This is a genomic window from Aliihoeflea sp. 40Bstr573 (assembly GCF_024105655.1).
Classification (GTDB): Bacteria; Pseudomonadota; Alphaproteobacteria; order Rhizobiales; family Rhizobiaceae; genus Aliihoeflea.
In genome coordinates this window covers 1-53,100 of sequence record NZ_JAAAMH010000020.1, presented here as the reverse complement: position 1 = coordinate 53,100, position 53,100 = coordinate 1, and the positions used below count along the sequence as shown (strand labels likewise).

At 62.5% G+C, this 53,100-nt stretch carries 52 protein-coding genes, 1 tRNA gene and 1 pseudogene; 30 read left to right on the top strand and 24 right to left on the bottom strand.

Annotated features, from left to right (window positions below; translation table 11 throughout):
• Positions 1 to 69: 69 nt before the first annotated feature.
• Complete coding sequence (locus GTK01_RS17790; RefSeq protein WP_252928555.1) at positions 70 to 708, bottom strand: recombinase family protein; 639 nt, start codon at positions 706 to 708, stop codon at positions 70 to 72.
• A gap of 34 nt (positions 709 to 742) precedes the next feature.
• On the opposite strand from GTK01_RS17790, the pseudogene GTK01_RS17785 reads away from it, so the two are divergent.
• Positions 743 to 1,645: pseudogene (locus GTK01_RS17785) on the top strand (YifB family Mg chelatase-like AAA ATPase); the annotation flags it as partial.
• 638 nt (positions 1,646 to 2,283) lie between these two features.
• Here GTK01_RS17785 and GTK01_RS17780 read toward each other — a convergent pair.
• Positions 2,284 to 2,907, bottom strand: a complete 624-nt coding sequence (locus tag GTK01_RS17780) for a transglutaminase-like cysteine peptidase (protein ID WP_252928552.1) — start codon at positions 2,905 to 2,907, stop codon at positions 2,284 to 2,286.
• Positions 2,908 to 3,319: 412 nt separating this feature from the next.
• A complete protein-coding gene (locus tag GTK01_RS17775) occupies positions 3,320 to 4,759 on the bottom strand; it encodes an aldehyde dehydrogenase family protein (protein ID WP_252928549.1) in 1,440 nt (479 codons plus the stop codon).
• Between the two features lie 251 nt (positions 4,760 to 5,010).
• On the opposite strand from GTK01_RS17775, the gene GTK01_RS17770 reads away from it, so the two are divergent.
• The 8 genes from GTK01_RS17770 (at position 5,011) to GTK01_RS17735 (ending at position 11,684) form a co-directional block, all read left to right on the top strand.
• Positions 5,011 to 6,114 carry an ABC transporter ATP-binding protein gene (locus GTK01_RS17770; RefSeq protein ID WP_252928547.1) on the top strand — a complete coding sequence of 368 codons (1,104 nt, stop codon included), beginning with the start codon at positions 5,011 to 5,013 and terminating at the stop codon, positions 6,112 to 6,114.
• A gap of 78 nt (positions 6,115 to 6,192) precedes the next feature.
• Positions 6,193 to 7,296, top strand: coding sequence for an extracellular solute-binding protein (locus GTK01_RS17765; protein WP_252928544.1), 1,104 nt, complete (start codon positions 6,193 to 6,195; stop codon positions 7,294 to 7,296).
• 89 nt (positions 7,297 to 7,385) lie between these two features.
• On the top strand, positions 7,386 to 8,672 hold the full coding sequence (locus GTK01_RS17760; protein ID WP_252928542.1) for an ABC transporter permease: 1,287 nt from the start codon (positions 7,386 to 7,388) through the stop codon (positions 8,670 to 8,672).
• A gap of 10 nt (positions 8,673 to 8,682) precedes the next feature.
• Entirely contained in the window at positions 8,683 to 9,534 is an 852-nt protein-coding gene (locus GTK01_RS17755; RefSeq protein WP_252928540.1) for an ABC transporter permease, read from the top strand.
• 75 nt (positions 9,535 to 9,609) lie between these two features.
• The gene (locus GTK01_RS17750) at positions 9,610 to 10,437 is read left to right on the top strand and encodes an urease accessory protein UreD (protein ID WP_252928537.1); all 828 of its coding nucleotides are present in this window, start codon (positions 9,610 to 9,612) and stop codon (positions 10,435 to 10,437) included.
• Positions 10,438 to 10,447: 10 nt separating this feature from the next.
• Positions 10,448 to 10,750, top strand: a complete 303-nt coding sequence (locus GTK01_RS17745) for an urease subunit gamma (RefSeq protein ID WP_252928535.1) — start codon at positions 10,448 to 10,450, stop codon at positions 10,748 to 10,750.
• 30 nt (positions 10,751 to 10,780) lie between these two features.
• Positions 10,781 to 11,371 carry a HupE/UreJ family protein gene (locus GTK01_RS17740; protein ID WP_371924391.1) on the top strand — a complete coding sequence of 197 codons (591 nt, stop codon included), beginning with the start codon at positions 10,781 to 10,783 and terminating at the stop codon, positions 11,369 to 11,371.
• 7 nt (positions 11,372 to 11,378) lie between these two features.
• Positions 11,379 to 11,684 carry an urease subunit beta gene (locus tag GTK01_RS17735; protein WP_252928531.1) on the top strand — a complete coding sequence of 102 codons (306 nt, stop codon included), beginning with the start codon at positions 11,379 to 11,381 and terminating at the stop codon, positions 11,682 to 11,684.
• A gap of 12 nt (positions 11,685 to 11,696) precedes the next feature.
• Here GTK01_RS17735 and GTK01_RS17730 read toward each other — a convergent pair whose 3' ends face one another.
• Both GTK01_RS17730 and GTK01_RS17725 read right to left on the bottom strand, forming a co-directional pair.
• Positions 11,697 to 12,248 (bottom strand): hypothetical protein, encoded by a 552-nt coding sequence (locus tag GTK01_RS17730; RefSeq protein ID WP_252928518.1) that lies wholly within the window; start codon positions 12,246 to 12,248, stop codon positions 11,697 to 11,699.
• Positions 12,249 to 12,404: 156 nt separating this feature from the next.
• Positions 12,405 to 12,971, bottom strand: coding sequence for a hypothetical protein (locus tag GTK01_RS17725; RefSeq protein ID WP_252928515.1), 567 nt, complete (start codon positions 12,969 to 12,971; stop codon positions 12,405 to 12,407).
• A gap of 214 nt (positions 12,972 to 13,185) precedes the next feature.
• Between GTK01_RS17725 and ureC the strand changes: the two genes are divergently transcribed.
• The 7 genes from ureC to GTK01_RS17690 all read left to right on the top strand — a co-directional run bounded on the left by ureC (position 13,186) and on the right by GTK01_RS17690 (position 18,415).
• Positions 13,186 to 14,898 carry an urease subunit alpha gene (gene ureC, locus GTK01_RS17720; protein ID WP_252928513.1) on the top strand — a complete coding sequence of 571 codons (1,713 nt, stop codon included), beginning with the start codon at positions 13,186 to 13,188 and terminating at the stop codon, positions 14,896 to 14,898.
• A gap of 27 nt (positions 14,899 to 14,925) precedes the next feature.
• Positions 14,926 to 15,222: a putative quinol monooxygenase gene (locus GTK01_RS17715; protein WP_252928511.1), complete on the top strand. Its 297-nt coding sequence runs from the start codon at positions 14,926 to 14,928 to the stop codon at positions 15,220 to 15,222.
• Entirely contained in the window at positions 15,222 to 15,830 is a 609-nt protein-coding gene (locus GTK01_RS17710) for a glutathione S-transferase family protein (RefSeq protein ID WP_252928502.1), read from the top strand. Before GTK01_RS17715 ends, GTK01_RS17710 begins: the two co-directional genes overlap by 1 nt.
• A complete protein-coding gene (locus GTK01_RS17705; protein WP_252928501.1) occupies positions 15,827 to 16,312 on the top strand; it encodes an urease accessory protein UreE in 486 nt (161 codons plus the stop codon). The genes GTK01_RS17710 and GTK01_RS17705 overlap by 4 nt, the downstream gene beginning before the upstream one ends.
• The gene (locus GTK01_RS17700) at positions 16,305 to 16,952 is read left to right on the top strand and encodes an urease accessory protein UreF (RefSeq protein WP_252928499.1); all 648 of its coding nucleotides are present in this window, start codon (positions 16,305 to 16,307) and stop codon (positions 16,950 to 16,952) included. The genes GTK01_RS17705 and GTK01_RS17700 overlap by 8 nt, the downstream gene beginning before the upstream one ends.
• On the top strand, positions 16,949 to 17,581 hold the full coding sequence (ureG, locus tag GTK01_RS17695) for an urease accessory protein UreG (protein WP_252928497.1): 633 nt from the start codon (positions 16,949 to 16,951) through the stop codon (positions 17,579 to 17,581). Before GTK01_RS17700 ends, ureG begins: the two co-directional genes overlap by 4 nt.
• 63 nt (positions 17,582 to 17,644) lie before the next feature.
• Positions 17,645 to 18,415: a class II aldolase and adducin N-terminal domain-containing protein gene (locus tag GTK01_RS17690; protein ID WP_252928486.1), complete on the top strand. Its 771-nt coding sequence runs from the start codon at positions 17,645 to 17,647 to the stop codon at positions 18,413 to 18,415.
• A gap of 58 nt (positions 18,416 to 18,473) precedes the next feature.
• Here the strand turns inward: GTK01_RS17690 and GTK01_RS17685 are convergent, their stop codons facing one another.
• Positions 18,474 to 19,502, bottom strand: coding sequence for a TRAP transporter substrate-binding protein (locus tag GTK01_RS17685; RefSeq protein WP_252928485.1), 1,029 nt, complete (start codon positions 19,500 to 19,502; stop codon positions 18,474 to 18,476).
• Positions 19,503 to 19,626: 124 nt separating this feature from the next.
• On the opposite strand from GTK01_RS17685, the gene GTK01_RS17680 reads away from it, so the two are divergent.
• Entirely contained in the window at positions 19,627 to 20,760 is a 1,134-nt protein-coding gene (locus tag GTK01_RS17680; protein ID WP_252928483.1) for a 5-methyltetrahydropteroyltriglutamate--homocysteine S-methyltransferase, read from the top strand.
• Positions 20,761 to 20,862: 102 nt separating this feature from the next.
• Positions 20,863 to 21,750 carry a D-alanyl-D-alanine carboxypeptidase family protein gene (locus GTK01_RS17675; RefSeq protein ID WP_371924389.1) on the top strand — a complete coding sequence of 296 codons (888 nt, stop codon included), beginning with the start codon at positions 20,863 to 20,865 and terminating at the stop codon, positions 21,748 to 21,750.
• 94 nt (positions 21,751 to 21,844) lie between these two features.
• Here GTK01_RS17675 and rpiB read toward each other — a convergent pair whose 3' ends face one another.
• The 7 genes from rpiB to GTK01_RS17640 form a co-directional block, all read right to left on the bottom strand.
• Entirely contained in the window at positions 21,845 to 22,291 is a 447-nt protein-coding gene (rpiB, locus tag GTK01_RS17670) for a ribose 5-phosphate isomerase B (RefSeq protein ID WP_252928479.1), read from the bottom strand.
• A gap of 21 nt (positions 22,292 to 22,312) precedes the next feature.
• Positions 22,313 to 23,587 (bottom strand): TRAP transporter large permease, encoded by a 1,275-nt coding sequence (locus GTK01_RS17665; RefSeq protein ID WP_252928478.1) that lies wholly within the window; start codon positions 23,585 to 23,587, stop codon positions 22,313 to 22,315.
• A 1-nt stretch (position 23,588) separates the two neighbouring features.
• Positions 23,589 to 24,053, bottom strand: coding sequence for a TRAP transporter small permease (locus GTK01_RS17660; protein ID WP_252928475.1), 465 nt, complete (start codon positions 24,051 to 24,053; stop codon positions 23,589 to 23,591).
• A 68-nt stretch (positions 24,054 to 24,121) separates the two neighbouring features.
• Positions 24,122 to 25,114, bottom strand: a complete 993-nt coding sequence (locus GTK01_RS17655; RefSeq protein WP_252928474.1) for a TRAP transporter substrate-binding protein — start codon at positions 25,112 to 25,114, stop codon at positions 24,122 to 24,124.
• A gap of 13 nt (positions 25,115 to 25,127) precedes the next feature.
• Positions 25,128 to 25,880, bottom strand: coding sequence for a FadR/GntR family transcriptional regulator (locus tag GTK01_RS17650; RefSeq protein WP_252928472.1), 753 nt, complete (start codon positions 25,878 to 25,880; stop codon positions 25,128 to 25,130).
• Positions 25,881 to 25,966: 86 nt separating this feature from the next.
• A complete protein-coding gene (locus tag GTK01_RS17645; RefSeq protein ID WP_252928470.1) occupies positions 25,967 to 27,055 on the bottom strand; it encodes an FAD-dependent oxidoreductase in 1,089 nt (362 codons plus the stop codon).
• 79 nt (positions 27,056 to 27,134) lie between these two features.
• Positions 27,135 to 27,674, bottom strand: coding sequence for a cell wall hydrolase (locus tag GTK01_RS17640; protein WP_252928469.1), 540 nt, complete (start codon positions 27,672 to 27,674; stop codon positions 27,135 to 27,137).
• Positions 27,675 to 28,003: 329 nt separating this feature from the next.
• Here GTK01_RS17640 and GTK01_RS17635 point away from each other — a divergent pair.
• Positions 28,004 to 28,080: transfer RNA gene (locus GTK01_RS17635), tRNA-Arg, on the top strand.
• A gap of 198 nt (positions 28,081 to 28,278) precedes the next feature.
• Here GTK01_RS17635 and GTK01_RS17630 read toward each other — a convergent pair.
• The 3 genes from GTK01_RS17630 to GTK01_RS17620 form a co-directional block, all read right to left on the bottom strand.
• Entirely contained in the window at positions 28,279 to 29,859 is a 1,581-nt protein-coding gene (locus GTK01_RS17630; RefSeq protein WP_252928467.1) for a GMC oxidoreductase, read from the bottom strand.
• On the bottom strand, positions 29,847 to 30,746 hold the full coding sequence (locus tag GTK01_RS17625) for a glycosyltransferase (protein ID WP_252928465.1): 900 nt from the start codon (positions 30,744 to 30,746) through the stop codon (positions 29,847 to 29,849). The genes GTK01_RS17630 and GTK01_RS17625 overlap by 13 nt, the downstream gene beginning before the upstream one ends.
• 155 nt (positions 30,747 to 30,901) lie before the next feature.
• Positions 30,902 to 31,738, bottom strand: a complete 837-nt coding sequence (locus tag GTK01_RS17620; protein WP_252928463.1) for a WecB/TagA/CpsF family glycosyltransferase — start codon at positions 31,736 to 31,738, stop codon at positions 30,902 to 30,904.
• 262 nt (positions 31,739 to 32,000) lie between these two features.
• Here GTK01_RS17620 and GTK01_RS17615 point away from each other — a divergent pair, with 262 nt between their 5' ends.
• Positions 32,001 to 33,206: a glycosyltransferase family 2 protein gene (locus GTK01_RS17615; RefSeq protein ID WP_252928461.1), complete on the top strand. Its 1,206-nt coding sequence runs from the start codon at positions 32,001 to 32,003 to the stop codon at positions 33,204 to 33,206.
• 83 nt (positions 33,207 to 33,289) lie between these two features.
• On the opposite strand, the gene GTK01_RS17610 is transcribed toward GTK01_RS17615, so the two are convergent.
• Positions 33,290 to 34,327, bottom strand: a complete 1,038-nt coding sequence (locus GTK01_RS17610) for a glycosyltransferase family 2 protein (RefSeq protein WP_252928459.1) — start codon at positions 34,325 to 34,327, stop codon at positions 33,290 to 33,292.
• Positions 34,328 to 34,730: 403 nt separating this feature from the next.
• On the opposite strand from GTK01_RS17610, the gene GTK01_RS17605 reads away from it, so the two are divergent.
• Both GTK01_RS17605 and GTK01_RS17600 read left to right on the top strand, forming a co-directional pair.
• Positions 34,731 to 36,323 carry an O-antigen ligase family protein gene (locus GTK01_RS17605; RefSeq protein WP_252928457.1) on the top strand — a complete coding sequence of 531 codons (1,593 nt, stop codon included), beginning with the start codon at positions 34,731 to 34,733 and terminating at the stop codon, positions 36,321 to 36,323.
• Positions 36,316 to 37,221: a glycosyltransferase gene (locus GTK01_RS17600; RefSeq protein ID WP_252928455.1), complete on the top strand. Its 906-nt coding sequence runs from the start codon at positions 36,316 to 36,318 to the stop codon at positions 37,219 to 37,221. Before GTK01_RS17605 ends, GTK01_RS17600 begins: the two co-directional genes overlap by 8 nt.
• 92 nt (positions 37,222 to 37,313) lie before the next feature.
• Here GTK01_RS17600 and GTK01_RS17595 read toward each other — a convergent pair whose 3' ends face one another.
• The 4 genes from GTK01_RS17595 to GTK01_RS17580 form a co-directional block, all read right to left on the bottom strand.
• Entirely contained in the window at positions 37,314 to 38,444 is a 1,131-nt protein-coding gene (locus GTK01_RS17595; protein ID WP_252928454.1) for a glycosyltransferase, read from the bottom strand.
• Between the two features lie 26 nt (positions 38,445 to 38,470).
• Positions 38,471 to 39,628 carry a glycosyltransferase gene (locus tag GTK01_RS17590; protein ID WP_252928453.1) on the bottom strand — a complete coding sequence of 386 codons (1,158 nt, stop codon included), beginning with the start codon at positions 39,626 to 39,628 and terminating at the stop codon, positions 38,471 to 38,473.
• Between the two features lie 29 nt (positions 39,629 to 39,657).
• Positions 39,658 to 40,755 (bottom strand): glycosyltransferase, encoded by a 1,098-nt coding sequence (locus GTK01_RS17585; RefSeq protein ID WP_252928451.1) that lies wholly within the window; start codon positions 40,753 to 40,755, stop codon positions 39,658 to 39,660.
• A 244-nt stretch (positions 40,756 to 40,999) separates the two neighbouring features.
• Positions 41,000 to 42,541, bottom strand: a complete 1,542-nt coding sequence (locus GTK01_RS17580; protein ID WP_252928449.1) for an O-antigen translocase — start codon at positions 42,539 to 42,541, stop codon at positions 41,000 to 41,002.
• Between the two features lie 138 nt (positions 42,542 to 42,679).
• Between GTK01_RS17580 and GTK01_RS17575 the strand changes: the two genes are divergently transcribed.
• From GTK01_RS17575 to GTK01_RS17545, 7 genes are all read left to right on the top strand, one after another.
• Positions 42,680 to 42,970 (top strand): hypothetical protein, encoded by a 291-nt coding sequence (locus GTK01_RS17575; protein ID WP_252928447.1) that lies wholly within the window; start codon positions 42,680 to 42,682, stop codon positions 42,968 to 42,970.
• Between the two features lie 118 nt (positions 42,971 to 43,088).
• Positions 43,089 to 43,592: an acyltransferase gene (locus GTK01_RS17570; RefSeq protein WP_252928445.1), complete on the top strand. Its 504-nt coding sequence runs from the start codon at positions 43,089 to 43,091 to the stop codon at positions 43,590 to 43,592.
• A complete protein-coding gene (locus GTK01_RS17565) occupies positions 43,589 to 44,620 on the top strand; it encodes a Gfo/Idh/MocA family protein (protein WP_252928443.1) in 1,032 nt (343 codons plus the stop codon). The genes GTK01_RS17570 and GTK01_RS17565 overlap by 4 nt, the downstream gene beginning before the upstream one ends.
• Positions 44,617 to 45,723, top strand: a complete 1,107-nt coding sequence (locus tag GTK01_RS17560; RefSeq protein WP_252928442.1) for a DegT/DnrJ/EryC1/StrS aminotransferase family protein — start codon at positions 44,617 to 44,619, stop codon at positions 45,721 to 45,723. The genes GTK01_RS17565 and GTK01_RS17560 overlap by 4 nt, the downstream gene beginning before the upstream one ends.
• Entirely contained in the window at positions 45,713 to 46,438 is a 726-nt protein-coding gene (locus tag GTK01_RS17555) for a DapH/DapD/GlmU-related protein (RefSeq protein WP_252928440.1), read from the top strand. The genes GTK01_RS17560 and GTK01_RS17555 overlap by 11 nt, the downstream gene beginning before the upstream one ends.
• Positions 46,435 to 47,406 carry an NAD-dependent epimerase/dehydratase family protein gene (locus GTK01_RS17550; RefSeq protein WP_252928556.1) on the top strand — a complete coding sequence of 324 codons (972 nt, stop codon included), beginning with the start codon at positions 46,435 to 46,437 and terminating at the stop codon, positions 47,404 to 47,406. Before GTK01_RS17555 ends, GTK01_RS17550 begins: the two co-directional genes overlap by 4 nt.
• Complete coding sequence (locus GTK01_RS17545; RefSeq protein WP_252928438.1) at positions 47,403 to 48,572, top strand: DegT/DnrJ/EryC1/StrS aminotransferase family protein; 1,170 nt, start codon at positions 47,403 to 47,405, stop codon at positions 48,570 to 48,572. The genes GTK01_RS17550 and GTK01_RS17545 overlap by 4 nt, the downstream gene beginning before the upstream one ends.
• A gap of 141 nt (positions 48,573 to 48,713) precedes the next feature.
• Here the strand turns inward: GTK01_RS17545 and GTK01_RS17540 are convergent, their stop codons facing one another.
• Together GTK01_RS17540 and GTK01_RS17535 are read right to left on the bottom strand one after the other, a co-directional pair.
• Positions 48,714 to 49,514 (bottom strand): CpsD/CapB family tyrosine-protein kinase, encoded by an 801-nt coding sequence (locus GTK01_RS17540; RefSeq protein ID WP_252928437.1) that lies wholly within the window; start codon positions 49,512 to 49,514, stop codon positions 48,714 to 48,716.
• Positions 49,511 to 50,938, bottom strand: coding sequence for a lipopolysaccharide biosynthesis protein (locus GTK01_RS17535; protein WP_252928435.1), 1,428 nt, complete (start codon positions 50,936 to 50,938; stop codon positions 49,511 to 49,513). The genes GTK01_RS17540 and GTK01_RS17535 overlap by 4 nt, the downstream gene beginning before the upstream one ends.
• A gap of 544 nt (positions 50,939 to 51,482) precedes the next feature.
• Here GTK01_RS17535 and GTK01_RS17530 point away from each other — a divergent pair.
• Entirely contained in the window at positions 51,483 to 52,205 is a 723-nt protein-coding gene (locus GTK01_RS17530) for a sugar transferase (protein ID WP_252928433.1), read from the top strand.
• An 83-nt stretch (positions 52,206 to 52,288) separates the two neighbouring features.
• Here the strand turns inward: GTK01_RS17530 and GTK01_RS17525 are convergent, their stop codons facing one another.
• Positions 52,289 to 52,957, bottom strand: a complete 669-nt coding sequence (locus GTK01_RS17525) for a response regulator transcription factor (RefSeq protein WP_252928431.1) — start codon at positions 52,955 to 52,957, stop codon at positions 52,289 to 52,291.
• Positions 52,958 to 53,100 lie beyond the last annotated feature (143 nt).

Here is a 53,100-nt window from a genome sequence, read left to right as displayed (position 1 = left end):
CGATCAGGCTGTGCAAACCCCGACCAGCTTCGCCTGATCGGGCGCTAACCGGCGCGCCCTTCACCAGCTCTAAACCGGGGTCCCTTTTGCGCGAAAATACAGGGTCCCGATTCCGTGGTCATTGACAGCGTCGAACCCGCTGCGGTCGTCCCTAAGGCGCACCCAGCCGGGACTGATGGCAGACATCGGCTTGGTGGACGCGGCACGACGCTTTGCGCCCCATGCTTCCCTCAGACGGCGCGCCTTCACCTCGCTCTCCTCGTTCGCCCGCATGAAGGTCATGACGGCCAAGATGAGGTCCATCGGGTTCATCCGAAGGCTCTCGTGGGTGTAGACCTTGCCGTCACTGAGTGTGACGACGGCAACCCCTGCTCGGGCTATGTCCTTCAGAGTGTCGAGCGCATCCAGTGCGTTCTCGCGCGACACGCGATCCAGGTTCTCCACGAGGAGATAAGAACCTTTCGCGATGTCGCCGGATTGGACGAACGACAGGAACTCGCCCAACATTCCATCGGTCTTGTTGCGCCCCTGCCAAGCCGACATCCCGAGGTCGTGGAAGTTGAACGAGGTGTCCAGGTCGAGCCCGTGGGTCGCGGCGTACCGCTCTCCTGCCTCAAGCTGACGGCGGAAGCTGTCGCCCTTCATCTGCTCGGGCGTTGAGAAACGAACGTAGGAGTAAGCCTTGGGGCGATTGGTCAGCGTGGTCATGGATCAGCTCGTAATGGGTTAGGGGTCTTCTGTCCATAACATGCTGATGATCGGGCCGCCCGGATCGGGCAAGTCGATGCTGGCGCAGCGCCTGCCATCGATCCTGCCGCCGCTGGCTCCCAGGGAACTGCTCGAGGTCTCGATGATCGCCTCCATCGCAGGCGAGCTCGCCGGCGGTAAGCTCTCGGACCGGCGGCCCTTTCGCAGTCCGCATCATTCGGCCTCGATGGCGGCGATGGTCGGCGGTGGCCTCAGGGCGCGGCCCGGCGAGGTGTCGCTGGCGCATAATGGCGTCCTCTTCCTCGACGAGTTTCCTGAATTCCAGCCGGTCGTGCTCGACTCCCTGCGCCAGCCGATCGAGAACGGCGAGAGCGTCATCGCCCGCGCCAATCACCGTGTCTCCTATCCGGCGCGTATCCAGCTCGTCGCGGCGATGAACCCTTGTCGGTGCGGAATGGCGGGCGAGCCGGGGCATCGTTGCGCGCGCGGGCCGCGCTGCCAATCCGACTACCAGGCGCGAATCTCGGGACCGCTCCTCGACCGCATCGACCTTCGCATCGAGGTACCCGCAGTCAGCGCCGCGGACCTCATTGCCCCGGGTCGGGCCGAGAAGAGCGAAACGGTCAGGGCTCGCGTTGCCGCCGCACGCCGATTGCAGGCGCAACGCTATGCCGCGCTCGGCCTTTCGCCGGCGACGACCAACGCGCATTGCAGTGCCGGCCTGATCGAGACCGTCGCCGCTCCCGACGAAGCCGGTGCAGCACTCCTGCGCGATGCAAGCGACAAGCTGAACCTGTCGGCCCGCGCCTATCACCGGGTCCTCAAGGTTGCACGCACGCTGGCCGATCTCGACGAAGCGGAGACGGTAGCGCGCATTCACCTTGCCGAGGCGATTTCGTACCGGATGGCCGGCGAGCGGTTGGCCGCGGCAGCGTAGCTCTCATCCGCAGCGACGCTGCGGAGGGGCGAAGGAGGAGAAGAGTTTGGGACCATTCGCAAACCGAACATAGCCAGGCATGATTGGCGGAGCGACGATCGGATGCGGCGCTGGCGTCGCTCGCGGCGCTGATAGGGCCCAGCGGTCGGTCCTTTCAGGCGCAGGGACTGAACTTGCGATGCGATGCCCTCGGGTCGTTCCGCTCCGAACCGGACGAATACGTCTATCGCGCAAAGCTGGCATTGTATGTGCCCGGCTTGGCAAATGATCGGTTCTTTCGCCAGTCAGACCTGCGACGCAGCTACGAGTGACCGGCAACAGAGCCCAATCGTAGGCAGGTACGTTGCGATTTTCGCTTCAAGCGGATCGCGCTTGGCATCGACGGGGGTCAATGATGCGCGGGCGGCTGGATCCATCGGCCGCCAAGAAAGCGGGTTCGGGTACGGCGTATCCGCCAACGCCGCTAATGGTCGGGCCTTGTTTGTGCGACGCGGGCGAATTTCTTCCCGTTGCATAGATCGACTGCTGCGCGCAGCCATCAAACGCCATCTCATCGCAGAATTTCCTGCGTCGGGCCGGACCCCGCCCAGGCCTGCAACACCGCGCCAAGGTCGCTGAGCCAGGCGCGAGAAATCGCCTTATTGCAGCGCGCCGACCAGCATGTTGCGGTCTTCGCGCAGCGTGACCCAATGACCGGTGTGGTTCGATGCCTGGCGCTTCAGGAACTTGTATCCGGTCGAATACCAGGGGCGCAGATCATTGTTCAGATTGTCGAGGATGAAATCGCCGCGATCGGTGCGTAATGTCAGGACCGCGTGGCCTTCCCCATCCGGCTTGCGCACGACCGTCAGGAGAATGTTGGAAAGAGGGATTCCGGCTTCCGCAAGACGCTTGCGCTTTTCGAGCGCATAGTCCTCACAATCGCCGACGCCATTGACCGGATAGGCCCACCACTCGTCGCGGCCATAGATTTCGAGGTCGCTGCGTGGCGAGACGGCGTCATTGACCGATCGATTGACGCTGTCGATCTTGCGCCAGAGAGCATTATCGATGGGGAGCGGCCCGCGGTCGATAGGACGGATCGAGCATTCCCCCGGGCTGCGCTGGCAGAGGTCGTAATGGCCGATCGGCTGCGACGTCAGCCCGCCGGCTTCCATCGCCGCGCCGGTCGTGGGCATGGCAGCCGCCGGCAGGGCCTGCGCGAAAGCGCCTGCCAGGATCGCGACCGCAAGCAATCGCAGTGATCTCGAAGAACCACCCATTCGCCCAATCCCCGACTTCGCACGATTTTCGTGTCGTTAACAAAAGGTTAAGGTCGGGTGATCGGCGGTGTCAATCGAGCGGCACGTTGCCCACACGCGTGAGAAGGCCGCTGTGACAATCCGCACACACAATTTTGCCCGCAAACCGGTCATTCGCACGGGCTCGCGGGTATTAACCATATGAGATGATTGCTTGGTTTGGATTGTCAGGCCGAGACTAGCCGAAACGGCTGTCGGGGGCCAGCGTCACGGCGCTGCGTTCCCCCTATGCGCTACGGGTGCCGACACAGCGAACGCCGCGCCCTCCTGACGCGCCGTCTGATTCGGCCGGGGCGTTCTCGCCAGCTTACGCGTGCTGGGGCCGCAACCGGCTTCGGCCAGCCATGGGCGGCCGACCGCGCCGAAATTCCGTCTACTGCGGCCAGCCGGCGACGGCCTTGACTTCGAGAAAGTCCTCGAGGCCATACTTGCCGCCTTCGCGGCCGAGGCCGGATTGCTTGTATCCACCGAAGGGCGAACCCGGCGCGCGGCTGGCGCCGTTAACCTGCACCATGCCGGCGCGCAGCTGGCGGGCAACGCGGCGGGCGCGCTCGGCATCGCCTGTCTGCACGTAGCTCGACAGCCCATAGGGCGTGTCGTTGGCGATGGCGACGGCCTCTTCCTCGCCTTCGAACGGGATCATCGCCAGCACTGGGCCGAACACTTCCTCGCGGGCGATCGTCATCTCGTTGGTGACGTCGGCGAATATGGTTGGGCGGACGTAATAGCCGCGGTTGAAGCCTTCCGGCCTGCCCGCGCCGCCAGCGACGACCTTTGCCCCCTCCTTGATGGCGATATCGATCAGGCCCTGCACCTTGTCGAACTGTGCCTGCGAGACGAGCGGGCCGATATGGTCGCCATCCTCGGCCGGATTGCCGACCTTGACCGTCCTGGCGTGTTCGCCGGCGAGTTCGACGGCGCGGTCGTAGACGGAACGTTCGACGAGCATGCGGGTCGGGGCGTTGCAGGACTGGCCCGTATTCTCGAAGCAGTGATCGAGGCCGCGCACGATTGCGGCTTCGAGGTCGCTGTCGGCGAAGACGATGTTGGGTGACTTGCCGCCCAGTTCCAGCGTCACGCGCTTGACCGTGTCGGCCGCAGCCTTGGTCACGGCGATGCCGGCGCGGGTCGAACCGGTGAACGACATCATGTCGATGCCCGGATGGCGCGACATCGCCTCTCCGACCGTCGGGCCGTCGCCATTGATCATGTTGAAGACGCCGGCGGGGAACCCGGCCGCATCCATGATCTCGGCGAAGACGATGGAGGAAAGCGGTGCGACCTCGGAGGGCTTCAGGACCACCGTGCAGCCGGCCGCGATCGCCGGCACGACCTTCAGCGTCACCTGGTTCATCGGCCAGTTCCACGGCGTGATGAGGCCGCAGACGCCGATCGGTTCATGGACGATGCGCTCCTGGGGATTGCGTTCGTCGAGCGGATGCTCGAACTCGAAATTCTTGAGCGTGCGAATGAAGGTCTTGATGTGGCTGACGCCGACCGCCGCCTGGCTTTCCATGGCGAGCTTCATTGGCGCGCCCATCTCGTCGGAGATGGCCTTCGCCATGTCCGCGACGCGAGCCTTGTAGGCTTCGAGCAGGCGCACCAGGGCGGCGATGCGCTCATCCTTGGAGGTGCCGCTCCAGGACGGGAAGGCGCGGCGGGCCGCTTCGACGGCTTTGTCGACATCGGCGGCGGAGCCGAGCGAGATGACGGCAAAAGGCTGCTCGTCGGCGGGATTGATCACCTCGAAGGTATTCGGCGCGCTCGGCGCAACCCAGCGTCCGGCGATGTAGAATTCTGTCTTCTCGATCATGTCGGTGTCCTTCGATGCGGCGGATTTTGCAGGTCCAGATAGCGTGCGGACAGGGCACGGCGATAGACCCCCAAAGCGAATTGGCGCGACGTATATTGCAGCGCAAAACGGCAAGCGCACGACGCAAACAGGCAAACTGGACCAATCACTGTCGGCCACTGTTGCAATTTGCCCGGATATGGTGATCCTTACGGCCAAAGCAAAGAATGTCCGGCCAAGACGCCAAGGACAACAGGGGAACAGTTGAATTCATGGTAAGCGTCAGCAATGGCGCGGACGGACCCGGATTCGTTCGCTTTCAAAACGTCCAGAAGAGCTATGACGGCGAGACACTGGTCGTCAAGAACTTGAACCTCGACATTGCGCAGGGCGAATTCCTGACGATGCTGGGGCCGTCCGGCTCTGGCAAGACGACCTGCCTGATGATGCTCGCCGGCTTCGAAAACGCGACCTATGGCGAAATCCGCATCAAGGGCGAGCGCATCGACAACGTGCCGCCGCACAAACGCGACATCGGCATGGTCTTCCAGAACTATGCTCTCTTCCCGCACATGACGGTTTCGGAGAACCTTGCCTTTCCGCTTAAGGTGCGATCGAAGCCGAAAGCGGAGATCGAGAGCCGCGTCAAGCGCGCGCTCGACATGGTCAAGCTTGGACAACTCGGCAACCGGATGCCCGCACAGCTTTCGGGCGGCCAGCAGCAGCGCGTCGCGGTCGCGCGCGCGCTCGTCTTCGAGCCGATGCTGGTGCTGATGGACGAGCCGCTCGGCGCACTCGACAAGAATCTGCGCGAGCAGATGCAGTACGAGATCAAGCACATTCACGACGATCTCGGCGTCACGGTCGTCTATGTCACGCACGACCAGACGGAAGCGCTGACGATGTCGGATCGCATCGCGGTGTTCGAGGACGGCGTGATCCAGCAGCTCGCGGCTCCGGCCGACCTTTACGAGCGGCCGGACAATGCCTTCGTCGCCTCCTTCATCGGCGAGAACAACAAGCTTGCTGGCAAGGTCGAGGCGATGAACGGCAGCAGCTGCGCGGTGCGGCTGACGGACGGATCGCTGATCCAGGCGCTGCCGGTCAACGTTTCAGGCGCCGGCGAGAAGACGACGCTATCGCTGCGGCCCGAGCGCGTGCGGATCGCCCCGCCAGACGGGACGGCCAACAGCTTCGAGGCGCGCGTCGAGGAACTGATCTATCTCGGCGACCACATCCGCACCCGGGTCAGCGTTTGCGGCAATCCTGATTTCATCATCAAGGTGCCGAATGCCGACACCAGCGCGTGGCTGGCAGCAGGCGAGACCGTGCGCGTGGGGTGGTCGGCGGAGGATTGCAGGGCGCTCGACGCCTGACAAGAATCGTCGTTTCGAGCGGCTAGGAAGAGCACGAAGCCGATGCAGGAACCATCGGCGAAACCAGAGGAGAACGTCATGAAGCATATACGTCTCAAGGTGATCGGTGCGGGCGCGGCAGTCAGCCTGCTCGCACTAGGTGCCTATGCCCAGGACCCGACTTCGATTACCGTCGTCTCGTGGGGCGGCGCCTATTCGGAAAGCCAGCAGCGTGCCTATCTCGACCCCTACATGGAAGAGAACCCGAATATCCGGTTCCTGAACGATGATGGATCGGCCAACGCGCTCGCCTCGCTGCGGGCCCAGTCGCAGGCCAACAACGTGACCTGGGATCTCGTCGACATGCTGCCGTCCGATGCGCAGCTGGCCTGCGACGAAGGCATCATCATGGAGATCGATGCCGACGAATGGCTCGCGCCGGCACCCGACGGCACGCCTGCCTCCGAAGACTTCCTGCCCGGCTCGCTCGGCGACTGCTTCATCCCCCAGATCGTCTATTCGACGGTCATTGGCTACAACACCGAGATGTTCGAAGGCGAGAAGCCGGACAGCATCGAGGACTTCTTCAACATCGAAGACTTCCCCGGCAAGCGCGCGATCCAGGACCGCCCGGCCGGCAATCTCGAATGGGCGCTTTACGCCGACGGCGTGCCGCTCGACGAAATCTACGAAACGCTCGAGACGCCCGAAGGCGTGGAGCGTGCCTTCGCCAAGCTCGACACGATCAAGAGTGAACTGATCTTCTGGACCGAAGGCGCGCAGGGCCCGCAGCTCCTCGCAGACAAGGAAGCAGCCTTTGCGACGAGCTATAACGGCCGTCTCTTCGCCGCCGCCGAGACGGAAAACCAGCCCTTCGAGATCATCTGGGACGGCCAGCTCGTCGAATGGGATGGATGGGTCGTGCCGGCAGGCGGCAGCAATGTCGAAGCCGTGAAGGAGTTCCTGCACTGGGCGACCGACACGCAGCGTCTTGCCGACCAGGCCAAGTACATCTCCTACGGCCCGGCCCGCGCCTCTTCGGCTCCGCTCGTCGGTCAGCATGAGGACCTCGGCATCGACATGGCACCGCACATGCCGACCAACCCGGACAACTACGCGGCGCCAATCGTCCTCAACAACGATTTCTGGACCGACTACGGCGACGAGCTGCGCGAGCGCTACGCGAGCTGGATGCTCCAGTAGACCCGGAACGGATGCGGGCGTCCCGGCGCCCGCATCCCTCAATCATTCGACGGTACCGCAGGACGCGCCCTGCGAGGAGTTTTCAGCCGATGGCACACGCAGCGCTCGACCCGGCCGCTTCTTCCGCCGACCCCGGCCCGCGGGACATGGTCACCGCCGACGGCGTGCCGCTCAAACTCTCGCTCAAGCGCGCCGAACGCCGGCGCAAGATCACGGCCTTCCTGCTCGTTGCGCCACTGCTCGCCTTCATCCTCATCACCTTCGTCATTCCCATCGGCCAGATGATGTGGCGGAGCGTCGACAATCCGGTGATCGGCACCGTCCTGCCGCAGACGATCGAAACGCTCTCCGATTGGGACGGGGAAGACCTTCCCTCCGAGGAAACCTACGCCGCGCTCGTCTCCGACCTCGCGGCCGCGCAGGAAAACCGCTCGGTCGGTCAACTCGCCATTCGCCTCAACTACGAACTCTCCGGCGCGCGCAGCCTCGTCGCAGGTCTGGCGCGGGAAGCCGACGAACTCGAGGCGCCGTTCCGTGAGGCGGTGATCGACGACAACCGCCGCTGGGGCGAGATGCAGATCTGGCACATCCTCAAGCGCGAGGGTCGCCCCTACACGACCGCCCACTACATCTCGGCCGTCGACATGCGGTACAACGCCGACGGCGAACTCGTCAGGCAACCGGCAACGCAGCGCGTCTACGTCCAGCTCTTCCTGCGCACGCTCGCCCTTTCGGTCGCCATCACCTGCACGACCCTCCTGCTCGGCTATCCCATCGCCTTCCTGCTCGCATCGCTGCCGATGCGTACGTCGAACCTCCTGATGATCTTCGTCCTACTGCCGTTCTGGACTTCGCTCCTGGTGCGGACGACGGCCTGGATCGTTCTGTTGCAGCAGCAGGGCGTCATCAACGACTTGCTGGTCTGGTCCGGCATCATTTCCAACAGCGGCCGGCTGCCGATGATCCACAATGCCGTCGGCACGGTCATCGCCATGACGCATGTGCTTTTGCCCTTCATGGTGCTGCCGCTTTACAGCGTGATGAAGGGCATCTCGCCCTCCTATATGCGCGCGGCGCGTTCGCTCGGTGCGAACAACTGGACGGCATTCTGGAAGGTCTATGTACCGCTGACCGTTCCGGGCATCGGCGCCGGCGCGATCCTCGTCTTCATCATCTCGATCGGCTACTACATCACCCCGGCGCTCGTGGGCGGGCAAAGCGGCCAGATGATCTCGAACCTGATCGCCTTCCACATGCAGAATTCGCTGAACTGGGGCCTCGCCGCCGCGCTCGGCACGATCCTGCTTGCCGGCGTCCTGATCCTCTACTGGGTCTACAACCGCATCGTCGGCATCGACAACGTCAAGCTGGGCTGAGGACGAGACCATGGCGCTTCCCACCTATGCCGGCCCGCTCGAACGCACCTGGTACTATGCGTTCCGCATCTTCTGCGGACTGGTACTCTTCTTTTTGATCGCACCGATCCTGGTAATCATTCCGCTATCCTTCAACGTGCAGCCCTATTTCACCTATACGCGCGAGATGCTGACGTTCGATCCGGACGGCTATTCGTTGCGCTGGTACCAGGAATTCTGGAACTCGACAGCGTGGATGAACTCGATCCGCAACTCGCTGATAATCGGCGTGTTCGCAACGCTGATCGCGACTGTGCTCGGAACGCTCGCCGCGCTCGGCCTGTCGCGCCGCGAGATGCCGTTCCGGGGCCTGATCATGGGGCTGTTGATCTCGCCGATGATCGTGCCGCTCATCATCTCGGCCGCCGGCATGTTCTTCTTCTATTCGAGCATCGGTCTCGCGGGAACACTCCCGGGGGTGATCATGGCCCACGCCGCGCTCGGCACGCCCTTCGTCATCATCACCGTGACGGCGACGCTGGTGGGCTTCGACCATTCGCTGACGCGTGCGGCAGCCGGCCTTGGCGCCTCGCCGGCGACGGCGTTCCGCAAGATCACCATGCCGCTGATCCTGCCCGGCGTGATCTCCGGCGCACTCTTCGCCTTCATCACCTCCTTCGACGAGATCGTCATCGTCCTCTTCCTCGCCGGCGTCGAGCAGCGCACCATCCCCCGCGAGATGTGGTCGGGCATACGCGAGCAGATCAGCCCGACGATTCTTGCGGTCGCCACCGTGCTGGTGCTCTTCTCGATCGCGCTCCTGACGACGATCGAGCTGCTGCGCCGCAGGTCGGAGCGGATGCGGGGCATGTCGCCGCACTGACGATCGCGGGGATTGGCATGCGGGTTGCTCCGCTCGCGGCGAACAGCGATCTTCACCGAGGCACATGACTTGAACATGATCCGCACTGGCCAGCCGATCCTGCAGCGCGTGCGCGCGACCGGGCGGCTTTCGGTGAAATATTCGGCAGGCAAGACACGGCTCGACCGCCTCTTCCAGGAAGGCGCGGCGAAAATCCGCTTTCCCGCGCCCGAAAGTGAGGCGCTGGAAGCGGTGCTGATCAATACGGCCGGCGGGCTGACCGGCGGCGACCGGGTCGCCTGGACCGTCGAGGCAGCGCCGGAAACCCGCCTGACCCTGACGACGCAGGCTTGCGAAAAGATCTACCGTGCCGGCAGCGGACATGCGGGTGTCGCCGTTTCGATCACGGCCGGAACGCGGGCGCGGATCGCCTGGCTGCCGCAGGAAACGATCCTGTTTGACCGCTCGGCGCTTCGGCGCCGTCTCGATATAGAACTGGCCGAGGGCAGCGAGGCGCTTCTTCTGGAGGCAACGATTTTCGGCCGTCGGGCGATGGGCGAAGTCGTTGGAGAGGCGCTGTTCCACGATCGCTGGCGGGTACGCGTCGACGGCAGGCTGATCCATGCCGAGGACTTTCGTATCGGACCAGACATCGCGGGACAACTCGGCAGCCCGGTGGTTGCGAGCGGGGGGCGAGCCGTGGCCACGCTGCTGATGACCGGCGATGGGGCCGAAGGACTGCTCGAACCGGCGCGCGCGATCATCGGAACGAACGGCGGAGCGAGTTTCTGGCGCATCGGTCCGACTGGCAAGCTTCTTGCCAGACTTGTCGCAACGGACGGCTACGCCCTGCGGGCGCAGCTGATCCCCCTAGTTGGCCTGCTCAACGGACAGGCAGGACTGCCCAAAATTTGGACAAGCTGAGAGTGACGCAATGAATTTGACGCCTCGGGAAAAGGACAAGCTCTTGATCGCCATGGCGGCGATCGTGGCCCGAAAGCGGCTCGAGCGCGGGGTCAAGCTCAACCATCCCGAGGCCATCGCGCTCATCACCGACTTCGTTGTCGAAGGCGCACGCGACGGGCGCTCGGTTGCCGACCTGATGGAAGCGGGCGCGCATGTGATCGGCCGCGACCAGGTCATGGACGGTATTGCCGAGATGATCCACGACGTACAGGTGGAGGCCACCTTTCCCGACGGGACCAAGCTCGTGACCGTCCACGAGCCGATCCGCTAAATTTTGCGAAGGAGCATTGAAACGATGCGATTGAGACGACTTCTGACCCCTGCGCTTGCAATGCTGGCAGCAAGCGCCACGCCCGCCTTCGCGCATCTCGACCCGGCCGATCACGGCTCGTTCATGGCCGGTTTCACACATCCGCTGTTCGGCACCGATCACGTGCTGGCGATGGCCGCCGTCGGTCTGTGGGCCGCGATGCTGGGCGGTCGGGCGATCTGGGCCGTTCCGGCATCGTTTGTTGCCGTCATGGGGATCGGCTTCCTTGCCGCCATGGTCGGCATGCCGCTGCTTTTCGTCGAGCCGACGATCCTCGCATCGGTCGTTGCCATCGGCATCCTTGTCGCGTTCGCCGTTCCGGTCCCCGTGCCGCTCGGCATGGCGATCGTCGGCTTTTTTGCACTCTTCCACGGCCATGCGCATGGCGGCGAGATCGGCGAAGCGGCGGCCATCGGCTACGCCTTCGGCTTTGCGCTCGCCACAGCCCTGCTACACGCCGCCGGCGTCGCTGCCGGCCTGGGGCTGGGTCGCGCTTCCGGCAGCAAGGCGGGCCGGTCGATCAGCCGCATGGCGGGTGGGGCAACCGCGCTCGCGGGCGTCTGGCTGATGGTCGCGGGATGACGGCGCGATGATCCCCGGAGAAATCATCCCAGCAGCGGGCGAGATCGAGCTCAATTCGGGCAAGGCCGCAGTCCGCGTCAAGGTTGCGAACACTGGCGACCGGCCGATCCAGGTCGGCAGCCATTACCATTTCTTCGAGGTCAACGAAGGCTTGGCGTTCGATCGCGAAGCCGCGCGCGGCATGCGGCTCGACATCGCAGCCGGCACCGCCGTACGTTTTGAACCTGGTCAGGAACGCGATGTGACGCTGGTGCCTATCGGCGGAGCCCGCCGCATCTTCGGGTTCCAGCAAAAGATCATGGGCGCGCTCTAGATGCCCATGGCTTCAGTCCGTCGCGTCGGCGTCCGCGGGCTCTTCTTCGTCCGCAGTCGTCTCGTCCGCAGTCGTCTCGGGCGTAGCGCCAGCCGGTGCTGCGCCTGCGACAAAAATCGTCGCCGCGCGGTTCTCGTTGGCAAATTCGATGGCGACGATGTCGCGCACCAGGATCTGGCGGGAATCCACCGCATGAAAGAAGATGGCGCTGCCTTCGATGGACTGTTGCAGTTCGACGATCTGGTCGGCGAATTCCTCCCGCTTTTCCGTGATGCCGCTATCTCCCTCTCCGACTTCGGGCAGGAAGACGATTTCGACCTCGTCGATGTTGAAGGCGCGGCGGACGATGCGCGCATTGTCCATCGTCGCCTCGATCGCGGCGATGACGCGCTCGCTCTCGTCGACGGCACTCTTCTCCTCGGTCTTCACGTCGCTGCCCACGATGGTGTCGATGGCCCCTTCGCTGTCGAGGCCCTGCGCCAAGGCCGGGTGGGCACCAATCGCCAGCGCGCCGGCCAGGATGACCGCCAGGGGCGTGCGATTGCGGAACTTGGTCTGAGCCATTTCAATGGGTCCTTCGGTCGAGCTTTTCGCCATGGTTCTATCGCGGGGATCTGGTGGACGGCCACCCGTGCCGCAACTGCGAAGCACGTTCTCCCTAACATAAAAAAACGGCGCGGGTCCAAGCCCGCGCCGCTTTGTCGCTACTCGAAAAACACGTTACTCGACATAGACGATCAGTCCGCCGTCGGCGCCCATTTCGGTCGCGACCACATCGTCGGCGGCGACGTCCTCGGCCTCGAGCGCGGTGGTTACGGCCGTATTGGCCTCGAGCGCGGCCTGAAGCTCGGTGATCTCCGCCTCGCTCTCGGTCTTGGCCGTCGCGAGGGCCGACATGTCGGCACCTTCGAGTTCGCCGATCTTGATCACCTCGACGCTGCCCACCTCGGACATCGCTTCGATGGCCGTCGTGCTGGACGCGTTGCTTTCGATCGCCGACAATGCACTGTCAAAGGTGGCTTGCGAACCGATTGCGGCGGTCGTGCCGGCATCGGTTTCGGTGTCGGTCATCGTGCCCGTGGTCGTATCCGTGCCGGCACTGCCGCTCGCGCCCGCCTCGACATCCGTATCGACGCCCGCACCACCGTTGACGCCTCCGGTCACGCCCGTCTCGGCGTTGACGCCGCCGGTCACTCCACCGCCGACCCCCGTCTGGGCGAGCGCGGGGGCAACCATCATGGATGCGCCCATCAGGGCGGCGGTCGTCAGTCCAATAATCCGTTTCATCGTGAAAGTCCTCTTTGGTTCGATTTGAAATCTGTCCCTTGCTCACGATCACCGCTTGGAAGCGGCTGGAAGGGAAATGTCGAACCAGGCGACCGGTTGCAGGCGGATCGGGGTCATTCGCTGGTGATTTCGTGGCAGCACGTTGTGCAATGTGGCGCGAGCGTGTCGAGCCAGCCCCAAGCCCTTGGCATCATTGAATCTGCAGGAGCCTTCCATGCCTAGCCGCCTCTCCCGTGCTGCCTATGCCCGCATGTTCGGACCAACCACCGGCGACAAGGTTCGGCTGGCCGACACGGAACTGTTCGTGGAGGTTGAGCGCGACTTTACCGTTTACGGCGAGGAGGTGAAGTTCGGCGGCGGCAAGGTGATCCGCGACGGCATGGGGCAAAGTCAGGCCGCGCGTAGCGAAGGCGCTGTCGACACCGTCATCACGAATGTGCTCGTCGTCGACCATACCGGCATCTTCAAGGCCGATATCGGGCTGAAGGACGGGCGCATCCATTCGATCGGCAAGGCCGGCAATCCCGATACGCAAGACGGGGTGACGATCATCGTCGGTCCGGGCACCGAGGCCATTGCAGGCGAAGGCAAGATCCTCACCGCTGGCGGTTTCGACGCACATATCCATTTCATCTGCCCGCAGCAGATCGACGAGGCCCTGACGGCCGGCATGACGACTATGCTGGGCGGCGGCACCGGGCCGGCGCACGGCACGCTCGCCACCACCTGCACGCCCGGGCCTTGGCACATGGCGCGGATGATCCAGTCCTTCGACGCGTTTCCGATGAATATCGGCCTCTCGGGCAAGGGCAACGCCTCGCGGCCGAAGGCGCTTGAGGAGATGGTGCTTGGCGGCGCCTGCGCGCTCAAGCTGCACGAAGACTGGGGTACGACCCCGGCGGCGATCGACTGCTGCCTGACCGTCGCGGACGATCACGACATCCAGATCATGATCCACACGGACACGCTGAACGAAAGCGGGTTCGTGGAGAACACGATCGACGCGATCAAAGGACGGACGATCCACGCTTTCCACACCGAAGGGGCAGGCGGCGGCCATGCACCGGACATCATCAAGGTGTGCGGGTTCGACAATTTCATCCCTTCCTCCACCAATCCCACGCGGCCCTATACGGTGAACACGATCGCCGAGCATCTCGACATGCTGATGGTGTGCCATCACCTGTCGCCGTCGATTCCCGAGGACGTCGCCTTCGCCGAAAGCCGCATCCGCAAGGAGACCATCGCGGCCGAGGACATCCTGCACGACATGGGCGCGTTCTCGATCATCTCATCTGACAGCCAAGCCATGGGCCGCGTCGGTGAAGTGCCGATCCGCACCTGGCAGACGGCCGACAAGATGAAGCGCCAGCGCGGGCGGCTGAAGGAGGAGGCGGGAGACAACGACAATTTCCGCGTGCGCCGCTACATCGCGAAATACACGATCAACCCGGCCATCGCGCACGGACTGTCGAAGGAGATCGGTTCGGTCGAGGTCGGCAAGCGCGCGGACCTGGTTCTCTGGAACCCGGCCTTCTTCGGCGTGAAGCCGGACATGGTGCTCGTCGGCGGGACGATCGCAGCGGCGCCGATGGGCGACCCGAACGCCTCGATCCCGACGCCGCAGCCGGTGCACTACCGGCCGATGTTCGGCGCCTTCGGCAAGGCGATCACCAATTCCTCCGTCACCTTCGTCTCGAGGGCCGCGCTCGACTATGGACTCAAGGATCGCCTCGGCGTCGAGAAATCGATGGTCGCGGTCGAGAATACGCGCGGGGGGATCGGCAAGCGCTCGATGATCCTCAACGACGCGACGCCGCATATCGACGTCGATCCGGAGACCTACGAAGTGCGCGCCGATGGAGAACTCCTGACCTGCGAGCCGGCGACCGTGCTGCCGATGGCGCAACGCTACTTTCTGTTCTAGCGTGCCCCGGCACCCACGGGAGGTATCATGATCTACGTTTTCGCCACGCTCACCATCAAGCCCGACACGCTCGAGCATCTGCGCGAACCGGCGCGCATCTGCCGCGAGGCAACTTTGAATGAGGATGGGTGCATGGCCTACGACCTTCACCTGGACATAGCGAACCCTGAGCGGCTTGTGTTCGTGGAGAAATGGGAGACGCGCGAAGCGCTGACGGCGCATTCGAAGTCCGCCCATGTCGCCGCCTGGCGGGAGGCGAGTGCGCCGTACCTGGTCGAGCGCAGGATCGAGATCGTCCATCCCGAAAAGGTGGAGAACCACTGATGTACCAGGCCGTCGGATCACCCGGCTCGCGGCTGACGCGGGTCACCTGGATGCTTGAAGAACTCGGCCAGTCCTACGAAGTCATCAAGGCGAAGATGCACACGGAGACGATGCTTCGCTACAATCCGAGCGGGAAGATGCCGGCGCTGGCCGATGGCGACGTGGTCGTCACGGATTCCGCCGCGATCGTCTTCTACCTCGCCGACAAGCACGCACAGCAAGGCATGGGCGGCACGACGCCGGCTGAACGGGCCGAAATCGCCTCCTGGATGTTTTTCGCCCAGGCCGAACTCGAAGCTCCGCTGTGGAACAGGCTGAAACACGCCTTCCGCCTGCCCGACGATCAGCGCGCCGAAGTCGGCCCCTGGTGCAAGGCGGAATTCGCGCAGGAGATCGGCAATTTCGAGAAGCGTCTCGGCGACCGCGCGTTCGCGACGGGCGACCGCTTCACCGCCGCCGACGTGATCCTCGGCCATTGCGGGCAATGGGCGCGCGGGGCGAAGTTCGAAATCGGTTCGGACCGGATCAACGCCTATTTCGACCGGGTCCTCGCGAGGCCGGCGCTCGCGCGCGCCAAGGAGCGCGAGAAGGAGGCTTCCGCCGCATGATGTTTCGCGCAAACAGCGTGGTGGAGACGAACGCGCGCGGCGACCGCAAGATCGCCGGCACGGTCACGCTTGCCCATGACGAGCGGCACCTGCGCCGCAAACTGCTGATCCTCGACAATGGCGCGCGCGTGCTGGTCGACCTTCCCCAGCCCGTTGCGCTCCATGCCGGCGACAGCCTGCTTCTCGACAATGGTGCGCTGGCGCAGGTTGCGGCCGCTGAGGAAGACCTCATCGAAATCCGCCCGCGGGACCGGCTTCATCTCGTCGAACTCGCCTGGCATATCGGCAACCGACATCTCGCAGCGCAGATCGACGAGGACCGCATCCTCATCCTGCGCGACCACGTGATCGAGACGATGCTGGAGGGGTTGGGAGCGGGCGTTCGCCACGTGCGGGCCGGGTTCGAGCCGGTGCGCGGCGCCTATTCCGGCAAGGCCCACGGGCACGACCATCATCATTCGCACAGCCACGACGATGGCTGAGCCGCTTCACGCGCTGCGGCTGATGGCGTGGCTGTCGCCGGCCTTTCCGGTCGGCTCGTTCAGCTACAGCCATGGGCTGGAGCGGGCGGTGGCGGACGGCCATGTCGATGATTTCGGCGCATGGCTCGACGGGCTGATGCGGCATGGCACCGGGTGGAACGACGCGGTGCTGGTGGCCGAGGCCTGGCGGCGCGGGCGCGACGGCTGCGAGCTCGGTGACCTTGCCGAACTCGGCGAGGCGATGGCAGGTTCGGCGGAACGGCATCTGGAGACGATGGCGCAGGGGCAGGCCTTTGCGAAGGCGGTCGCCGGATGGACCGAAGGGCTCGCGCTGCCGGCAAAAGCTCCCTACCCCGTCTTCTTCGGCGCTTCGGCAGGATTCAACGGACTTGCGCTCGATCAGGCGATCGCGGCCTATCTGCAGGCCTTTGTCTCGAACCAGATTCAGGCCGGAATCCGCCTCTCTCTTCTCGGCCAGGAGCGCGGCGTGGCCCTCTTGCGCGAGATGGAGACGACGATCCTCGACATCGCTGCGCTGGCGGCCGGCTCCACCATCGACGATCTCGGCGGCGCGGCCTTTATCGCCGAAATCGCCGCCATGAACCACGAAACCCAATATTCGAGGCTGTTCCGCTCATGACTTCTTCCAACGGACCCTTGCGAGTCGGCATCGGCGGGCCGGTCGGCTCTGGCAAGACGACGCTGACCGAAAAGCTGTGCAAGGCGATGCGCGAGCGCTATTCCGTCGCGGTCGTGACCAACGACATCTACACCAAGGAAGACGCGATGGCTCTGGTGCGCCTGCAGGCGCTTTCGGAAGACCGCATCCTCGGGGTGGAGACGGGCGGGTGCCCGCACACCGCCATCCGCGAGGACGCATCGATCAACCTGCAGGCGATCGACCAGCTCACCGCGCGCATTCCCGGTCTCGACATCGTCTTCATCGAATCGGGGGGCGACAATCTGGCAGCGACCTTTTCGCCCGACCTCGCCGATCTGACGCTTTACGTCATTTCGGTCTGCCAGGGCGGCGACATTCCGCGCAAGGGCGGGCCCGGCATCACGCGCTCGGACTTTCTGGTGGTCAACAAGGCTGATCTCGCGCCTTACGTGAACGTCGATCTCGACCAGATGGAGCGCGACGCGAAGAAGGCGCGCGCGGGAAAGCCCTTCGCCTTCACCGACCTGTCGCGCGGCAAGGGTGTCGCCGAAATCGTCGACTTCCTCGTCGAGCATGGCGGATTGGATCAATTGCGCCAGGCAAGCTGAGGGTTGCGCCGGCCGGCCGGGCGCGACATGCTGGGCCAGATTTGCCGATCAGGAGAGCGCCCGATGAGCGTCACCCAACTGGCCGACACGCGCCGCCCGAACCTGCCCTTCTACGAGGAGCGCTGCGACCTTGCCGCCGCCTTCCGCTGGACGGCGCGGCTGAACATGCATGAGGCGGTCGCGAACCATTTCTCGCTCGCCGTCGACGAGGGCGGGACGCAGATCCTGATCAATCCGAACCTGATGCATTTCTCGCGCATCAAGGCGAGCGATCTGCTGTTGATCGACGCCAATGATCCCGACACGATGAAGCGGCCCGATGCACCCGACCCGACCGCGTGGGGCCTGCACGGAGCGATCCACCGCAACGTGCCGCACGCGCGCTGCGTCATGCATGTCCATTCCGTTCATGCGACCGTGCTCGCCTCGCTGGAGAATTCGCTGCTGCCGGCGATCGACCAGAACTCGGCGATGTTTCACGGCCGGCAGGTGGTCGACGCACATTATGGCGGGCTCGCCTTCGAGGAAGAGGGCGAACGCTGTTCCCGCCTGTTCGCCGATCCGAAGGCCAAGGTGATGGTGATGGGGAACCACGGCGTGATGATCATCGGCGAGACGGTGGGTGACACGTTCGACCGGCTCTACTATTTCGAGCGCGCTTGCGAGACTTACATCAAGGCGCTGTGGACCGGCCAGCCGATCCGCCACCTCTCCGACGAGATCGCCGAGCGCGTGGCGACGCAGATGGACAATTATCCGGTGGCATCCGCCAAGCGCCATCTCGACGAATTGAAGGCGATCCTGGACGAGGAAGGCTCCAACTTCCGCAACTAGTCTAAGAATCGAAAAGCCGGCCGCGATCATTCGCGGCCGGCTTTTTCAATGTCGGCTATCAGGAGCCGAGATGCTTGGCGATCATCGCGCGGGCGTCTTCGACCATGGCGTTGGCGTCCATGCCCTTGCCATTCATCTCCTCGATCCAGGCGTCGATCAGCGGCGCGGCAGTATCCTTCCAGCGCTGGGTTTCGGCCTCGTCGAGGGTGATGATGTTGTTGCCAAGATCCTGCGCGATCTTCAGGCCCCGCGCATCGCCCGAATCCATCACGCGGCCGAACATGGCGGCGGCCTCGATACCGGAATTGGCGTCGATCACGGCCTTCATGTCGTCGGGCAGCGCGTCGTAGGACGCCTGGTTCATCGCGAAGACGAAGGTCTGCGTGTAGAGGCCCTCGTCGCCGGTGAAGCCGGTGTGGTTCTTGACGAGTTCGGAAACGCGCAGCGATGGTGTCACTTCCCAAGGAATGGTCGTCGCGCCGATCACGCCCTTCGACAGCGCCTCGGAGACGGCCGGGACGGGCATTCCGACCGGCGTCGAACCCAGCGCTTCGAGCATCTGGTTGATCGTGCGCGAGCCTCCGCGGATCTTGACGCCCTGCATGTCCTCCAGCTTCTCGATCGGGTTTTTCGAATGGATGAGGCCCGGGCCGTGGGTGTGGAAGGCGATGACCTTCATGCCCGCAAACTCTTCCATGCAGTATTTTTCGCAATATTCATGGAAGGCCTTCGAGGTCGCCTCGCCCGTCGTCACCATGAAAGGCAGCTCGAAGGCTTCCGTTGTCGGGTAGCGGCCCGGCGTGTAGCCGATGACCGTCCAGATCATGTCGACCACACCGTCGGCGACCTGATCTACGAGTTGCGGCGGGGTGCCACCGAGCGCCATCGCGTCATACTGCTCGATCTTCAGGCGACCGCCGGATTCTTCCATAACCTTGGCGCCCCAGGGCTTCAGCGCCTCGGCCGGAATGGTGGCCTGCGGCGGCAGCATCTGGTGAAGGCGGAGCGTGATTTCCTGCGCGCCGGCGACGCTGGTGAAAGCTGCAACGGCGACAAAGCCGGCAGTCAAGGCTTTCAAGCTAAACATGGGTTCCTCCCTAAACATGTCCTATGATTGTTATACGATAGAACTTTCCGGCTTGGAAGCCGCTGGCCGACGCCACTTTCGCATGGTAGCCACACGCGCCAGGATTTTTGTTTAGAGGACTGCTATGACCGCGACAGCCAAACCGCCCTTCCGCGCCGACCATGTCGGGAGCCTCTTGAGGCCCCAATCGGTCAAGGATGCGCGCAAGCGGTTCTACGAGGACAAGGCGATCGCCGCCGAGGAACTCGAGGAGATCGAGAACGCTGCGATCGACGAGGCGATCCGCATGCAGGAGGAGGCCGGCCTGCCGACCGTCACCGACGGCGAAATCCGCCGCTCCTTCTGGCACTATGATTTCATGGGCGGGCTCGACGGCTTCGACATGGAAGAGCGTGCGCCCGAAAAGGGCGTCGCCTTCGCCGGCGTCAAGCTGCGGCCGGTCTTCCCGACGATCACCGGCAAGCTCGACTTTCCCGACGATCACCCGATGCTCGACCATTTTCGCTACGTCGCCTCAAAGACGAAGGTGATGCCGAAGATCTCGATCCCCGGTCCGAGCTGCTGCCATTTCCGCACGGCCAAGGACGACATCCACCCCAAGGAATATCGCGACGATCCCGAAGCGCTCTTCGCGGACCTGTCGAAGACCTATGCCAAGGCGGTGAATGCGTTCTACGATGCCGGCTGCCGCTATCTGCAGATGGACGACATCTTCTTCGCCTATCTGTGCGACCCGAAGCACCGGGCGGCGCAGAAGGAACAGGGCACCGATCCCGATTGGCTGATCGAGCAATATGCGAAGATGATGCACGACGCGATCAAGGACCGGCCGGACGACATGGTCATCGGCATGCATATGTGCCGGGGCAACTTCCGCTCCACCCACGCGGCTGAAGGCGCATACGACCCGGCGGCGGACGCGGTCTTCAACCAGACCGGCGTCGACATCTACTTCATGGAATATGACAGCGAGCGCGCCGGCGGGCTCGAGCCGCTGCGCCTTCTGCCGAAGGGACGCAAGCGCGTGCTGCCGGGCTTCATCACCACCAAGACCGGGGAGATGGAGACGCTCGACGAACTGAAGCGCAAGTTCGACGAGGCGGCGAAATATGCCGATCTCGAACAGCTCGGCATCGCGCCGCAATGCGGCTTTGCCTCCACCGAAGAAGGCAATTCCATCTCGTTCGACAACCAGCGCCGCAAGCTCGACCTCGTCGTCAAGACAGCCGAGGCGATCTGGGGCGGGGTCGCGAAGTAACGTCGTTCTTCATTGCCGCTTAACCATGCCTCGTGCAGAACGATGGTACGGGGACATGGTTTTGCGGGAGCTTTGCGGATGGGCGGGTTTTTGAGGCGTGCGTTGGGGTCGCCCGTTGCGGCGCTCCTCGCGCTTGCGGTGCTTGCGTCCGCATGCTCGACCTCGGTTCTGCCCGAACCGCCGCCGCCGATTCCGTCGGAGAAATACGCGGCCATCGTGGTCGACGTCGGTTCAGGCCGTGCCCTCTACTCCGTCCACGCCGACCAGTTGCGCTATCCTGCCTCGCTGACGAAGATGATGACCATCTTCATGATGTTCGAGGCGCTGGATTCAGGGCGTATCGACAAGCAGACGCTCATTCCCGTCTCCGACCATGCTCGCGGGCAGGTGCCAACCAAGATCGGCTTTCGCAAGGGCGAGACGATCGACGTCGACACTGCGATCCGCGCGCTGATCATTCGCTCGGCGAACGACGTGGCGGTGGCGACGGCCGAGTTTCTCGGCGGGACCGAATCCAATTTCGCGGCGATGATGACACAGCGCGCACGACAGATGGGCATGAGTTCGACCACGTTCCGAAACGCGTCGGGCCTGCCCGATGCCGGTCAGCAGACGACGGCGCGCGATATGGCGTTGCTGTCGATCGCGCTCAACAAGCGCTTTGCGCACCACTACCACTATTTCGCCAATCGCGAATTCAGCTATGCCGGCAAGACCATTCGCGGGCACAACGACCTGCTTGGCCGCGTGGCGGGCGTCGATGGGCTGAAGACGGGCTATATCCGCGCTTCGGGCTTCAACCTTGCGACCTCGGTGGAGCGCGGGGGGCGCAGACTGGTGGCGGTGGTGATGGGCGGCGAGACGGCCAAGAGCCGCAACTCGCACATGGAACAGCTCATCGAGCAGTACATGCCGATGGCCGGATCCGTGACGGCCACTGCCGCACCGCGCCCGGTGCCGCAGCAGGCGCTGCTCGCGCCGATGCGCTGAGCTTTCGAGGCCTCAAACGCACGATGCGGCGGCGCGGCCCCAATTCGCGCCGCCGCATCGGAGCGTCACCGCATCGATGGCGCTCGATCTGCCTTCAGCGGCCGGCGTCCATGTCGGCAAGCTTGGCGACACGACGGCGAAAGTCCTCGTCGGTCGAGAATTCGGCCTTGAGGTAGGATTCGACCAGATCCTTGGCGAGCCAGGGCCCGACGATCTGCGCACCGATGCACATGACATTGACGTCGTCATGCTCGACCGACTGATGCGCAGAATGGACATCGTGGCAGACGGCAGCGCGGATGCCCTTGACCTTGTTGGCGGCAATCGAGGCGCCGACGCCGGTGCCGCAGACCATCAACCCGCGCTCGGCTTCACCGGCGGTGATCTTGTCGGTGACCTGGCGGGCGATGTCGGGGAAGTCCACCGGGTTGGGATCGAACGATCCGACGTCCTCGACCTCGTGACCGAGGGATTTCACATATTCGACGATGGTGGACTTCAATGGGAAGCCGGCATGGTCAGAACCGATTACGATGCGCATTTGGACTCCAGTTCTTTGATCTTAGCGAAGCATCGAGGGAAGCCACAGGACGAGGCCTTCCCAGAAGGTGATGATGACGAGCGTGGCAAGAAGCGGCACGTAGAAGGGCACCAATGCACGCAGCAACTGCCTGAGCGAGACGTTGGCAATGCTCGACAACAGGAACAACGACAGCCCCATGGGCGGCGTGAGCAGGCCGAACATCAGATTGAAGATGGTGATGATGCCGAGGTGAACCGGATCGATGCCTGCCAGTATCATCGGCGGCGCGATGACCGGAACTACAAGCAAGGTCGCGGTCGTTGAATCAAGGAACATGCCGGCAATGAAAAAGATCAGGTTCACGATGATCAGAAGCACGATCGGATTGGTCGAGAACTGAAGGATCCAACGCGCGAAATCCTGCGGTATTTGCTCCACGGCGAGGATCCAACCGAACAGGGCTGCGACCGCAACGATTATCAGGATCGCGCTCGTGCTCTTGACGGTCAGAATCAGGGCCTGCCAAAGGTGTTCGAGGGTAAGGTCGCGATAGAAAATCGCACTGATCGCGAGAACGTAAACAACTGTCACCGCAGCAGCTTCGGTCGGGGTGAACAGTCCGAGCAGCATTCCGGCGATCATCAGAACCGGGGCCAGCAGTGCCGGAAGCGCCGGCAGCAGATCGCCCCCCAGTTCTCGCAAGGTCGGCCAGCGCTCGGCGCGGGGCAGGTTGTAGCGGTAGGACAGGAACACGGTCGTCAGCATCAGAAGCGCGACGCAGATCAGCGCCGGCACAATGCCTGCAAGAAGAAGCTGAACGATCGAGACGCTGGTGACCGAGCCGTAGACGATCAGCGGGATCGATGGGGGAAAGATCGGCCCGACGACCGCGGACGCGCCGGTGACGGCCGCCGAGAACGGCCCCGTGAACCCCTTCTTCTTCATTGCCGCGATCTCGATACGGCCAAGCCCGCCGACATCGGCGAGCGCCGCACCTGACATGCCGGAGAAGATCAGGCTGGAAAAGATGTTGACCTGTGCGAGGCCGCCCGGGAACCGGCCGACGGCAGTGTCGGCAAAGCGGAAGATGCGGTCGGTGATGCCGGCCGAGTTCATCAGATTGCCGACGAATATGAAGATCGGAACGGCGACCAGGGGAAAGGAGTCGAGCGCGTAGGTGATACGCTGGACGAGCAAACCGTAGGGCAGGCCTTCGATCAGCACATAGGCGATCGAGGGAACGAGAATGGCATAGACGACCGGAAAGCCGGCGATGAACAGGACCAGAAAGGCGCCGATGACTGCAAGACCCATGTCAAAGCACCTTGGTTTGTTCGCGCGGCGGATGGCGCAGGTCGATCAGATGGCCGAGTGTCGCGGCCGCGAAGCCGAAGAAGGTCGCGCCGAGGAACAGCCAAAAAGGAATCTTGAGGGTCGGCGTCGCGTTGTTGAGGTTCCGGAAGATGGTCTGCCAGGCGACATAAGCGACGAAGCCCGCTGCAATGACTGCGACCGCTGTGATGACAAAGGTGAGCACCTTGCGGAGCACTGTTGGCATCGCATCCAGAAACTCGGCCATGACGATGTTCTCGTGATCGAGCACGACCAGCGGGAAGGCGGTAAAGACCAGCACGATCAGCAGAAACCGTGTGAACTCCTCCGCGCCGATGATTGCGGCGCCGAACACGTCTCGCATGATGACCTGCGTGAACGGCACGGCGACCAGCGCGACAAGCACGAGCACGCAGAACGCGCCCAATGCGCGCTTGACGATGACCATTTTCTCAACCCTCCCGAAGGGCCGGCGGCGGTCGGCGCCGCCACCGGCAAGCAAGACTTCAGCCTGCCTTACTCGACGGCTGCGATCTGTTCGATATACGTCTGGTAGGACGGGAAATCGGCACGGATCTGCTCCAGCACCTGGCTGCGGAAGGCTTCGAGATCGAGGCCTTCGGCTTCGGTGATGACGGTCATTCCGTGTCCCTTCACTTCCTCGACCAACTGGGCCTCGGACTCGGTCGCCAGGGCGAGCGATTCCTGCGCCTCACGCTCGAGCACGTCGGTGATGGCCTGACGCTGCTCTTCTTCCAGTCCCTGCCAGACTTCCTCATTCACGAAGACGGCGAGGACGGCCTGCATATGGCCCGTCATGGCGATGTGCGACTGCACTTCATAAAGCTTGTTTGCAGTGATCATCGTCAGCGGGTTTTCCTGGCCGACCACGAGACCCGTCATCAGCGCGGTGGGCAGTTCGGCGACCTCGACCGGCGTCGGCGTTGCGCCGAAGCCCTTGACCATCGATACCCACAGATCGAGCGGGACGGCGCGGAAAGGCTTGCCAGCCAGATCCTCCGGCGACTTGACCTCGAAATTCGACGAGATGTGACGCGCGCCGCGATAGATGCGGCCAATGATCCGCACGCCGCCTTCAGCGACCAGCTTCTCGTTGATGGCCTGCAAGGCGGGCGATGTTTCCGGATCGGTCGCGGCGAGCGCGTGCGCGCCGTCGCGATAGATGAACGGGGCGTTGAATGCGGCGACCTCGGGCACGATGCGAGCGAGCGAAGCGAAGTCATGATGGCCCATCGAAATGGAACCCATGCGCACACCGTCGACCATCTCGGCGACACCGCCGAGCTGGCTGGCAGGGTATACCTGTACCGTCACGGCGTCGTCCGTCGCCTCGGCAATGCCCTCAGCCGCTTCGGCGGCGAAAATGGTCTGGATGTCGCCTTCGGCGCCGACATGGGCATAGCGCAGTTCGGCAGCATGGGCGCCGGCAGCAACGCCGACGGCAACCGCAGTCGCGGCAAGCAGTTTCAGGATGCGCGAATGGAACATTTGAATTTCCTCCCTAGATGGACTGGTCTCGATTGATCGCCGCAGTCTGCGTGAACTCAGCGATGTAGCTCTTGCGGCGGAGCTCATCGCCGATGGCGAAGTGATCGCGCAGGCGGCGGTCGGCGGCATCGCCGTCGCGCTCGACGATCGAGAGGAACACCTCGCGGTGCGCCTCGAAAAGGGAATCGCGGATGTCCGGCACGACCGTCGTCTGACGGCGGCGCTGCACGTGGCTGCGGCGCAAGAGCTCGGAGATGGACTGGTAGAGCATGATCAGAGCAGGGCTGCGGCCGGCCTCGACCAGCGCCATGTGAAAGGCGAAATCCGCCTCGGCGCCGGCCACCGGGTCATGCAGGGTCTCGCGAAGCGTCTGCAACAGTCCACCGATCCGCTCGATGTCGCTGGCGCTGGCGCGGTCGCAGGCAAGGCGGATCGCCTGGCATTCGATCGCGACGCGCGCCTCCATGACATCGTCGAGAATGTCCGGCTGTTGGGCGAGGCAAAAGGTGAAGAAGTCGGTGAGAACCGACACGTCTGCATGGCGAACATAGGCACCCTTGCCGTGGCGGATATCGAGGAAGCCGAGCATTGCAAGCGAGCGCAGCGTCTCGCGCAGAACCGGCCGCGACACGCCGAGGCGCAGCGCCAGTTCGCGCTCGCCGAGCAGCCGGTCGCCGGCGTTAAGCGCGCCGGACAGTAGCTGTTCGCGAAAATACGCGAACACCTTTTCCGTGCCGAGCAGCTCCTCCGCTCCCTCCGAAAGCAATTCGTCCTCCCAGTGGCCTTACAGTGGTCATACCACTTCTGGCGCGAACCAGAAGCCGCGTCAAGAGGGGGCGCGCGTTCAGTGGATCAAGGTGTAAAGCGGCGAACCCAGCTTCGATCGATCCAGTTCTTCAGGAACCAGACCCAACGGCCAGCGACGAAGAATCGGCCGCGCACGGCCACTGCATGTTTCGCGCCGGTGGCAAGGAGTGCGAGATAATTCTTCTGCGGTGACCACGCAAGCAGCGGCCGGCCTTCAGCGCGGGCGCGCAGATTGCGCGCAAGCGGCCGCCCGGCATGCACGGCAAAAACGCCCGCCTTGGGCCGCGGATAACCCGCGATCTCGGCACAGTCTCCAGCAGCGAAAATATCGGGGTCGGACAGGGATTGCAGCGTTGGGCGAACCGCGAGGAAGCCGTTCGCAAGCTGGAGGCCGGTCCGCGCAAGCCAGGCGGGCGGGGCGGCACCGGTCGCCAGAAGGGTCAGGTCGGAGGCCAGACTTCGCCCGTCCGTAAGGCAGACGGCGTCGGACCGGACGGAATCGACGGCCGCGTTTTCGATCAAGGCAATGCGTCGTCGTTCAAGCAACTCGCGGAAATGGTTGCCCAGACGCGGCGGATGGTTTTCCAGAATCGCGCCTGCAGCGACGAGCGACAAGGCGGCTCGCGCGCCGAGGCGATGGTGGAGCGCGAGTGCGATCTCGACGCCTGCCGGCCCACCGCCGACGATCGTAACGCGGGCATGGTCGGCTCGCGCCTGGAGGGCGGGCTCGAGACGCCCAAGGAACGTGCCGATCGGCTTCACCGGCAGCGCGTGTTCGCACGCTCTCCGAATGCGGGCCGTCGCAGGCACGCTGCCGACATCGAGCGACAGGAGATCATATGGGACGACCGAGCCGTCCTCCAGCTCGACCCGCCGCGCGCGTCGGTCGATACCGATGGCCCGGCCGCGGCGAAACGGGATGGCGTGCACAGCGCAGAGCTTCTCAAGGTCGATTTCGAGTTCATCTGGATGATAGTGGCCAGCTATGACGCCTGGCGCCATGCCGGAATAGGCGGTGGTTCGCTCGGACGAAACGAGGAGGACGTGCCAGCCGTCGAGCGGTCGCCGGCCGAACGCCTCGACGATCTGCAGATGCGTATGCCCGCCGCCGACCAGCACGATCTGCCGTTTCACCATTGCCTCCCCCGTCGCTGCGCCGCGAAGGTGGACGAATGCGGCGCGAAACTCCAGTCACCTTCGCGCGGCCAGCGCGTTACATCGAGGCGGTGTAGTAGAAGATGTGACTGCCGACCTTGCCGGTCTTTCGCAGCTTCGTCGACCAGAACGGCGCGACGTAGTCGGCATGATAGTGCGTCGATTGGGCGATCTCGCCGCGCGAGGCCTTGCAGTCATCGTCGCAATTGAATGCGAAGATCGCGATCTTGCGCGCCATGCGGTGCGCTGACCGTTCAGCGAACTCGTCCGGCAGATCGTCGCAAGCGAAGGAGAACTGGCAGGCATTCTTGCGGTGGGCGTTCTGGTAGACGACATCGCAGACGGTATCGGGATAATAGGCGCTGTCGACGCGGTTCAGCACGACCTGCGCGACCATGCTCTGTCCGCGTACGGGCTCACCGCGTGCTTCAAAATAGATCGCCGCCGTCAGGCATTCGATCTCCTTGTTGTAGCTCCGATAGACGGGTTTGTCGGACGTGATTTCCGGCTTCTGCGGAAGAGGCGCCGCCATCGCGGGCGCGAACGCGGAAAGGGCGGCGAAGGCGAAGAGAATCGCCGCGGCTAACGGTCGGTGCATGGTCGCTCTGGGATCGTTAATGACGCGGCGCTTGTGTCAGCGCAATGCGTCCGCAATCCGGAGGTGCGGTGACGAAACCGTGACGATCAGCCATGAGAACGCGGTGATTCGACGCGGCCTGCCGCGCGGCCCCCCGTCCCTTGTCGTGCGTCCGGCACGGTGACGATCGACGAGACAGCCCATCGATTGTTGAAGCGCGCGGCGGGCTCGGCTATGACCGGCGCGACGCTCGCGCTACAGCGGGACGTGTTTCATCGATGAAGGCGAAGTTTGGAGACGATCGATCCATTGACCTTTCAGGGTCAGTCAGGCTAGGTCGACATGGCGATGCACCCGTAGCTCAGCTGGATAGAGTGTTGGCCTCCGAAGCCAAAGGTCACAGGTTCGAATCCTGTCGGGTGCGCCACTTCCGAACGAAACGACGAACGGAATACTGGCCGGTCACCGAACTGGCCAGAGCGCTCTTGCCGCCACTGACCCGGATCGCCTGGCCATCGGCAATAACGCTGCTGATCGGGGCTTCAAAGCCGGCGTGTCCATGTCGGAGATATCAAGGGGCGCTATCCCGGTCCGGTCGTGTCCGGTCAGAAGGTTGGCAACCGGACTAGTTTCGGACGCCGTATGAATCAGCCAGCCAGAGTGCCAGTTTCAAGATCATGAACGTGGGATTGGAGCTGCCGGCCGTCGGAAAGACTGATGCGCTGGCAATGGCGACATTGGGGACGAGGTGGCACCTCAAATCCGGGCCGACCACGGACTCCCTCAGGTTTGTGCCCATTCGGGTCGAACCCGAGGGATGAGCGCAGTCCACCGCGGAATCGACGAGATTGGCTCGGGCATTCTGCACGCCTGGACGCCAGATCAGCGGACACAGTTCCTGCAATCTGGTCGTCTTCCAGTAGCGGTCCAGGTTGTTCACCGCCGACCGCATGCAATTTTCATCGCGGATTGTCGGTTTCCAGCTGAAGGACGCCATCGGGCTCCCGAGTCGGTCGCGAATTCGCGATAACGATATCCTGTTCGTTTCGTCGGGTAACTGCTCGATGCGCACGTTCAGCTGAAATCCCACGTCGGCAGGAACGTAGAGTTGGCGATGTCGTGCGTAGGACAGACCCGTACGCGCTGCAAAGCCAAGGCCAGAGGCGAGCCCCTTGAGGTCCGAGGGGCGGACAACGCCGCTTTGAAACGCACTGGCAACGCGCCGCATTTCGCTCAAAGGGCTCCCATTCATGTCCATCGACACGAAGAAATATGCGCTGGCCACGCGATCCGATTGCTGAGCAGCAACGGAAAGCTCGAGATGCAGATCTCGTCGCGTCGCATGGACCCACCGAAACGCGAACAGACCGTTCGTTGCCGCCGGATCGCTGCGATCGATATCGGCCACCTGCCTCTCGAGGTGATCCTGGAAATACCGACCAAGGGCGTTGCACCGTGCAAACACCTGGTCGTCGGCCTGGGCGTCGAGATGCAAAAGGAGCCGGGTCGTTTCGATGGTGCCGGCCGCAAGGATGAACTGATCGGCCCTGACCTCGAGTGTCTTGCCGTTGACGCTGCGTGCAACGACCGCCTGCAGTCGTCCGATCTCGCGATCAGTCTCGAGGCTGCAGACCGTGGCGCCGAGCCAAATCTCGATGCCCGTCTTCCGCTTCAGCTCCTTCTTCAGCAGGGCGGCTACATTCCGTTTTCTGAAAGCTGCGCATTTGGCCCAGCGCGGTGTGAGCGAAGACGCGCCACCTGCCAGAATTCTCTGCCAGGCGGGCATCGGTATGTCTTCGAAATTATCCGAACTGAGGCCGAAAAGGCGCTCGATCTGTTCGCGATAAGGTTGGAGTTTCGCAACATCAAACGGCCAGGCGGGCTGTCCGATGTAGCTCCTCTCGCCGGTGTCTTCATCCCTCAGCGGGATCGTTCGTCCACCCCATTGGCTCGACGACCCTCCTAGTCCGCGATAGCGGCCGGTCATCGCTCTCACATATCGACCAGACGGATCGTCGATCTCACTCAAGGCTTGAGCCGCGGGGTCAAGCTGCTCTTCGCCGCTTTCGACGACGATCACACGATGGCCGTTCTGCGCCAGACGACAGGCAGCGAGAAGACCTGCCATTCCGCCACCGATGACGCATATCTGCGTTGCGACCTTCGTGCGTTCACAGTCGGCAAGAGCCAAATTCACGACGGACATTGCTGCGATCTTTGTTCGGAGAAGGCGGGGAAAGTTCTGCTCATCGTGCGAAGAGCCTTGAAAGCGGCTCGATGTTCGGGCCCTCGCCAGCAGCGGATCCCCTCGCCTACCAGGACGGCCAGGTGAAACAGTACCGTAGCAGCGCGCCCGTGATGGCGTGCAAAGTCGACGACCCTGTTGGTGGCGCACAATGCAAAGAGGAACGGGTTCGCACGGGTGTCACCACCAATATGCGTAGCGGTGGCTTCAGGGACATATGCGATCTTGAGCCCCGCTTGCCTCACGCGCCGCATGAAGTCGACCTCCTCGCTGTAGAGAAAGAACGACTCATCCCATTGAGGCACGAGCTCCCGCGCTCGGCCGGAAATCATCAAGATGGCGCCCGTCGTCCAGTCCACGGCACCGCCTCGGTTGTAGACCCGCGTCCCGGAGACGACTTCACCAATATCGAGCCGAGCGGAAAGCGTGCCACCAAGGATGGCTTCCGCCCAAGCCGCCATGAGGCTCGGCTCGCGCCGGACAGACAATGACAAAGTGCCGTCTTCGTTGAGAATGCGCGGCGCCACCACCCCTGTTTCGGGGCCCAGACGATGCTGCAGACAGCTGATGGCGCTGCGTGAGACGCGGATATCGGGATTGAGCAGAAGCACATCCGACTCTGTGCCAACAGTCGCGAGCGCAGCGTTGATTCCAGCTGCATATCCCCCGTTTCGCCCGGTTTCGATGATGCGGGGCTGCAACTGATGGCGTGCGGCTATCTCAACTGAATCGTCCGAGGAGGCATTGTCCACGACGATGACATTGCAGTCGGGCACGTCTACCAGTCCAAACTGAAGCGAAGACAAGAGCTGAGGCAATACGGCAGCGCTGTTGTAAGTGACGATCACGACTGCGAGCGGCGTGACGCCAGGCGGGCAAGGATCGGCTTGTCGTGCCCGCTCTGTCGCTGCCCTGGCGTCGACCCTGGCCCTGGGCGGCGAAAATTCCCCCTGTCCTCTTCCCGGTACGATAGGGGAGAATTCGTCTGTCGAGCCACGCTTGCTCACCGAGGAGAACCTCCGGATGTCGCCCTTGGCCTGGAGCCCATTCCGCCCGTCTTGCCGCCGACCTCCTTGACGAAGAGGACCAACAGCGGCATCGCCGAATACAGATACCGTCTCCAAAGGCGTTTCGGATCAGACGCCAACCGGTGTAGCCACTCAATGGCCATGACACGCATCAAGGCCGGCGCGCGTTTCTTGCGGCCGGTGAGAAATTCCAACCCGGCCCCGATGCACAGTCCGACGCCGTGTGCGCGTGGGTCGCAGGCCAGCATACTCGCGATCTTCTCCGACTGCGGTGCACCGATGGCAATCAGCGTGAACCGCGCAGGTTCTTGGGCAACGAAGTCGACACATTCTTGCAGGGCCGCCGGGTTGGACCACACTCTCGATGGTGGGACATGCGAACGAAAGCGCAGCTCCGGGAATGCTTTTGCCATGTCCGCGACGACCCCCCCATCCGCTGCAATCAGAGTGACCCGGTCGCCGCGCCGGACGACCGACCGAAACAGGGACTGAGTGAGGTCCGAGCCCGTCACCAGCGGCAGTTCGAGTGAGAGGAGGCGCGCCAACAGGCGGATCGGCCTGCTGTCGCACAGAGACATCCATGCGTCGGTGTATAGGGGAAGAAGCGCCGGGTTCTTGTTCAGTCGCACGACATGATCGACATTCGGCGTAACGATGTAGCGGAATGGGCTTGCGTCTTCGCTGCATGAAAGCATGCGCACGACCGCCTGGTGCGTCACGACGTCGAAGGGCGTGCCCATGAAACGTCGTCTCGCCTTGCCTGCAAGCGCGTCTACGCTGAAAATCCCTGAAGTCTCAGTGCTGCCATGCATTGGAGCCTCCCGGCGGCCAAGCCGCGCCAGCGACGCCCGGACCATCAGCTGCCTGGACGCGATTCGAATGTATGGCTGCACAGGCAGCAAAGACATCTGCCCAAAAGGTTCAACGCTCTGTCCAAAGGAGGGGATGAGGTACGCCGGGATTGTCCATTGTTGATCTGCGGACCACCCCCATTTCGGGTGTCCGGCCGATTGGCGCATCCACGGGTTCCGTTAAACTGCGACAAGCTGCAATCCGAGGCAGGAGCTACCGGAAATGCTTTGCACCCTCTCTCTGTCCGCAGCCTACCTGGCAAGCGCGGCATTGGCGGTTCCAACACTGGTCTACTGTGTCCAATGCGTCGCTGGGCTGCTGCCGGACCGCGCCGTCCATCCCCGGTACAGCGGTCCCCGGCCGACGGTGGCAATCATCGTGCCGGCTCACAATGAGGAGGTCGTGATCGCGCAGACGCTCGCGTCGGTTCGTCCGCAACTGCGACCCGGCGACCGCCTCCTGGTCGTTTCCGACAACTGTACGGACCGGACCGCAGCGCTGGCTGCCGAAGGCGGGGCGGAAGTGCTTGAACGCACGGACCCCGTGCGTCGAGGCAAGGGATACGCTCTGGATGCCGGCATGCGCTTCCTTGCGGCGTCTCCCCGTGACCACGTCATGATCATTGACGCAGATTGCGAACTTGACGAAGGAGCGATCGACCATCTGGTTTCGATGGCCGCAGCCACCGGCGAACCAGTCCAGGGCAGGAACCTTATGAAGGCGCCATGCGATGCCCCTTTGGAGACCCGCGTTGCGGAGTTCGCATACCTGATAAAAAACATGGTGAGACCGGTCGGCATGAGCCGGCTTGGCCTTCCCTCCCCGCTGATGGGGACAGGCATGGTCCTCCCCTGGCATATCATGAACAAGGCGGATCTGGCACACGGACATATCACAGAGGACATCAAGTTCAGCATCGACGTCACCCAGGAAGGACATTCCCCCGTCTTCTGTCCGGCCTACGGCATCGTAAGCTACTTTCCTCGCTCAAGCGGCGGCACTTTCTCGCAACGTCAACGATGGGAAGGTGGGCACCTGAAGATGGTGGGAACGGCTTTGATGCACTTTCTCAAGCCGAGCTCGATCAAGACATGGCCCGCGTTCTTCCTTCTCCTCGACCGGATGGTTCCACCCATAACCCTTCTGTTCATGATGCTCGCTGGGCTCACGCTGCTGACGGCTCTCCTGGCATTTGCCGGCGCCGGCAGCGGGCCCCTCGCGGTCTCACTGAGCAGCCTGATGTTTTTCCTTGGGACAACGTTCTTGGTGTGGGTTGCACGTGGAACGCAGATACTGCCGATTTCTCTGGTCGGAGCTGTGCCCCTGTTCATCCTGCAAAGAGCAGGAGGGTACTGGAAGTTTGCCACCACCGGTCTCGGTCGCGGATGGATTCGAACTGAACGGACGAAAGAACGCGACTCGTTCTGATCACGGGCGCAGTGCCTGCCTGCGGGTACCTCATGCGGCTTGAATCAGTTCAAACCGCGTTCAGCTGTCGCAGGATCTGGGGTTCACTTCAACCAACGGTCGCTGGCCTCACCGTAGACGAAGGCCAAGTCTTCCCGGCCAGCCCTTGCAAGCTGGTGATATTCCTGCATGGCCGCCTTGGCCCCTTGCGCGATTTCCCGGTGGTACCGGCTGGCGCGGCGCAGCCCGTAGAGAAATTTCTTGTATTCGCAGTAGCGCTTCAGGCCGCTGATTGCGTTCGGATCATCTCCAAAAACCTTGAAGCAGATGTAGGCGTAGTTGAATATGTGACAGAAGCCATATGCAAAACCGCCTGCTCGGCGACCTGGAAAAACATGGTGGTGAACACGGGCTCCAGGCGCCACTGCAAGAAGTCTGCCGGTCTTCAGGGTCCTTAGCGAAATATCCTTGTCCTCATGTTGTGAGTACCCGACGCGCGAACCAAGCGTTTCATCGAAGCGCAAATCCCGAGCGACCTCCGTTCTGAAGCTCATGCGATAACCTCCCATGGTCGGCACGAAGGGCACGCCGATCCCCAGGGCGCGCGCCCGTCTTTCCAAGATGGCTGTGCGAAGACGCCCATAAATGTGGAAGGGCTCAGGGAAGAGTTTGTCTTCGATCACGTTGCGGATGCGGTGAACGTGGCGCTGCTCTACGAAGCGAACGGCCTTTCGCGGTACGACCTCGCCGGTTTCCACAGGGGAATGTTCAACCTCAATGGCGGTAACGCCTCCGATGAGTTCATGAGAATCGTGGGCGTAGACGGCCAGAACCTTCTCGGCCGTATCGGAAAACCAGAACGCGTCATCATCCGGAAACATCACGATCGGTTCCTTGACGCGTTCCGTGCCCCTGTTCCGCTGATTTGCGAGATTTGCTGCATCCGACTGGATGACTTCAATCGGCACCGGCGTATCGGCGGACAGGGACAGACAGAATGCGCGCACCGCTGCGTGATCATCGCTGCAATCGACCACCACGATCCGAGCGGGTCGGGCTCGCTGCTCGAGAAACAGAGGGATCGAGATCCTCAGTGCACTGAGACGGTTCCGGGTGGCTACCACGATCGCATAGGCAAGCATCAAGCCGTCTCCTTACCCCGCCACGACGCTGGACGCAGCGGCATGGGCGCGCGACGCGGAAGGATGGCGGGCGCATGCGGCGACCGCCTCGCTCCGCAACGGCCCGCCGGGCGATATTGGAGCCACCCCCAGACCGCACATCGTCTCGCAAGATTCTCGCAATGTATGCGCGGGGGCTAAGTAGGGGTATCTCCCCGAAGGTGCATGCCGACCATCCCTCCGAGGAGTATCCGCTACGCCACGAGCGCTCATTCCGTCTTGAGCCGCGAAGCAGCCTGGAGCCGGTGAAAATCTACCTCATTATGCGGTGCTGAAACGGCCCAACGGATGAAGAACGATCCATTGCTGTCGGAAAGACGCGCTGGTTGAATCGAAGCGACGAAGAAGCAGGAAGGGGAGACCCGTGTTCCTTCCCAAATCTCCCACAGGCCAGGCGTTGGCGATCCAGCGACAACCGCTTCCTGGCAGGCAAAGGAGCGCCGGCGTTCCGCGCTCGGAAGTGGGTTTCAACACGGCTCATATAGACTCTTCGGACAACGTCCTTGCACCCGAGGCAACGGCCTCCGCCCGCGTATCTTCAGGACTTCAATATCCCAGCCATGACCTTGCTGCGGCGGCTGAACCCGGCAGCCCGCACCGCTCGGCGCTTGCGGCCCAAATCAGGAAGAACGAGAGCGCTGGCGGTCTTGCCTGGCCGATCGGCATATTTCTCTGCGCGCTGATCGTACCCTGGATCATCCCCGTCGGCACGATGAGCATGTCGGTGTGTCGCTTCATCCTTCTGGTGTCGATGGTCCCGTGCATCATCCGATTGCTGACCGGCTCCGCGCTTCGAATCCTGCCAGCCGACATCGGCTTGGTTTGCTTCTGCGCCTGGGCTGCCGCTGGCCTTGCAGTAACGTATGGGCCCGGACCGGCAATTCAGCCTGCCGGGATGCTCTTCATCGAGACGATGGGGGCTTACCTGCTCGGCCGCTGCTTCATCAGAAATGCAGCTGACTTCCACGCAATGGCACGGTTGATGACCGTGCTCGTGATGTTGCTGGCGCCCTTTGCCATCTATGAATGGCTGACGTCCAAAAACCTGATTCTCGTCGGTTTCGGCTATATTTTCCCGACGCCTGCCGCCCTTTCTGAAACGCGCCATGGCTTCACGCGGGTACAGGGTCCCTTTTCGCATTCGATCGAGTTTGGGGTCTTCTGCTCCAGCGTGCTCCTGTTGTCGGTCCTGTCAGCTGCGCGCCGTGGCAGGGCTCGTTCCAGCTTCGTTGCAGCCGCATGCGTGGCCGGATGTGCCCTGTTGTCGATGTCGTCGGCGGCCACGGCCATCCTCATATTGCAGATCGGCCTTCTGGGATGGGATCGGATCTTGCGCACTCTCGCAGCCCGCTGGAAGCTTCTGGGCGCCCTCATCTTCATGGCCTATCTGGTCGTCGAATTCGGGTCGAACCAGACGCCCGTCCAGTTCTACATCTCTCGCTTCACCTTCGATCCGTGGACCGGCTGGTGGCGCCTGGCGATCTGGGAGTACGGATCGGCGTCGGTGCGGAACCATCCCATGTTCGGGATCGGCTTTGAAGACTGGCTGCGCCCTTCCTGGATGTACTCGGCGAGTGTCGACAATTTCTGGCTTATAACAGCGATGAGACACGGCCTGCCGGCCGTAATCCTTCTGATGGGATCCTGCCTCTGGGCGCTGGGTTCCGTGGCTTTCCGCCATGACCTCGATGGGGAGCTGCGGCATTACCGGTTCGTATATATTGCGACTGTCGTGGCCTTCATGCTGGTCGGCTGGACCGTACATTTCTGGGGCTCGGTCTACGCTTGGTTCATGTTCCTGCTGGGTAGCGGCAGCTGGCTACTGGAATCGCCGCGGCCTGCGAAACGACAGGCTTCATCGGCAGCCTTGATTGAAGCCATGCCGGCAACACCCAGCCAACGTCTCAACCGGCTCGAATCCGTCTCTCCTGCAAGGAGCGCTCACCGACATGCGTGATCTCGACCACATCTTCCTCACCAGATTCAATCTCCCGTCGGGTGGACATGAAAGCCTTGTTCGTGCGCAGGAAGGATGGCTGCAACAGCGGGTTGAACTGTTCGAAAAGTACTGTTTGCCCTCCGTTCTGACCCAGACCTCGTCGAACTTTCACTGGATCGTCTATTTCGATCCGCAAAGTCCCGACTGGCTTCGCCAACGCATAAGTGAATGGCGGAGGAACAGCGTCCTAACGCCAATTTACCGGGCCACTGTCGTTCGCAGCGAGATGCACGGCGATATCCTCGGCGCCATCGGGCAGCGAGGAGGCGATCTCCTGACGACCAATCTCGACAATGACGATGGTCTGGCAAGCGATTTCGTGGATAGGTTGCAGGCGGCACCCTACTCAGGAGTTCGGACCGCCATTTATCTGGCGAACGGCCTCATCAAGCACGAATCCCGGGTGTTTACGCATGAGGATCGCTGCAACGCGTTTTGCTCGGTTCGGGAGAGCTGGGAAGACCCGATCTTCTGCTGGGCAGCCCCACACAACCGGCTCCAGGAGATCATGCCAACGCAGGTCGTTTCCGGAGCGCCCGCCTGGTTGCAGGTGGTCCATAGTCGGAATGTGAGCAACAGGGTGCATGGGAAGTTGACTTCCCCTGCACTGTACAGGGAGAGCTTTCCAGGTCTTCTCGACGAGGCCCGAACGCCATCGACTCTTGACAAGGTCTTCGACGCCGCAGCCGCTCGCCCAGCAAGGATGGTCCGCGAAGCCGTGCGCCGCATGACAAAGGCAACTGTTCATGGAGTCTTCGGCGTCGAGGGCCTTGATCGTCTGAAGCGCGGTTGGAAACTGGCAGGCGACCGCCTTGGCCGACGCAGTCACGAGGCTACGAAAGCCAACGGCCGATGACGGTGCCCTGTCCACGACCTCGGCAAGATTCATCGACGCCGGGAGCCCGTTGCGAATGTCATGAGAAAGCGCGAGAGTGTTTGCCGACCGGCCTACCACTCCCCGTAGCGGTTCCACTTCCAGATTGAATAGCGCCCGCGAAGGCTTCTGACCAAGCGTTCCAGCAGAAATACCAGACGGGTGTGCGACCATCCCGGCTTCATCGCGATACGGCGTTCCAGCCCGGACCAGCCCGGCACGCTATGAACATCTGCGACAAGGCCACGAACAACCTCCTGCAGGACGGGCACCTGAGCGCGACCTGGCCCAGGCCGATCGAACTGTCTCTTCGCGATCTCCACGACGTTTGCAGCCAGCCCTGCGCGTGCGCTTTGCTCGAGAATTGGCGCTTCTGGCAATTGTCCTGCCAAACCGGCGAACAGAATGGTGAAAACGTCCCGACGTTCAGTGACATCGCACAGGCAATCGACCTCCCTGGACGACAGGCTTTCTGCGTGATCGCGATGCCACGCCTGATCCGCTCCATGGATATATGCCACGTCGCTGAAGGCAGACATTCGCAACCACATCTCCATGTCATGCGCATGGGCGAGTTGCTTCTGTCCGCCGACCCGATCGACCACCGATCGGCGCATCAAGGCTTCCGGTGAGGTGATGACATTCGTCGACGTGCGGCATCGATCCGAAAGCCAGAGAAGGCCGGGCCAGATCGTCCAGCTGGTCGGCCTTTCGCGCGCCGCTGGAAGTGCTTCACCATCTCGGAAATGCAAAGGGCGTCCATAGACCAGGCCGACCGACGGATAGCGGCGCATGACCGCTATGGCGCGCTTGAGCGAGCCGGGCGTCAAAAGGTCGTCGGCGTCGAGCCGTACGAGAAACTCGCCTTTCGCCCGTGCGAGCCCGTCGTTAAAAGTCTGTACCGGCCCGCAGTTTCTTGGATGGGACAGGACCACGATCCTTGAGTCCTGTCGCGCAAGCTGGCGGGCAACCGCCAGGCTGTCATCTGTCGAGGCGTCGTCGACAATGATGACATCGACGATCGCTTCTTCCTGTCCAAGCACGCTCGCGACCGCACCGGGAAGATAGCGCGCGTAGTTGAAGCACGGGATGACGACAGTGACCGTGCCCTCCGGCAAAGCTGTCGGAACCGCTTGCACCCGGGTCTTGCGAGCTATGGCGGGCTCGCGCTCGGCAAGCGCGGCATCCGTTTCCCGATCGACCACGCTCGAAGATGAGGGGTGCGATACGCTCATGGCAGCGCACGCGAAAAGGCACGTCGGGCCGAAGCCATGCCCATCACCAGCCTGAACTTTGCCTCCTCGACCACAGACGATCCGAGTGACGGCAGCCAGCTTGCCAAAGGTGCCGGATTGGCGATCGTATCAGCATATACATCGATGAGACGCTCGGCAGCACGGTCGAGGTTGTATCGTTCTTCGGCAAGGTGCCGACCCAACTGGCCAAGTTCCAGGCGCTTTGCGGCGTCGTGAAGCAGTGGTTCCAGGATTGCCTTCAACTCCGCCGCCCCGCCTCCCCCGTCGCCGAACCAACCCTGATAGAGAAAAAGACTGCTGGTTTGCGGATCGAAGAGTTTCCAGAAGCCTCTTTTGCCCTGCACGACGAGCGGCTTGGAGAATGCCAGTCCCTTCAACGCGGAGCTGCCCATTCCGAAAACGACATCGGCGGCTTCGTAAGCATCCCGCGGATCGCTCAGCGACCCGGTCACGATGATGACCTCTCTGCCGAGGCGGCGATTGACCACTTCTGCTGCCCTCTCGACATCCGCGCGCCCCTCGCCATCACCGACGATCAGCATGCGCACCGGCAGCCTTTCGGCCAAATCGCCCGCAACGGCAACGGCTTGCAAGACGCCCTCGAGCTTCTCGTGTTCGAGCGCCAGACGGCAAACGACCGAGATCACGAGCTCGTCTTCGGTAAATCCCCATCGTCGTCGTGCCTTCGCAACATCGCGGACAGCGTTCTTCCTGACGTCGATCGGTGGCTCCATCACCATGGCGTTTGCCCGGCGCACCGCGCTGTCGGCGAGTTGGTGCGTGCCCACGAACAAGGGGATATGCCGAGGCAGAGACGTCATCACTTCCATTGATAGGACAGTCATGACGACAGGTGTCCCATTGCGAAGATGCGTGCCAAAAGCGGCTTCGATGCTTGGGCGCCACTCATAAGCGTGGATCACATCGACATGCAGGCGTCGTGTCAGTTCCATCAGATGACCTGCCGTGCGCGCTGAGGGATAGTACGACTTGACCGGTGTCGGCACGAAAGGAAGCCCCAGTTCCTCGATCACCGTGACGAGTTCACCAGTTGGAGCCGTGATCGTGACCTCGTGCCCACGATCGCGGACCGCGGCGGCAGCTTCGATCGCATTGAGCTGGCTGCCGCCCATGGCGAGTTCGTGTGGATAGACAAGAATGTTCATGCAGCAGCCTTCCTTGCCCCGGCAGAGATCGCTTCGCGGTAGAAGGCAAGGACGTCCGTCCTCTCCCGTTCGAGCGTGTAGTTCTCCAGCACGAACTGCGATGCGCGCGCACCTCGCTGCGCGCACCAGCCGGGTTGAGCCCGCTCACGTCCAATTGCCTCCTCGACAGCTCTTGCAAAACCCAGAACATCGCCGGATTCCACAGGCTTGCTAAACTCGGCTCGAAAGAATTCACTGCCGCCGAACCCCGAACTGCCGATCACATAGTTTCCGCAGGCCATTGCTTCGGCCGCTGGCAGTCCAAAACCTTCCTGATGCGTGAAGGCAAGAAAGATGCGGGACATCCGCAACTGGTCGGCAACGGCCTGATGCGAGAGCCCGTCAAGCGCCACGACGTCCCAGCCATCAAGCGTCCCGCGAGAATGCAGCACGTTCAGGACCTGCTGCGCATCATCCTTGCCGCGACGGGGCATGTAGGTGATCCTGGCAGCCCGTCGCGCGTCGGATCCGCGATTGAACAGCGCCGCATCGATACCAATGTGGACACGCTTTACCGGTGCGCCGGGGAATGCATACTCAAGCAGTTCCTTGTTATGGGCCGATACGGTCAGCATCCCCGCCAGACCCGGGCTCTGCGCGAGCGCCTTCATCTCTGAAGCCGATACATGTTGCCAGGTCAGATGCACGTTCTGGTTGAACAAAACGTACCGGGCGCTTTTCGGCACGTTCGCCAGAAGGTCGGCATCGACCTCGGGTACGACAAGAAGATCGCCGCGCTGCACCTTCGCACTTTGGACGTCTGTCACGCAGGTTTGGTTGTCGAACCAGTCGCAGCGGAAACCTGGCTGCTGGTGGAGCACGAACGCACGCAGACCCGCACTGTTCAGGATGTCCACATGGCGGTAGATGACGCGTATGCCGCCGGCCGGCCGCCGGTAGTCGGGCGTAAGGAAATAGATGGAAGGACGGGGTGTGGCTGCATCGCCGATCGGCAGGCTAAGCCGCTGGCGGCGATGAACCTCGATAGCGTTGGCGATCCTGCGGCAGAAGGCGCGCGGGCCACTTTGTGCAGACCAGGAATTCACAATTGCCATGAGCATACCACCACGGGCCTTCTTGTCCGGCAGGATCTTTATCGTGCCTGGGAGCCAAACGACGCAAATCAGTCAAATGGCGATGGGCCTCGCACGGAGCGTGAATGCCCCTTAGACTTTGGCGTTAGTGCACGGACCCATGCACCCCTAAATTTCACCGGATCTGCGCAAATCCTGCTCCGCTGCGGCGGCAGGCAATGTGGCCCAGGACGCCCATGGAAACCGGCCCCATGGCCCCTCCGCGTCAGTGGGAAAAGTACCTGCTCGCGATCGGCCTGAGCCGAGCCGGCAGCGACTGCACGGACAACAGACCGGCCAGCAGCTTCAGCGAGTACAGGCCGCACGCGCATGTGCAGGCCAATCCCAGCAGGCTGGCGACCATGACAGGCAGCAGCGCGAACGCCAGGAGAAGCAGCGTCGATGCTCCCGTGAACAGTCCGATGAGCCTGAGGTTGTCCGGCGACCAGCGGAAGCCGCACATGATGCGGACGATCACGTACACGAGGCCGCAATGCCAGACATAAAGGCCGAAAAAGGCGATGCCGGCCCCCATGATCCCAATCTGCATGACGAGAAACCAGGCCAGTCCGACGTGGACGACGGTGGCAGCCACTTCAGTCCAGAAGAATGTCCGGTTGGCGGCGCGTGCGACGATGATGAACCCCAGCGGCCAGGCCAGAATTCGCAACATCATCCCAAGGCAAATCCAGCGGAGCAGATCGACCGCGGACAGGAACTCGCCGGAGTAGAGAAGGGAAAGGATCACCGGGGCTAGCGTGAGGGTCGCCAGAACTCCCGGACCCGCCAGCAAAATGCTGACCTGTACCTGTTCGTTGACCAGGCGATTGCATGCCTCGTCATCGTCGCAGACAGCAGTCAGGCGCGGGTAGAAGTCGGCAGCCATGGCCTGCAGGATGAAGCTCGCATAGAGGCCGCCAACGGTCCACGCTGCCTGATACAAGCCGGCTGCAAGCAGACCGTCATGATGGAGAACGATGAGCCTGATAACGTAGGCGCTGCCGAGCGTCAGCACGCCACTGACCATGAAGACGAATCCCAGCCGCAGCAGAGCCAGGGTTTCCTTACGCATCTCTGGCCATCCGATGGCCAGGGATGCGACCACGATCTTGCGGCTGTACCACCACGACGCCGCCACCTGCACCACGGCCATCAGAACCAGCGCAGGCGCGATGCCGTCGCTGCCCCACCAGTAGATGAGTGGAACGCCGATAAGGGTGCTTGCTGCGGCCCCGATCGTGTTCATCCAGGCAAGGTCCGCGATCCTCCGGTGGCCTTGCACGACGGCAAGCTGCCCGCCGGCGATGAGACGAAAGGCTATCGCGAGGCCAAGCAGGACGGTAGCCCCCTGCAATCCCTCCCCCACGGTCATGCCGGATATCAATGGAGCGATGAGCGCGAATCCGGCTCCACCCAACAAGGCAAGGACGAGCGAGATGCGCCGCACCACGATTGTCGTCAGCGCGATCTGGCGTGAGTCGCCGCCGCCTTCTGCGTTGGCGATCTGGCGCACGCCGCTGGTCTGAACCCCAAGTCCGCTCAGCGTCTGGCCAAGATCGAGCATGGAGTTGTAGAGGCCGAACAGGCCGACGCCAGCTGGCCCGAGCAGGATCGCAAAAGCCTTGTAGCGGATTATCGAGAAGACGATACTGATCAAGGACGACGCTCCGATCAGCGCCGTCGATTTCACGATCTGCTCACACGATCCGCTCTGCGTCTTCGTCGGCGCTCCGTGCAAGTTGGCGGAGCGTGCAACAGCGTCGGTCATCACAGCCGATCACTTGCCAGCGAAGCATCGTCGGATGGCAGTCTCGATTCCGCGGAACAGGCAGCAAGTCCAGCTCGGGTGCCACGCGCATAGCCTGGCGAGAAGAATTCAGCTGCGTCTTCAAGGCGTGATGCAGTCATGACGGAATTTCTCGCTGTCGCTGCTGGACGGTTCCCGCTCGAACAGATCGTCGACTTCAACGACGATATCGCCAACATCCTTGTTGCGCTCAATGTGAAAGCTTTCTGGCCATCACGCCATTCCCCCAAAAGGGGAGGGAGCGAGGCCGACTCCAGAATGCAAGCGCTGTCCAAGAAGCCAAGTGCAAGCCACGCACCGCGGTCAATCTGCACGATCATCGTCTTGCGCAGCACACGAGCTGGGCCGGCACATGGCCTTCGCACAGATCTCCTCACCACTTCGACGTAGGCGCTAACGCATTTGCAGTGATTTACGGCTGCTGAGCTCTGGATGACGATAAGCCCGGATCAACCAGGAGCCGCGCCATGTTTCACGTCTGCAATCGCACCGACGCGGGCTTCTCGCAATGATGGTCTCCGTCGAACTCGGCGACGGCGTCGTGATCCACCATCCCGATCTGGTCAACATGTACGGGTGCCGCATCGGAGCCCGAACCAAAGTCGGTACGTTCGTCGAAATCCAGCGCAACTCATCCATCGGTGAGGACTGCAAGATCTCCAGCCACAGCTTCGTCTGCGAGGGTGTGACGATAGGAGATGGCGTGTTCATCGGCCATGGGGTGATGTTCACCAACGATCGCTACCCGCGCGCAGTCAACGCGGATGGTTCCCAGCAGACCGACAAGGACTGGCAGGTCATTCCCACGAATGTCGGCAGCCGTGCATCGATCGGCAGCAACGCCACGATCCTTGCCGGCATCACCATTGGCGTCGACGCGCTGGTTGGCGCAGGCGCGGTCGTCACGAGAGACGTGCCAGACCAGGCAATCGTCGCCGGAGTTCCCGCCGTTGTCGTCGGATGGAACGAACATGTGCAAACGCGTCGGCAGCTTGCGAGGAGCGCACCATGATCGGGATCGCAGTCGTGGGCTACGGATACTGGGGCCCGAACCTCGTGCGCAATCTGGCCGACATCGCATCGACGAAGCTGGTCGCGGTCTGTGATCTTCAGGTCGACCGGCTGCTTCAGGTGCAGGCGCGCTATCCCGGTGTCAGGATTACGGACAATTTCGACGACATTCTCGCCGACCCGGCGGTGGATGCGGTGGCGATCGCAACGCCCGTGGCTTCGCACTACCGCCTGGCGATGGGCGCCTTGATGGCGGGCAAGCACGTCTTCGTCGAGAAGCCGATGGCAGCGTCGGTGGAGGAAGCGCAAAGGCTCGTCGACGAGGCCGCTCGCCGTGGGCTGGTCATCGCGGTCGACCACACGTTCATGCACACGGGCGCGGTCCGAAGGATGCGCCAGATCGTCGAAGAGAGCCTCGGCGAGGTCTACTACTACGATTCCGTCCGCGTGAACCTGGGCTTGATCCAACGCGACGTGAACGTCCTTTGGGATCTGGCCGTACATGACCTGTCGATCATGGACCACGTGCTGCGGGAGCGGCCGGTCGCCGTATCGGCGACGGGCATGAGCCATATCGCCGGCAGGCCGGAAACCATCGCCTATCTCACCTTGATGTTTCCAAGCCGCCTGATCGCGCACATCCACGTCAACTGGCTCGCGCCGGTCAAGGTCAGGCGAACGCTGATCGGGGGCAGCAGCAAGATGATCGTCTATGACGACCTCGAGCCCAGCGAGAAGATCAAGGTGTACGACAAGGGGGTTGTGCTGTCCGAGGCCGAGACCGGCAGCGAGCTCTACCAGGCACTCGTTGGATACCGTACGGGCGACATGTGGGCGCCGAAGATCGACGTCTCGGAAGCTTTGGCGACGGAATTGCGCGAGTTTGCGGACTGCATCGAGAGGGGGGCGACACCCGTTTCCGATGGCGAGTGCGGCCTGCGCATCGTTCGCATTCTGGAATCCGCGACGCAGTCACTTTCCCAGCGCGGACGCATGATCGATCTCGAAGATGCAAGGAAGGTAGCATGATCCCCTTCCTCGATCTCAAGGCGCAATATCAGGACCTGCGTGAGGAAATCGAGCCTGCGGTCCTCGCCGTGCTGGCGTCGGGCAACTACGTTCAGGGCGAGGAAGTTGCCAGGCTCGAGAGCGAATTCGCAGACTATTGCGGAGCGGCACACGCGGTCGCGACAAACTCGGGCACGAGCGCATTGCATCTGGCGCTGCTGGCGGCAGGCATACAGCCCGGCGACGAAGTCATCACCGTACCATTCACCTTCGTCGCGACCACGTCCGCGATCTGCTACACCGGCGCAGTGCCGGTATTTGTCGATATCGATCCGGAAACGTTCAATATGGATCCGGCGTTGATTGAAGCCGCGATCACGCCGCGTACCAAAGCGATCCTGCCTGTCCATCTTTACGGACAGATGGCCGACATGGATGCCATCCTCGACGTTGCCGCCCGTCACGGCCTGACGGTCATCGAGGATGCCTGCCAGGCACACGGCGCCGAATATTACGGGCAGCGCACCGGCAGCTTCGGCGCGTCTGCATGCTTCAGCTTCTACCCGGGCAAGAATCTCGGCGGCTGCGGGGAAGGCGGCATCGTCGTGACGGACGACGACGAACAAATGCGCACCATGCGGATGCTGCGCGACTGGGGTCAGAGCAAGCGGTATCACCACATACTCAAGGGCTTCAATTATCGGCTCGACAACATTCAGGCGGCAGTGCTGCGCATCAAGCTGCGGCATCTCGATAGCTGGACAGAGGCGCGCCGGGACCGGGTCGACACGTATCGTTCACTGCTCCAGGGGTCGAGGCGGGTCACCGTTCCGACAGAAGCGCATGGTCGCCGCCACGTCTATCACGTCTTCGCCGTTCGAGCCCAGGATCGCGATGCGCTGCAGCGCGGACTTCTGGCGGCAGGCATTCAAACCGGGCTTCATTACCCCGTGCCCGTACACCTCCAGCCCGCACACGCCGACCTGGGCTACCGGCAAGGCGACTTTCCCCAGGCGGAGGCCGCGGCCCAGCAAGTGCTGTCGCTGCCGATCTATCCCGAGTTGACGACTTCCCAGATCATGGAAATCGTCCAGGCGGTGGAGCACTCGGCATATGTTGCATGAATCTCCTTACACCGGTCGCATCGTTGGAGCGGTACATGGCCGCAATCCGGCGAAGCAGGACCATGGTTTCGAGCGGGAGTTCGCCACGACGCTGACTGGCAGCTATGATCGCGCCGGACTGATTGAGCTTTATGCCCGCTTTGCCACCAGCGACGGCGCGCTCGACGCGATGATGCGCCGGACGATCCTGATCGCGCTGGCTCACAGGTGCGGAACGGGGGTCACCATCGGTACGGGCGTCGGCTTCAAGCATCCTGAAACCTTCGAGATCGGCTCAGGAGTCTTCTTGGGCGCGCAGAGCTACATTCAGGGGCGCTTCGACGGCAGATGCATCATCGGAGACAATGTCTGGATCGGCCCACAAGCCTATTTCGATGCCCGTGATATTGTCATCGGTCATTCGGTCGGCTGGGGACCTGGCGCCAAGGTCCTGGGATCATCGCATACCGGCATTCCGGCCGAAATTCCGGTCATCGCGACCGACCTGAGCATCCGTCCTGTCAGAATCGGCGACTGGGCCGACATCGGCACGAACGCGACCGTCCTTCCCGGCGTCACGGTCGGCAAAGGTGCGATCGTCGGCGCCGGTGCCGTCGTGGTCGACGACGTCGCGCCATTCGCCGTCGTCGCCGGGGTGCCGGCCAGATTCCTCTACTGGCGGAAGGGATCGGGCGCATCGCGTCGGCAACTGGGCTCGGAGGAGGCACAATGTTGAAGGGCAAGCGTATCCTGATCACGGGCGGCGCCGGCCTTGTCGGCTCGCACATCGCCGACCTGGCTGCGCTCGAACAGCCTGAGAAGATCATCGTCATCGACAATTTCGTGCGAGGGCGCCGCGAAAACCTGCGGCACTGTCTGGACCGCGTGCCCATGGTCATAGCGGACGGCGACATTCTCGATACGGAACTGCTGGCAGAGTTGTTCGAGGGCGTCGACATTGTCTTTCACCAGGCGGCGATCCGGATCACGCAATGCGCCGAAGACCCTCGCCTCGCCTTCGAAGTTCTCGGAACCGGTACGTTCAACGTACTGGAAGCCGCGGTGAATGCGGGCGTGGCCAAGGTCGTCGCCGCTTCTTCGGCGTCGGTGATCGGGCTGGCCGAACAGTTTCCGACCACGGAGAAGCATCACCCCTACAACAACCGAACGATCTACGGAGCGGCGAAGGCCTTCAACGAGGCGTTGCTGAGCTCCTTCGCGGAGATGTACGGACTGAACTACGTGGCGCTGCGATACTTCAACGTCTACGGTCCGCGAATGGACGTCCACGGCGCCTACACCGAGGTGCTGATCCGGTGGATGGAACGCCTGTCGGCCGGGTTGCCGCCACTCATTTACGGCGACGGCCTCCAGACCATGGATTTCGTCCATGTGCGCGATGTCGCGCGGGCGAACATCCTGGCGGCGAAGTCCAGTCGCACCGACGAGGTCTACAACGTCGCAAGCGGGGCTGAGACAAGTCTGGCCGAACTGGCGGCCATGCTCGCCAAGGTGATGGGGTCGCAAGCTCTTCCCGAGCATCTTCCGGCTCGCAAGGTCAATGCGGTGACACGGCGACTGGCCGACATCAGCAAGGCGCGCGAGCAGCTTGGATTTGTCGCACAGATCGAACTTGAGGAGGGGCTTCGCGATCTCGTCGACTGGTGGCGATCGGAACGCGCGCATTCGGTGGCGGCAGAATGAACGTCCAGCGAACAGTCATTCCCGTCGCAAGACCTGTTCTCGAGGAAGCCGAGGCGGATGCGGCACGGCGGGTCATACTGTCGGGTTGGGTCACCCAGGGGCCGGAAGTCGCAGCGTTCGAACGGGAGTTTGCCGCGCTGGTCGGCGCCCCGCACGCCTGTGCCGTCTCGAATTGCACCACCGCGCTGCATCTGGCGCTGAAAGCTGTCGGCGTCGAGGCCGGCGACGAGGTCGTCACGGTCAGCCACACCTTCGTAGCGACCGCCAATGCGGTTCGTCACTGCGGTGCCGTGCCAGTGTTCGTCGATATCGCCCCCGGCAGCTTCAACATCGATCCGGAACTGATTGCCAATGCGATCACGGCGCGCACAAGGGCGATCTTGTGCGTCCATCAACTCGGAATGCCGTGTGATCTTCAGGCGATCGTCGACATCGGCATAAGAAATGGCGTTCCCGTCATCGAGGACGCCGCATGTGCGATCGGCAGCGAGATCTTGTGGGGCAGTTCGTGGGAGCCGATCGGCAAGCCGCATGCCGATATTGCGTGCTTCTCATTTCATCCCCGAAAGGTGATCACCACCGGCGATGGCGGCATGCTCATCACATCGAACCCGCATTACGACCGGAACTTCCGTTTGTGGCGACAGCATTCCATGAGCGTTTCGGACACGGTACGGCACGGATCCGCGACCGTCCTGTTCGAGGAATATCCGGAAGTTGGCTACAATTATCGAATGACCGATGTCCAGGCAGCCATCGGGCGGGTCCAGCTTGGTCGCTTGCCTCAGATCGTTGAACGGCGGCGGCGCCTGGCCGATCTCTACCGGGTTGAGCTTGCAGCGGTGCCGGGCATTGCCGTGCCAAACGAGCCGCAATGGGCGCGCAGCAACTGGCAAAGCTTCTGCATCGCTCTTCCCGAATGGGCCGTTCAGCAACAGGTGATGCAGGGTCTCCTCGACGCGGGCATTTCAACACGGCGCGGCGTCATGAACATTCATCGCGAGCTTGCCTATGCCGATCCGCAATCGCACCGGCAAGGCTCGAAGCTGGAACGCAGCGAGGCCGCCCAGGACCGGGCCATCATGCTCCCGCTTTACACCCAGATGTCGGAGGCCGATGTCGTTCGCATCGCTGGGACCCTGGCGAGTCTCGTGGCCCCGGCCTGACATCGATTGCAGCACGCTTCGGTATTTGGCATCGCTCAAGTTGCGTTCGACCACCTCTTTGAGAATGCCGTCGAGTGGACGATGGCGACCGCCGAGCGCGAGGCCGGCAAGCCGCGGATGTCGCGTGCCGGGTGTCGCTGCTCAACGACACTTGTTCAGCACGATCCCGACGATGTTGGTGACCTGCGAAAGCTCCCTCTCGCAAAAGCTTGCTTCTTCGGAGGTCGTTACCCCGGCCTCCAGAACCAGCAAGGCACAGTCCACGCCGGGAGCGAATGACAAAGCATCGTCATGCTCGAGCATGGGCGGCAGATCGAATATGACGACGTCGAGGCCTAGCCGCCCGACGAGCCGCTCCACCACATCCGGCGTCGCTTCATCAAACAATTGATCACCGGAATCGCCGATGCGGCATGTTCCGACCGCGAGGTTGGAGGAACAGCGCAGGAAGGGTTGCTCCTCACTGCTGTCATCGCGCATGTAGGACACGACGGAACGCTGTCTCGGGAGGCCGATGTAGTTTGCGACTTTCGGCCGCCTGGAATCGAGTTCGACGAGGAGGCTGCGCATGCTGTGCCGCCGGGCGATGCTGAAGGCGAGGTTGATGCTTGTGAGCGTCTTGCCGGAGCCAGCGCCGGGGGCGGTTATTGCAAGCGAGCGCCAACCGTTTTGTAGCATCCTGTGCATGATGCGCGTCCGTATCAAGTCGTAGCCGGCGCTCAGCGGGTCGTTCTGATCCCAGGTGACAATGCGATTTGCCGCCAGATGATAGCGGTCTGGCACGGCGACGGGCAGAGCGTTCCAGACTGCATCCGCAGCCGGAGTGGCACAGCCCATCTGCGATGCTGGAATGGCCGATCCTTCGTGCGAATGGACGGATTGCTCGACGACAGCAGCGCTGCGATGAAGCATCTTGGGATCCAGGGCGTGGATGAAGTTCATGTCGCGCCCAACTTGGGCATTCCTGGCAGGACGCGGCGGCGAGGCTTAGGCAAGACCGGAATCGTCCCGAGCAAAGGCGATTGGAGCGTAGCTGCGACCTGGGACGGACGCCGGATCGTGCGGTTGAGAAATTCGATAAGAAGAATGATGGCGGCGCCGACAGCTCCACCCGTGAAAAGACCGCCCGCGGCGATCAACCTTCGCTTCGTTCCCAGCCCGTACACGGGCGGCGTCGCTCGCTCGATGATGGATACAGTCTCTAGCCCTGCTCCGTTTTCGATCCGCTGTCCGATCAGCGCGTCGCCAAGCTTTGCGACGACCGCATTGTACTGTAGCTGCAGGTTGTCCCGATCGCGCATGAGCGCGCTCAAGGCACGTTCGCTGGCGGGCGTTTGCGCAATCGACGCGCTAAGCGTGTCGACATGCTCGGCGATCTGCTTCTTCTCCTCGGCGATCGCATCCAATCGGTCCTGGATCTCAGTACGGTCCATTTCGACCGCGGGATCGGACGGTGACGCGGAAACCATGTCTGCCCGCAGCCCTTCCCGCAAGGCACTGATCCGCGTCTTCAACGAGGCAATCGTGTCACTGTCCTCGACATAGATCGAACGCTGCTGAATGAGCGCGCGTTCGAGTTCGACAAGCATTTGCCTGGCGGGTGAAGCGGCCACCGCATTGCCGCCTTGAAGCAGCTGATTTCCAATCCGGCCAAGATTGATCTGGCGATTGTAAAGCATTGCCTCCTCCCTTGTGAGCTGGGTAAGTTGTTCCTGCGCTGCCGCCAGCTGTGTGCGACGAAATTCGAGGCTGTCGGGAAGACTTTCTTGATTGGCGTTCTTGAACTCCAGAATAGCAGTCTCCGCCTTTGCGAGCGCACGGCCCAACCTGGTTCTCTCGGTGTCGAAGAATCGGATCGTTTCACCGGCGCGGGCAGCACGGGCATCGGTACTGACCTCGAGCAGCTGTGAGGCGAGACTGTTTGCGACGGCGGCCGCCAGCGAAGGCGTCTGCGCATCGAAGGAGATGCTGACGATGCTTGCACCCGAGCTGTCGGGGTTCAGCACGAAATGATCAAACTGAATGCGCTGGCGCAGATCCTCGATCATGTCCGCGGGCGCGGGTGTCGGGTCAGCGCCTTCGTAGATCCCCAGCCTATCCGCCATGTCCAGCAGGCTGTTGCGGGTCGTGAGCCTCTCGCGAACAACCTGCAGCTGCTCGCGTGCGGTGCTGGACGCCGTCGGAGGTGCGAGTTGCGCTGGTATCGGCGGGTTCTCGATCAGGATGCGCGTTGTCGCGCGGTACATTGGCACGATGAGCAACGCGGCCCCGATACCGATCCCGGCACCGACCAACGCCGACAATACGAGGTAGGGCAACCGCCGCCACGCAAGAGCCAGATAGTATCGAATATCGGAGTCGCTCATGAGGCACCGTTGTCAGCAAAGCTCGAAGGTAGCCGATGGAGTGCCGCCCATAGGAGTCGACCGTTCGGCGGCACCGCCCGCATCCAATAAACCATAGGTCGAATGCATCATTCGGAGGACCTGGATTATGGTCCGAAGCATCGTGGCCGTTGTGATGATGCTCACGCCGCAACCTGAGCCTAGTTATCGGTCGACAGCCGTAGACTGGCGCCTGGCGGTCCACTGCCTACGCCGAATGACGGACCCTGGTGTGACAACGGGTCGAACTGGTCACCTTTGCAAGGCGGGTCACTGTCAAAGTGATCAGGGGCCGACATCGTTTGGCCCATCGCAAATCTTGGCGCCAGCGCGCAACATACAACTATTTCCTACTTATGATAGTTCATCATCTTCTACACTGATCGATTTTGATTGTACTTTATAGCTAGTTTTTGATTATTTATTCATTCTAGATTTCGCGCATAATTCCAGTCGCAGAATATTTTCTCTCAATTCTTATGCTCCTGGACGGCTCGTCTCGCGCCGATGCCAGGCCGCCCCTCACATGAAACTGCTGGCGCCTTGGCGCCTGCTGGAGGCGTCCATGCACGAAGACTTCAATGCGTCGGTGTTGCCCTTTCAATCTGGCATCGCGGACCCTTCACTTGCTGAATTCGCGCTGCCGCAAATCTATCTGCCGATCAAGCGCACGCTCGACATCGCTCTGACCATCGCAGTTGGTCCAATCGCGCTTCTCATCGTGCTGCTTCTCGCCGCCGTCGTTGCCCTCGACGGGCATGCGCCGTTCTACTGTCAGCCGCGCCTCGGCAAGGCCGGCAGACACTTTCGATTGTGGAAGCTGCGCTCGATGGTTCAGGGCGCTGAGGGGAAGCTGTCCGACTACCTCGCGGCCAACCCCACAGCCAGGGAGGAGTGGGACCGCACGCAAAAGCTGCAGCATGATCCCCGCATCACTCCGGTCGGCAGACTGATGCGGAAGTACTCGCTCGATGAACTGCCGCAATTGTGGAATGTGCTGCGGGGGGACATGAGCCTTGTCGGTCCACGCCCGATGTTTCCCGAACAGCGGTCAATCTACCCCGGCAGCGACTATTTCTCTCTGCGGCCAGGGATCACCGGGCTTTGGCAAGTGACGGCGCGCAACAAGTCCTCATTTGCCGAGCGTGCCATCTATGACAGCGAGTACGCGCACCGACTGTCAGCGGCCACCGATGTGAGGATCCTCATCCTGACGCCGATCGTCATGCTGCGAGGCACGGGTGCGTAACTGGCTGGGCATTCGCGCTGGACGCAAAGGATACTGAAAAACCGCCAGAGGCGGTTTTTCGAGGCCTGAATCTGGCTCGGCGATCAATCGGCGACGCTGCGCTCGAGATAAAGATCGTTGATCTTGAAGGCCACTTCCGTCCGATTGGTCGCCTTCAGCTTTTTCATGATGTTTCGCACGTGCACCTTGACGGTGCTCTCGCGCAAATTGAGCTCGAAAGCTATGATCTTGTTGGCCTTGCCACGGCGCAATGCATCGGCGACCTCTGCCTGCCGCAAAGTAAATATGTCGGCAACCGGGCTGACGACCCCCTCACCGGACTCGAGAGCTTGCCGCAGCGATTTGGCGCTGGTTACAGGAACGAACGTGCCGCCTGCGATGGCGAGCTTGATGGCCTTCACGCAAATTTCGACTCCGACCGAAGTGGGAATGTAGCTGCGCGCACCAAGTTCGAGCGCCTTCAGGACGTTGTTCAGATTGTCGCTGTCGGCCAGTACGACAACCGGTACCACAGGGAATTCGCTAGCGAGGGTACGAATTTCTTCGGAGAGGGAAGCTTCGCCGAACTTTCTACCCCCGAAGCTCAGCAGGATGGCGGCGATGGACCCTTTGCGATCGCGCTTGGATTTCCACTCCTGGATCGATCCGTAGCCTTGGACGTTCCACTCGCCGTCTTGCGAGCGAATGCTGCTGGCCAGACACTCCCGATCCAGCGCGCGTGGATCGATGATGACAAGTGACGGGGTCCGCAATTCCGATCCTGCAGCCGGAGACCTCGAAGAACCTCCCCATCTCGCCCGTTTCATGATTCAATCTTCCGGTGATTTGCGGGAGGCTGCAGATGCGGGGACAGGTTGGGTTCTGGGATATTGACGAGCGTTATGTACGGCTGAGC

Excerpts from the sequence above, each read along its gene's own strand:
- GTK01_RS17665 (WP_252928478.1), bottom strand. The coding sequence starts at position 23,587 with ATGGGTCTTGCAGTCATCGGCGCCTTTCTGGTCCTGTTCATCGCCGGC.
- GTK01_RS17565 (WP_252928443.1), top strand. The coding sequence starts at position 43,589 with ATGATCGGGATCGCAGTCGTGGGCTACGGATACTGGGGCCCGAACCTC.
- GTK01_RS17600 (WP_252928455.1), top strand. The coding sequence starts at position 36,316 with ATGCGTGATCTCGACCACATCTTCCTCACCAGATTCAATCTCCCGTCG.
- GTK01_RS17690 (WP_252928486.1), top strand. The coding sequence starts at position 17,645 with ATGAGCGTCACCCAACTGGCCGACACGCGCCGCCCGAACCTGCCCTTC.
- GTK01_RS17770 (WP_252928547.1), top strand. The coding sequence starts at position 5,011 with ATGGTAAGCGTCAGCAATGGCGCGGACGGACCCGGATTCGTTCGCTTT.
- GTK01_RS17705 (WP_252928501.1), top strand. The coding sequence starts at position 15,827 with ATGATGTTTCGCGCAAACAGCGTGGTGGAGACGAACGCGCGCGGCGAC.
- GTK01_RS17680 (WP_252928483.1), top strand. The coding sequence starts at position 19,627 with ATGACCGCGACAGCCAAACCGCCCTTCCGCGCCGACCATGTCGGGAGC.
- GTK01_RS17745 (WP_252928535.1), top strand. The coding sequence starts at position 10,448 with ATGAATTTGACGCCTCGGGAAAAGGACAAGCTCTTGATCGCCATGGCG.
- GTK01_RS17755 (WP_252928540.1), top strand. The coding sequence starts at position 8,683 with ATGGCGCTTCCCACCTATGCCGGCCCGCTCGAACGCACCTGGTACTAT.
- rpiB (WP_252928479.1), bottom strand. The coding sequence starts at position 22,291 with ATGCGCATCGTAATCGGTTCTGACCATGCCGGCTTCCCATTGAAGTCC.
- GTK01_RS17540 (WP_252928437.1), bottom strand. The coding sequence starts at position 49,514 with ATGAACTTCATCCACGCCCTGGATCCCAAGATGCTTCATCGCAGCGCT.
- GTK01_RS17585 (WP_252928451.1), bottom strand. The coding sequence starts at position 40,755 with ATGGCAATTGTGAATTCCTGGTCTGCACAAAGTGGCCCGCGCGCCTTC.
- GTK01_RS17710 (WP_252928502.1), top strand. The coding sequence starts at position 15,222 with ATGTACCAGGCCGTCGGATCACCCGGCTCGCGGCTGACGCGGGTCACC.
- GTK01_RS17715 (WP_252928511.1), top strand. The coding sequence starts at position 14,926 with ATGATCTACGTTTTCGCCACGCTCACCATCAAGCCCGACACGCTCGAG.
- GTK01_RS17700 (WP_252928499.1), top strand. The coding sequence starts at position 16,305 with ATGGCTGAGCCGCTTCACGCGCTGCGGCTGATGGCGTGGCTGTCGCCG.
- GTK01_RS17560 (WP_252928442.1), top strand. The coding sequence starts at position 44,617 with ATGATCCCCTTCCTCGATCTCAAGGCGCAATATCAGGACCTGCGTGAG.
- GTK01_RS17730 (WP_252928518.1), bottom strand. The coding sequence starts at position 12,248 with ATGGCTCAGACCAAGTTCCGCAATCGCACGCCCCTGGCGGTCATCCTG.
- GTK01_RS17545 (WP_252928438.1), top strand. The coding sequence starts at position 47,403 with ATGAACGTCCAGCGAACAGTCATTCCCGTCGCAAGACCTGTTCTCGAG.
- GTK01_RS17735 (WP_252928531.1), top strand. The coding sequence starts at position 11,379 with ATGATCCCCGGAGAAATCATCCCAGCAGCGGGCGAGATCGAGCTCAAT.
- GTK01_RS17780 (WP_252928552.1), bottom strand. The coding sequence starts at position 2,907 with ATGGGTGGTTCTTCGAGATCACTGCGATTGCTTGCGGTCGCGATCCTG.
- GTK01_RS17610 (WP_252928459.1), bottom strand. The coding sequence starts at position 34,327 with ATGCTTGCCTATGCGATCGTGGTAGCCACCCGGAACCGTCTCAGTGCA.
- GTK01_RS17620 (WP_252928463.1), bottom strand. The coding sequence starts at position 31,738 with ATGCATGGCAGCACTGAGACTTCAGGGATTTTCAGCGTAGACGCGCTT.
- GTK01_RS17630 (WP_252928467.1), bottom strand. The coding sequence starts at position 29,859 with ATGTCCGTCGTGAATTTGGCTCTTGCCGACTGTGAACGCACGAAGGTC.
- GTK01_RS17640 (WP_252928469.1), bottom strand. The coding sequence starts at position 27,674 with ATGCACCGACCGTTAGCCGCGGCGATTCTCTTCGCCTTCGCCGCCCTT.
- GTK01_RS17725 (WP_252928515.1), bottom strand. The coding sequence starts at position 12,971 with ATGAAACGGATTATTGGACTGACGACCGCCGCCCTGATGGGCGCATCC.
- GTK01_RS17685 (WP_252928485.1), bottom strand. The coding sequence starts at position 19,502 with ATGTTTAGCTTGAAAGCCTTGACTGCCGGCTTTGTCGCCGTTGCAGCT.
- GTK01_RS17615 (WP_252928461.1), top strand. The coding sequence starts at position 32,001 with ATGCTTTGCACCCTCTCTCTGTCCGCAGCCTACCTGGCAAGCGCGGCA.
- GTK01_RS17535 (WP_252928435.1), bottom strand. The coding sequence starts at position 50,938 with ATGAGCGACTCCGATATTCGATACTATCTGGCTCTTGCGTGGCGGCGG.
- GTK01_RS17750 (WP_252928537.1), top strand. The coding sequence starts at position 9,610 with ATGATCCGCACTGGCCAGCCGATCCTGCAGCGCGTGCGCGCGACCGGG.
- GTK01_RS17570 (WP_252928445.1), top strand. The coding sequence starts at position 43,089 with ATGATGGTCTCCGTCGAACTCGGCGACGGCGTCGTGATCCACCATCCC.
- GTK01_RS17660 (WP_252928475.1), bottom strand. The coding sequence starts at position 24,053 with ATGGTCATCGTCAAGCGCGCATTGGGCGCGTTCTGCGTGCTCGTGCTT.
- GTK01_RS17590 (WP_252928453.1), bottom strand. The coding sequence starts at position 39,628 with ATGGGCGGCAGCCAGCTCAATGCGATCGAAGCTGCCGCCGCGGTCCGC.
- ureC (WP_252928513.1), top strand. The coding sequence starts at position 13,186 with ATGCCTAGCCGCCTCTCCCGTGCTGCCTATGCCCGCATGTTCGGACCA.
- GTK01_RS17775 (WP_252928549.1), bottom strand. The coding sequence starts at position 4,759 with ATGATCGAGAAGACAGAATTCTACATCGCCGGACGCTGGGTTGCGCCG.
- GTK01_RS17765 (WP_252928544.1), top strand. The coding sequence starts at position 6,193 with ATGAAGCATATACGTCTCAAGGTGATCGGTGCGGGCGCGGCAGTCAGC.
- GTK01_RS17655 (WP_252928474.1), bottom strand. The coding sequence starts at position 25,114 with ATGTTCCATTCGCGCATCCTGAAACTGCTTGCCGCGACTGCGGTTGCC.
- GTK01_RS17760 (WP_252928542.1), top strand. The coding sequence starts at position 7,386 with ATGGCACACGCAGCGCTCGACCCGGCCGCTTCTTCCGCCGACCCCGGC.
- ureG (WP_252928497.1), top strand. The coding sequence starts at position 16,949 with ATGACTTCTTCCAACGGACCCTTGCGAGTCGGCATCGGCGGGCCGGTC.
- GTK01_RS17530 (WP_252928433.1), top strand. The coding sequence starts at position 51,483 with ATGAAACTGCTGGCGCCTTGGCGCCTGCTGGAGGCGTCCATGCACGAA.
- GTK01_RS17790 (WP_252928555.1), bottom strand. The coding sequence starts at position 708 with ATGACCACGCTGACCAATCGCCCCAAGGCTTACTCCTACGTTCGTTTC.
- GTK01_RS17575 (WP_252928447.1), top strand. The coding sequence starts at position 42,680 with ATGACGGAATTTCTCGCTGTCGCTGCTGGACGGTTCCCGCTCGAACAG.
- GTK01_RS17555 (WP_252928440.1), top strand. The coding sequence starts at position 45,713 with ATGTTGCATGAATCTCCTTACACCGGTCGCATCGTTGGAGCGGTACAT.
- GTK01_RS17580 (WP_252928449.1), bottom strand. The coding sequence starts at position 42,541 with ATGACCGACGCTGTTGCACGCTCCGCCAACTTGCACGGAGCGCCGACG.